The sequence below is a fragment of the Thalassospira sp. HF15 genome, assembly GCF_011806525.1.
GTDB lineage: Bacteria > Pseudomonadota > Alphaproteobacteria > Rhodospirillales > Thalassospiraceae > Thalassospira.
Genome location: NZ_JAAVKI010000001.1, coordinates 692,060 through 749,730 on the forward strand (window position 1 = coordinate 692,060; position 57,671 = coordinate 749,730).

A 57,671-nucleotide genomic window follows, 5' to 3' on the forward strand; every position below is an offset into this window, starting at 1 on the left:
ATCGAAAATATGTATTGATCGGCGAAAAACACGACAACCCGATCCATCATCACCATCAGGCCCAACTGGTCGATGCGCTCAGCAAAACCGAGACCCGTAATCGCGCAATTGTATGGGAAATGTTCACCCGCGATCAGCAGAACACCCTTGATCATAATTGGCAGGACATCCCGATTTCAGAGCTGGGACCGGCCATGGCATGGGAAGATCGCGGCTGGCCGTCCTGGCATGATTATGCACCGATTGCCCAGGCTGCCCGCGACAACGGCCTGATGATGGTGGCTGGCAACCTGCCCGATCCCATCTTGCGACCAATGGTCACCGAGGGCAATTCCGCCATACCTGACGATCTGGCAAACCAGCTTGATCTTCCCGATATGCCGACTGAAATACTGGATCGATTTAACGTCGAAATCGCCGAGGGGCATTGCAACATGCTGCCCGACAGTATGTTGGGCGGATTTTCCGCCGTGCAGTTTGCCCGTGATGCGTCGCTTGCCCGCGCCATGAGCGATGCAACCAGGATCGAAGATATTGATGGTGCATTTCTGATTGCCGGGGCCATGCATGTGCGCCAAACCATCGCTGCCCCTTGGCATTTGCGACGCTATGAACCGGAACTTGCGGCCAACGACATTGCCGTAGTCAGCCTGATCGAGGCCGACGATCCAGGCCCGGATGCATCACTGGTCGAAGATTACGCAATGCGGTTTGGTGCCCCCGACGATATCGACTTCATGTGGTTTACCAATGATATCGCGCGCGGTGATCCGTGTCAGAACCTTGGCATGGGCGAATAAACGCCCGGCGGCAGCATCGCCTTATTTGATCTTGCGCGGCAGCCAGTCTGTGGTCGCAACCGGCTTGCCCTTGTGCGAGCGCATGACGCGCGGACGGACGACTTCCTTGGCCTCTGGCGTCGACGCAGTCTTGCGGACCGACGCATAGAATTCCACCAACTCGTCATAAGGGATGATCGTTCCCACCCCTTCCTTGTAGGCCTTGGTAAAGGGGGGATGATTGCGCACGGTCATGCTGAGATGTTCGACCGTGTGGTGGCCAAATTGCGCCCAGATGCTTTCAAGGAAATGGATGGTTTTCGGATCAACCGATTTCAAACGCACATCCGGACGGGGTTCTTCCATCACGGCATACAGGTTTGGCTCGACTGGCCCGAATTCCTCGGCAACAAAAATGGCGGGCATCAGCATGTTGCCGTGATAGTTCGCCCCGTAATAGGCCTGTGCCAGATACAACAGACGGTGCAGCTTTTGTGGCTGCAGGTATTCGTTGTCGTTAAGTGCAAGGTCGATAAACCTGAATGCGGCGTCAAATACCGTATTGAGAACCGGCTTGTTCTTCATGCTGGGCCCGATGGTCTGGGGAAACGATCACGTCATTGGCGCGATCATAAAGTCTATGACAGGCACCAACAAGCACCCGCGATCAGGTTTTTCAATTTTTGGGAATATGCCGATTGTCGTCAGCCCAGATCAAACCTGGCTAAACCGTCGCATCCAGATGCGTACCACGCACGCCGACACCATGTGTCACGGCATTGACAACCTGATAAAATGACGTGCCACTATTTGCCGACAGATCAAACGGGATCGACGGATCCAGCAGGCTTGAAAAATCGACATCGCTTTGCATTTCGACCGCACCTTCGCGGTCGCTGGCACGACGCGCGGCGGACAGATTGCGCTGCTCGGTGCGTTGGTCTTTCTGTTCGCCTGAATTTCCCTGACCGGACTGGCGCTTGTCTTTGCCATCAACATAGGCATTAAACAGAATGCCGTCGTCATCCGGATCATAGGTGTAATGCTGAGAGGACGCTTCGACCTGACTGTTGCGATCAGCCGTTGCCACACCGCGCGCACCAGCAGGCGCAAGCCGACCGTACTGGCCAACTTGTGAAACTGTCTGTGCGTTTTGGACCGATGCGATCATTTTCCTCTGCCTTGGTGAAAGCCCATAGTGGGCTAAAACCTAATTCAACGTCTGCATTATACATGAACATATAGGCATATGGCAGCAAATTCGCAATTCCTGCCGCCGCATCAGGCCCTTGACCGTTCAATCGCCTTCGAATTCGACAAGATGGAACTCTTCGACGCCACGATCGCGGATCTTCTGTGCACCGCCAAGATCGGGCAAATCTATGATAAAGGCACAACCTGCAACCTCTGCACCGATCTTTTCAACCAGATCAATTGCCGCAAGTGCAGTACCGCCCGTCGCAATCAGGTCATCCATGATCAAAACGCGGCTGCCTGGTTTGACGGCATCCTTGTGGATTTCGATCACATCGGACCCGTATTCCAGCTCGTATTCGACACCGACCGTCTCAGCCGGAAGCTTGCCCTGTTTGCGGATGGTGACAAACCCGACCCCAAGCGCAACAGCAACCGCAGGGCCGATAACAAAGCCACGGGCCTCGATACCGGCGATCATGTCGATCTTCTTGTCCTGGAATTCGGCTGCGAAACTGTCGATCACTTCACTCAGACCATAAGGGTCTTCGAAAAGCGTCGTGATATCCCGAAACATGATGCCCTTTTTCGGGTAATCGGGAATGGTACGGATCAGCGACTTGATCGACATGGGATACTCCGGCCAGATATCAGGAAATGCGAAAGCGCAGATCAAAAGCCATGAATATCATAGCCAGATCACATACGGCGACACTTGATGCCTGAAACCAAGCGGATTGGCAAGGCACATCCCTATTGGAACGTCCGCGCCATAATCTAATGCGCTGTGATCAAGCAGCGTGTGGTGTGGTAATGTGCTGGGGTGTATGGGTGGCTGGCGCATTCACCGCGACAAAATCATTGGCTAGCTTTTTACTGATTTCTGCGCGGGTACCACGTGGCAGGCCGGTCTGCGCTGCCTGACGGTTGCCCCATACCGCCCGATAGAGGCGATAGTCATGATCATTGATCTGACCAAATACCTTTTCGACTTCCATCAGAGTCTGGACGTAACTCTTTTTCATGTCAGCCATCCTGTTGCTCGTTGGGGTTTCAACGGGTTTCATCGTTGAAATGCTGCGCATCGTTTTGGCGATGCGTCGTTTACAGAAGCCATATAGTCCGAACTTCATGGCCTCTCAACTGCAGCACGGTGACAAGATCGGGAAGAATTTGTGACAGCCTGCCCTATTGTCCCCGAACCGCAACACCCGCACGTCACGGCACCAGAAGAATTCTGCCAAATTGGCGTCGAAGAAACATATAAAAAACGGCCCGCCTTCCGCTTGGAAGACAGGCCGTCATACATCTCGATCACTGCGCAACCAGCGCGTTTAACACGCTAGTTCAGTTTCTTGGCGGCTTCGGCCTGCCGGGCTTCTTCGTCGATCTGTTTTTGCAGTGCGTCGCCATACTCACCGTAAATCCGCCCTTCAAGGGATAGCTCCAGAAAACGGATATAGTCGTTTTGATCCGTGATCTTGGCGCGTGCCACTTCGATCACATCAAACGGGCTTGCGGCATCCAGATCATATTTCCGGATCAGACCCAGCATTTCTGCCGTGATCTGATCAAGTTTCTTTCGGGTGTCGCTATAGGAAAGCGTCATCAGACAATCCTGTAAATCGCTTGGGTTTTCTGGCCTGCTTATGCCTGTTTGATGCTTGGCTGGCAAGTCCCGGCAACATGAAAACAACCGCGCGCACCTTGCGAACTATACAAATTCAATTCGCGCGCCTTGAGGCATATCAAAGCACTTTTTGCGCGAACATGCATGGTTCAAACGCCCATGAATTGGATCGAAAAACCCTGTTTCATAGGGTTTCTTGAAGTCGTCGTCACCGGGGAATAACCATGCGTATCCTGTCCGCTTTCAACGCCATGAGCATTCGTAAACGCTTTATGTGGGCGTCCGCATTTGGCGTCTCGACCACCGTGATCATTGCCCTTTTGATGATGACCGTTGTCGAAGAGAAGGCCATGGATGAAAAGCTTCATCAGCTTAGCGAGAACGAACTGACATCGCTCCATGCGCTTATCGTCAATGTCATGGCTGCGCGCCCCGACGATGTTGATGACATCGGCATTCAGGTGTTCAACAACTGGTTTGACAGTCGCAATGGTGACTATCCTGGCGAACTTTGGTCGGCTTGGGGCCCTACGACCATGGCCTATATGGAAGAATTCGGTGACAAGCCGCCTAAAACCCCACGTGACGAGATTGACCTTGAGGCGATTGAAACCGGTGAGATGATCGGGCGTTATACCGATAATGGCACCTATCGCCTTTCAATGCCGATTGTTCTGGGTGAAACAAAGGGCGCAGACCGCGAAGTCTGTTTCAGTTGCCATGGTGCGATGGAAGCCGAAACAGGTGACGTGATTGCGGTCCTGTCCTCAAGCCTTTCGGTCGCCCCGGAACAGGAAAAGACCAATCGCATTCTGATCGGCATCGTTCTGGGTGGTCTGGCGATTGCGATTGCCACCATCATCGGCATGCGTATTTTGCTGTCACGGATCGTGACCGGTCCTCTGTCTGATCTTGGCAATGACATGAACGCCCTTGCAGAAGGCAACACCAATTTTGAAATCAACGCCCTGTCGCGCCGCGATGAAATCGGCGAAATGGCGAAATCGGTCGATGTGTTCCGCACCAATGCGATTGCCAAAAAACAGATGGAAGCCGAGCAGAGAGAAGAGTCTGCACGCCGCGAAGAGCGCATGCAAAGCCTGGAACGCCATATCGGCAGCTTCGAAGGGGTGATTGCCCAGATTGTTGGCGCGGTATCGACCTCGGCTGAACGCATGCAGACGACCGCACGCGGTCTTGTTGAATCCGCCGACCGGGCAAGCAAAAGCGCAACCACGGTTGCCGCAGCGTCCGAAGAAGCAACCGTCAACGTTCGCACCGTGGCAGATGCAGCCGATCACCTTTCGGAATCCATTTCCCAGATTGGCGAACAAGCCCAGCAATCCACGCAGATCGCCGCCGAAGCATCACGTGAAGCAGCCCAGTCATCTGACACTGTTCAGGGGCTCTCAGACGTCGCGAACCGTATTGGCGAAATCGTTGAACTGATCAGCGACATTGCCGGCCAGACCAATCTTCTCGCACTGAACGCAACGATCGAGGCCGCCCGTGCCGGTGAAGCAGGCAAAGGCTTTGCCGTTGTCGCGGCAGAGGTCAAAAACCTTGCCAACCAGACTGCCCGTGCAACAAACGAGATTGCCGACCAGATCACCGCCATTCAGGAAGAAACCGGTAAAACCGTGACTTCCATCGGCGATATCTCGGACGTCATCAGCCGCATTACTGAAATGGTCAATACCATCTCGACGGCCGTGGGCGAACAGTCCGATGCCACTGGCGAAATTGCCCAGAACGTCGAACAGGCCGCCATCGGCACACAGGAAGTCAGCAGCAATATCGAACGGGTCAGCAACACCGTCGCTGATACCGATCAGGCCGCGCACCTTGTGCTTGATGTCGCCGAGGAGCTCGGCACACTTTCAAATGATCTGCGTGCACAGGTCGATCAGTTCCTGCACGATATTCGCAGCAGTTAAGCGCAAACCAGCCCAATCATCACGATCCATCGACCGGCGGCAAGACAGTTGTTTTGCCGCCGGTCTTGTATTTGATGGACATCGACCAAAGATGAAACAGCGCCGAAAGCTGCGAGCAAATAGCAAAACCCTTGATGGCGATGCGACCAACCCACCTGAGATTGATAAAATTAACTTCAAAGAAACGTGTTACGTGCCTATTCTTACGTAAACAATAATACGCGTTATTCTAATATCTGGTGACTAGGCTGCAATAAGCGCTGTCGCGACGACCCGGGGGATTGTGGGGACAATGTCGTTTACGACGATTTTAGGCATTATGGTCGGCCTTGGCCTGTTTATCGGGTCGATCTTTATTTCGACCGATAACTATCTGGTATTCTTAAGCCTTTCGAGTGCGCTGATGGTGGTTGGCGGCACATTGGCTGCGACCTTTATTGCCTACGAAGCGCGTTATGTGCTCCTTGCACTCAAACTGATTTTCAAGATCTTTCGCGCACCGCAAATGGGCCGCGGGCAGTTGACCGGTGAAGTCGGGCGCGTCGTCAAATGGGGCTATCTTCTGCAGAAGAAGGGCATCAATGCCCTTGAACAGGAAGGCGAGCGGGTCGGCAAGGATGAACCGTTTCTCGGCTGGGCGATAGAAGTCATCATTACCGGCTATGACGGCGAAGAAACCGCCGAAATGCTTCATAATGCCATTGATAACGCCTTTAACCGCAACCTTGTGCCGGTTGCGATCCTCAAAAGTATGGCGGCTGCGGCCCCGGCCTTTGGCATGATCGGAACCCTGGTCGGTCTTGTCATCATGCTTGATAAAATGGCCGATGATCCGACCTCTCTGGGTGCTGGCCTTGCCATCGCATTGATCACCACCCTGTACGGGATTGTTGCTGCGCGCTTTTTCTTCCTGCCTGCTGCCAGCAAAATTCAGCAGCGCGAGGAAATCATGCGATTTCGTAATTACCTGATTGCTGAAGGGCTCATCATGCTGGCTGACCGTAAGGGCCCGCGCGCGATACAGGACAAGATGAATTCGTTCCTTGATCCGGCCATCCATTTCAATATCGATAAGTCGTCGAAGTAGGGAAAACCGTCATGGCCCGTCGCAAGAGGCGCTTGCAACGCACTGAAGAAGAACCGCTGAACGAAGACTGGCTGGCCACTTATGCTGACGCCATCACCCTTCTGATGGCGTTCTTTGTCATGTTGGTCAGTTTTTCCAAAGTCGAAATTCCGGTGTTTGAAAAGGTGCAGGCCGGTATTGCCGAACAGATCGGCAAGCGCGAAGTAGTGCGCCCGACACAGGTGCTTGAAACCGATCTGCGCGACGTCGTTTTCAACATGGCAATGGATAGTGCGGTAAGTGTTTCGACCGATGACGAAGGGATTTTGATGGAAATGGGCAGTGGTTCCTTCTTCCAGCCCGGGTCGGCAAACCTCACCAACGATGCTGTTCTGTTCCTCAAGGACGTCGGGGATCTGCTTAAGGAGCCCCGCTATCTTGGCTTTCAGGTCGAAGTCGCCGGCCACACCGATGACAGCCCGATCAATTCGCCGCGCTTCCCAACCAACTGGGACCTGGCCGCAGGGCGTGCGATTGCGGTTGTGCGGTTCTTTGGCGCGCTTGGCGTTGATCCCGACAGCAAACGCATGCGCGCCATTTCGTATGGCGAAACCAAGCCGAAACTGCCCAACCGCAATGATTTCGGAGAGCCGATCCCGGAAAACCGCGAAGCCAACCGCAGGATCGAAATCCGCGTCTTCCCGAAATACTCACGCGTGTTCTGACCGTGAAGCTTCATCACATATGATCTGACACGAAAAAAGGGGCCAACGGCCCCTTTTTTGTTCCGCAGGTAACGGTCACATCACTCGATATGCAGCACCATTTCATCACGCGCGGCAAACGCACCTGACCAGGTGGCGCGCGCTTTCTGCTCAATGGCGGTCATTGCAGTGTCATCATGATCCGGGTCATGATGGAAAAGTGCCAGTTGCTTGACATTCGCAGCCTGGCAAAGCCGGATGCCTTCTTGCCAGGTCGAATGCCCCCACCCGACCTTTTGCGGGAATTCCTCGTCGGTGTAGGTGCTGTCATAAATCACCAGATCGGCGTTTTCGATGAAATCAAGAATGATCTGGTCCGGGTTATCTGGATCATGCTCGGTATCGCTGACATAACAAACCGCGTTTCCGCCAAATTCAACGCGAAATGCTGTCGCGCCATTGGGATGACGCAGCGGAGCTGTTTTGATCACAATACCGTCTGCCGGATGCAGTTCATCACCAACATTGAAATCCTCGAATGTCAGCTTTGACTGCATTGCCGACAAGGGCACAGGAAACGTTGGGTCGGCCATCTGGGCAGAAAACACGCGCTCCACACCGCCCTGATGAGTCAGATGACCCGCCATCACCCGGAAGGATGCATTGGGGTTATAGGCCGGAACAAAGAACGGAAACCCGTTGATGTGATCCCAGTGCGTATGGGTCAAAAAGATGTTGGCATGGGTCACCTGGCGCCGGATCAGATCCTTGCCAAGATTGCGGATACCGGTTCCGGCATCAAAAATCAGGACTTCGTCGCCGACGCGCATTTCAATGCAGCTGGTATTGCCGCCATAAACCACATGATCCGGTGACGGGCAGGCAATACTGCCCCGAACGCCCCAGAATTTTACTTCAATCGCCATTCACCAAATCCCGTCCAAGGATTGACTGTCCATCACCGTCACCAGCTGACAAACGTTCGAACGATAACATCATAGAACACCAAACATTGATTGCACTTAGCACACTCAGTTCACGCCAACAGTGCTCCCAATCACAGCCCCGGTCATTTCATCGCCACGTCCGCAATTCACTGCAACCTCACACAAACCGATCGAATTGCGGTAATGGAAGCCGGTTCCTTGCGGTACATCCGAAAACGTTCGTGCACCTGAAAAAACGTGCTCATTGATTGTGATTCTCTCATCAACGGCACGCGAAGAAAGCCCTGTCATAAGATTGCCGTACGGATCTACATAGATCACTTCAGCCAATTCATCCGGCCAGTCTTGCGCCGCGCCAAATCGATCATCGGTCGCAATGTCATGCGATGCAAACGCCTGATCGTTTGCCACCCTTGCCGCCACCGGGCCAAACACATCCCGACCATGAAAACTTGCTGACGCATCCTGCGGCATCCAGTCAATGACCTTGATGGTTACCTGTTTTGCCCGACGGATCACCATTTCAAACAGACCATTGTCGGGCCCAACGAACGACACGCCATCTGCCTCGACAACAAGCCCCTTGCGCGCGCTGCCAACCCCCGGATCGACAACCGCCAGAACCACGTCGCCTTTCTGGAACTCGCAGCTCAATGCCGCAAGCAGATAACTGGCCGCCTTCGGGTTTCGATCCGGCGCATCACACATCAGATCGCAGATCGGCACGTTCGGAGCGTGCCGCATCACCACCGAACGCATCGTCCCGCTATAGGGGCCGTTAACACCAAAATCACTAAACACAAAGATCATGGCAGCTACCGGAAAGTCGGTTGAAAAACTGTCTTATGAAGACAACAACGCCGGTGGCAACGTTTTGATCCCACCGGCGTTATCGTTACGCTTTAAATATATGGTCACAAAGCGTGAAGTTCTACTTCACCTCGCAGAACTGACCACGCCGTTTCAGGTCGGCACACAACGAACTAGCGGCACTGTTACTAAGTCCAGTGGCCATCAGACGATAATAAGTGCCCTTGCCCGGAATATTGGCGCGCGTCACACCGTGCTGAAGCGACGCCAGTTGACCATAGCGCCCCTTGAGAATCTGCCAGCCACGCTCTGCCTGCGCTTCGTTGCGATAAGAAGCCAAATGCACCGACTTTGATCCGGTTGCAGCCATTGGCGCGGCATCTGCCATTTCCTCGGCCGCCTGAACCGGGCGACTTTCGCCTGTTGCCACGCGGCGGACCGGTTCCCCGGAATTGAGGGTCATGGCCGTGCCCTGCGCCGGTTCAACGATTGCGGCTTCAATCGCATCACGCTCGCGCTTGAATTCATCGGGTGTCACCAGCTTCATCTGTTGCAGGTCTTCGATGCGTGCGATCTGGCGCGCGGCATCCATAAGGCCCTGCGGCGCTGGCGGCGGGGTTGCGCGCTGACGCGGTTGCGCCGGAAGCAAGGCATCCAGAATGGATGTGCGTTCCGCAACATGTTCCTGTACCGTGATCGCCCCAATCTGAAGAGCCCGGTTCAACTGATTAAGCCGCTGCTCAACCTGTGCACCCTCTGGCGGGGGATTGTTCAGGAACGCTGATGGTGACGGCTGGCTCATGGGCAGCAGCGCGCCAAGGTTGGCGGAGCGACGGGCAGAATACTCTTCGGGTGTTACAAGCCCGGTCGCCTGAAGGTTACGCAGGATGGCAAACCGTTTGGCCACGGCCTCATCACCGGCTGAAAGTGCAGCACCGGCCGGGACATCCATCGGCTTTACCGGCCCGCTGGTCATCGCAGACGGCATACCACCAGAAGTCATCGGGGCATTACCCATGCGCCCGCTGGCAACCGCAGCAGCACCATTGCCAAGGCCCGAGGGCCCACTGATGATCTGATCATTGATGCTGAGCGATCCCGGAAGACCACGCTCAAGGCGCGAAAGATTGAATTCGGCCGCATCGCGCAACGGTCGGGGTTGGGTGCCGGTTGCCGAAGACATCAGAACCGTGCCGGGCGGGTTCATCGCAATCAGGGTCTCATAGCCATCATGGGCCCGATCCGGACGATTGGTGTTTTGATAAAGGACGGAGCGCCACAGCATTGCATGACCATCCTGGGGGTTCTTGCGAAGCGCCTCGTCAAAATACTTTTCGGCAGATGCGTAGTCACCACTGGCCAATTGCTGCAGGCCAAGGGCGGTGTAATTTTCATCGGCAAAAGACGTTGCCTCGTCCCAGAAATCCTGATCCAGCAGCGGCGCACAGGCCGACACCCACGAAACCATACCGATCACAGCAAGACCCTTGCCGATTTTCAGCCAGTTCCCGGTCCGCATTGCGGATACCTGCATGGCGCCAATCCCCTATTTCATAAAACCCGTTTTGGAAATCATGCTGTCGTGCCAGTTCATATACCAGCAACACCCTGCATGGACTTCCCCCATACAGGCTTGATTTTGCACCCTGCTTGCCAACAATTCGTTAAAGCAAATTCATAACAGTTTTTGACGCGACACTTGTCCTGCCATACGTATAGTTTCTATAAATAGAATAGTTGGAAATTCAGGACTCAACCCATTAACCAGACCTTCAGAACATTATGATTTGATCCGACTTCGGTCTTCGGTGTATCCAACCGGCAAACAAACAGTCAAAAAAACGTTCTCTCTTTCAGGGGTTTCGCGTGATTGAACCGCAGCAATATGGCCAACAGGCCCTTCAGGAATACCTGTTGCTGGATTATGTGCAACGGCTGGAGACCCGCAAGTACGGGCACCGGGCTGTGCATATCCACCTGTCACGCATGAAGCCGTTCCACCGCCGCGATTATCATATCCGCGTTGCAACCAATACCTTTGAAAGCTATGTGAAACTCTATGTCGGTCGTATCTTTGTTCTGACCAACAGTGATCTGATCTTTGTCTGGAAGGACAAATCGATTGCCGATGTCGAACCGGCTGTTGATACCCTGCGCTATCTGTTCCGTGACGATCCGCTGTCGCAGGATGACAGCGAGGAAACCGGTTTTTGCACCTGGTACAACCTAAATACCGAGTTCCAGGAATTCCTTCTGCTGTGTCAGCACCTCGATGAACGCGCCAAAAAGCTTCAGAAAAGCCTGAACATGCGAAGCGCCATCCAGCGGGAAAAAGACAACAACACGCTTGGGCCGATCACGGCAGAAAACCTGGGCGAACTTGAAGAAACCATTCACACAGCCGACTTGTCCGAACATATTCGACAGCAACCGGTCTGCGTCTTTGCCCATGGCAGCTCAAAAGAACTGCACCCGGTTTTTGACGAGTTCTTTGTCTCGATCACCGATCTGCGCAATGCGTTGATGCCCAACATCGATCTGGCGTCAAACCGCTGGCTGTTTCAGCATATGACTGAAACACTCGACAAGCGCATGCTCAATTATCTGTGCAAGCGGACCTTTAAGACGCATGCCAGTTCGTTTTCTCTCAACCTCAACCTTGGCACCCTGACCTCCAAGGATTTTGACAAGTTTGATGAAACCGTGCGCCGCAACTGGCAAGGCAACGTGATCATCGAGCTTAATCAGGTTGATCTGTTTTCGAACCTTGAAACCTATCTCAGTATTCGTGACGATTTCCATGAACGCGGCTATCGTATTCTGGTCGATAATCTGACGGTGGAAGCCCTGTCCTTCGTGGATCGCAAACGCCTGAAAGCTGACTTTATCAAGGTGGCCTGGCGTGAAGAGATGACCGACAACGTCATCCGCAAGAAATATTCCGAAATGGACAATCTTGTGAAAAACTCAGGCCGCGAACGCGTAATCCTGTGCCGCTGCGATTCACCAACCGCTATTAAATTCGGCCAGTCGCTTGGCATCACCCTGTTCCAGGGGCGCTATATCGACAACATGATTGCCCGCCAACGTCGCGCCAAACGCGACGCAAAAAAGCCGGTCAAGCCCGCACCGAAGAAACCAACTCCTGACAAACCGACCAGATAGACTGTTTGAGGCAACCACCCTGACAAGTTTGTAAGGAGGCGGAATATACAGAACGTCCGCTTCATTTACCCCCTTGGCAAAATCGGAACAAAAGCAGTACACATAAGCATGTTGTTCGCGCTGTGTCCGGATTGCCATCATAAATGGCGACTGCATCTTGACCGACCGCTCCCCAAAAGCGGTGCAGGGTCCTATTTGCCCTGCCCGGTCTGCGGCTGCAAGCGCGCCATCGCCCACGCAGAACTTCCCGACCTTGCAATCGGCCATCTTGATTGCGATGCCTTTTATGCCTCGATCGAAAAACGTGATCGACCGGAACTGATTGATCAGCCGGTCATCATTGGTGGCGGTCATCGCGGTGTTGTCGCGACATGCTGTTATATCGCGCGCAAATTTGGTGTGCGGTCTGCCATGCCGGCCTTCAAGGCGCGGGAACTTTGCCCGGATGCGGTGTTTTTGAAATCCGACATGAAAAAGTATCAGCGCGAGGGCTATCGCATTCGCGACATGATGCGCGCCCTTACACCCGATATTGAACCGCTGTCGATTGACGAGGCCTTTATGGACCTTTCAAACGCCACCGAAACACATGACAAATCCGCGGCAGAATGCTTGGTCGACCTTCAGACGACGATCAAACGCGAAGTTGGCATTACGGTGTCAGTCGGGCTTTCCTATAACAAGTTTCTCGCCAAAATCTCGTCGGACCTCAATAAACCGTTTGGCTTTTCCATGATTGGACATGCCGAGGCACTTGCTTTCCTCGCGGACAAGCCGGTGCGCATGATGTGGGGCGTTGGCCCCGCGATGGAACGCAAGCTCCATGACGATGGCGTCACTACCATCGGACAGTTGCAGGAAATGGATATTCATGCCCTGCAGGGCCGATATGGCAGCATTGGCAAGCGGTTCTTTTACTTCTCGCGCGGTGAAGACAACCGACGGGTTGAGCAAAGCACAGAACGCAAAAGCCTGTCTTCGGAAACGACATTCAACGAAGACATCGCCAGCCTGTCCGAACTGTCCGAGATCGCCACCCGCCTGATATCGCGGGTTGCCAGTGATCTGGGACGCAAGGAAATCGCCGGGCATACGGTGGTCCTGAAACTGAAGTCATCAGATTTCAAAATCCGTACACGCAATATGCGCCTGACCTACCCGACATTGCGCGAAGACGTCATTCTTGATGCCGCACTGACGTTGCTGAAAAAGGAAGTCGACGGTACGCGCTATCGATTACTTGGCGTCGGGGTGGCTGATCTTTATGCCGCTGACATGGCAGACCCGGTTGATCTGTTTGCAGGAGATGGCGCCACCAGTGTCGAAGATACGGCAAGCACGCCTACAGTGACGGAGAAAAATCCGCGCTCGGTTATTGATTTACCCCGCCCAACTGCCGAGCAGCTTCGCGAGAGCCTGACACGACGTTATCGGCAACACAAAGGCAAACCAAAACAAAAACGCTTTCCGTTCTGACCAGTCACCGACACGTGAATGCGATACACCGTTGCATTACTATTCGAATGGGGTAAATATTAAACCTAAAGTATAGTAATGACGGTTTACACCACCGCGCAGAAAGACCCTCGAACGGGAGCCGTGATGTTTGGCTTAGAACTCGATATCCGCACTCTGGCATTTATCGCGACCTTGTCGGCGATTATTCAGGCGCTGACCTTTTCCTCTCTCTGGATGGTATCGCGACGTGACAATGCGACCATGCTTTGGGCGATGGGCGGTATCGCAAATGCGCTTGGTTTCATCCTTTTGGGTTTTCGGGGCGTTATCCCCGATGCGGCGTCCATCGTTGCAGGAAATGCTCTGATTGCCGCTGCTCATGTGTTTTATCTGCTGGGACTTGAAGTCTATGCCCGCCGAGAACCAAGCTATCGCGCGACCGGGGTCGCACTTGCCGCTTACATCCTGCTGTTTGTCTACTATAGCCAGTTTGTTCCGAATTTCTCTGCGCGTGTGATCCTGATATCCGCCACGCTCTGCGCCCTGTCACTGACCAGTGTCTATGTTCTGCTTCAGACAAGGACACGCAGGCTCGCTGCACCCGAAATATTGATGGCGATCACCTTTGGCGGACATGGCGTCTTTCATCTGGTCCGCGGGGCGGTAACATTTCTTGAAGGCCAAGAAGTAACCAGCCTGATGTCAGCATCAAGCATTCACATGCTGGCTTTCCTGGACATGATCGCGTTTTTGCTGCTAACCGCTGTCGGCTTCACCGCGATGATCATTATATCACTCAATCTGTCATTGCTTGCCGAGGCTCGCTCCAAGAACAGGCTATTCACCGTTCTTGCCCATGACCTCAGAACACCCTTCCAGGGGCTTGCAGGCCTGTCGCTGATGGCGCAGCAAGATCTGGTGGCGGGCAATCCGGCTCAAGCACTTGGCAATATTCGCAAGTTGCATTCCTCGACCTCGGAAACCTTGCGCTTTCTGGATGACCTCCTGATCTGGGGACGAACCCTGTTTGACGAAGGGAAACCGGACCGCAGCAAAATCGAGCTTGATGAACTGGTGGGAAATACCGTTAAAGTCAGCCGCCCGCTTCTTGAGACGAAATCGGTGAAGGTAAACAAAGAGGTCAGCGAGCCAACCGCCTTTGGCATTGCACCGCATGCGGAGATGATCCTGCGTAACCTTCTGGTCAATGCCATCAAGTTTTCACCCCTGCATGGATCAATTACAATTTCGACACAAAAAACAGCTGACAAAGTCCGCCTGCAGGTCATCGACCGTGGCGTCGGTATATCTGACGAGATGATGGCTGCCTTTGCCACCGGCAAGAAGAGCTATGGCTCCCAAGACGGCACCAGCGGTGAAATAGGATCCGGCGTTGGATTGTCACTATGCCGAGATCTCTGCCGTGAAGATGGCGAGGATATCTGGCTGGAACACAATCCCGAAGGCGGCCTGATCGCAACCTTCACCCTGTCGGTTATTCCAGACGAAAAAACGTCCTGAAACAAAAACGCCCGCCGAACCATTGGGCGAGCATTCAAATGCAAAACATTGATATCTTTGGAAAAATTGGCGTCCCCTAGGGGATTCGAACCCCTGTTGCCGCCGTGAAAGGGCGGTGTCCTAGGCCTCTAGACGAAGGGGACACAGGCACATAATAAATGTGCAAATGCCGTGACTTTCGGTTGGTGGCGTCCCCTAGGGGATTCGAACCCCTGTTGCCGCCGTGAAAGGGCGGTGTCCTAGGCCTCTAGACGAAGGGGACGCAGCGCGTTAACGAGGCCGGTTTTTAGCGATTGGGTGGGGTCAGGTCAAGCGGCTTTTTCGCCCCCGTGACGTTTTTTTTAATCCCCCACCCTAAATAATGCCATTCCCGACCAAATACTGAAAAACCGTGGCGGACTGTTTAACCAGACGGTTTATCGGCCCTGCTTCCTGCCACCGACGAGGACATGTGCCAAAACCAATCCGCAAACAAGGTGACGCGCATGTCTTTATTGGTGCGCACGACGGGTTCCAAACCAGAAACATGTGCCCGCCAGCGCCAAGCCACAGCCCAAAAAGATAAACATCGCCTTGTACCCGGCCGCCGGATCGGCGTCATAGTGGCCGACAATCAGCCCGGCAATTCCTTGCAGGACAAAAAGCCCGCCAAAGGTCGCCAGATTGATCGTGGTCAGCGCCCGGCCGATCTGATGTTCGGCCACGGCCTTGCGCGATGCCGCGTAGTTAAGCGTCGCACTGCTGCCAAGGAACCCGTGCAACAGCATCAGCACCATGGCCACACCTGTGCCGAGCGGCCCGACAAAGGCCTGTAGAAGGCACGCAGCCGCACCGACCAGAACCGCAAACACGATCAGACCACGGGTGTTGTCCGGCATCATGCGTGACAACTGCCCATAGGTTGGCGGACCGATGATCATGCCAATCGTCATCACCAGCAGGATATTGCCGACCTCGACCGCGCCCAGATCAAACACATCATGCAAATAAGGCCCGCCCCAAAGCCCACGCACCGTCAGGATCGTCGGATAACTGAAAAACGCCACCCCCGAAAGCAACCAGACCTGCCGGTTCGACCAGACAGACACCATGCCGCGCAGGACATCGGTTACACTTTCGCCACGCTGGGCATGGGCGGCGTGGCCCGGTGGATTGTCACGCACCAGAATGAAGTCAAGCACCACCGCAATCATGGCAATGCCTGCCAGGCCGTAATAAACCGACCGCCAACCATAGGCCTCGACCAGCGTCGCAAGCGGTGTTGCCGATGCCAGAACCCCCATCAGGCTGAACGAGACGATCAGGCCGGATGCGGCGGCAAATTTTTCGGGCGCGGTCCAGCGCGCGGCCAGCACCAGTGCCGACATGAATGCCGCCGAACACCCAACACCAATCACCGCTTGGCCCGCCATCAGGCCCAGCACGCTTTGCGCATTGGCAAAGATAAAGACGCCGGCCACGGTAACCATGGTCAGAAACCCGTTGGTCAGCCGCGGACCATAGCGGTCCAGCAAAACACCGACCGGGATTTGCATCAGGGCAAAGGCAAAATGAAAACTGCCCGAAATCAGGCCGAGCTGTTCGGGCGTAACCGCCAGCTGTTCACGCAACGGCTCGGCAAGCAAGGCTTGGGCAGAGCGGAAAAACTGACTAAGCGAAAAGGCCAGCATGATCGGCATCAGAACAATCAGGAACGATCCGAGGCCATGCTTGGGCGTCGCAACGGGGGGTGTGGGGCGCGAATTTTGTGTCATGGTGCCTTCAGGATTAGTCTGATCAATCCATAACGGCAAGCATTTGCAGCTTCATAAGCGCCAATGACACTGCATGGCAGCCCTGCTTGGCGCCCGGACCTACACCGGCAAGGCGACGTCATCAATGATCAGCTGCACACCATCACGCCCCTGCCAGCTATCGCGGCGCAAATGGCCCAGAACATGCAACGGTCGCCCGCCATGCTTGATCAGGGTCTGGCCCATATCGTTATCAAGGCATCTAAAGGCAATCGCCTTAAGCCGCCCCTGCCCGTTGGCCCCGGTCAGGATGCAGCGCACATGATCCTGCCCGACCACATCGGCCTTCACCGCACGGCAATCAATAAAGGCAAATCGCGGCTCGGCATTGCCTGCGCCGAATGGCCCAAGTTTCTCAAGCGAGTCAATCAGGTCCAGCGTCGCGCCCTTGGCATGAAGCGCGCCATCGACTGTAATTGTCGGGCGAATGTCGTTTTCAGCAATGATTTTGGCAAAGCGCTCTTCAAGGAAGGCCTCGAACGCATCGCGTTTTTCCGGATCAAGGGTAAAGCCCGCCGCCATATGGTGTCCGCCCCCATTGATCAGAAGCCCCGCCTGACGGGCGGCAATGATTGCATCGCCAAGGTCAATGCCACGCACGGATCGCGCCGATCCCTTATAAACCCCGTCAACCATCCCCATCACCAGCGATGGCACGTGATAGCGATCCTTAAGGCGGCTTGCGACAATACCGATCACACCGGGATGCCAGTCTTCGCCGCCAACCAGCACCATGGAGCCAACCTTTGATTTGCCCTCGACCGCGCTGATCGCCTGATCAAGGACAATATCCTCAATCGCCTTGCGCTCGCGGTTATAATCATCAAGCTTGCGTGCGATATCCTGCGCCTCAAGCGGGTTCTCACCCGAAAGCAGGGTCGTACCAAGGAAACTCTCGCCAACGCGCCCACCGGCATTCACACGCGGTCCAAGGACGTATCCCAGATGGTACGCGCTTGGCACTTCATTGACGCCGGCAATATCGGCAAGCGATGTCATGCCGATATTGGTTCGGTGCTTCATCACCTTAAGACCCTGTGTCACAAAGGCCCGGTTCAGTCCGCGCAGCGGCACCACGTCGCACACGGTGCCAAGCGCAACCAGATCAAGCCAGTTGCGCAAATCCGGTGCACGTACCCCGGCTTTTTCAAGCCAGCCACGATTGCGCAACTCGCGCAGCAACGCCACACAAACCAGAAACGCAACGCCCGCCGCACACAAATGCCCAAGCCCGCTTTCATCATCCAGCCGGTTGGGGTTGACCACCGCCACCGCAGGCGGCAATTCCGGCTCTGCTGCGTGGTGATCGACGACAATCACTTCAATCCCGGCATCATGGGCTTCCTGCAGCGGCGCGTAGGCCGTCACCCCGCAATCGACCGTCAGGATCAGTTGCGCACCTTTGCGCTGCAGTTCCAAAAGCGCTGGTGCATTCGGGCCATAGCCCTCTTTCATGCGATCGGGAATATGGACAGGCACCTCAATACCAAGGGCGCGGAAGAACCGTTTTAAAAGCGCGGTGCTGGTTGCACCATCAACGTCATAGTCACCAAAAACAGCCATCCCCTCGCCCGCCTCGATGGCATCGGCAATGCGCGCGGCGGCCTTGTCCATATCCTGCAAGCTGGAAGGATCGGGCATCAGATCGCGCAAGGTCGGGGACAGGAAACTTTCGGCATCATCAAGGTCAATACCGCGTGCGGCCATCACCCGGCCGACAATCTCCGGCACACCAAAACGCTGGGCAATCGTGGTTGCCAGCCGTTCGTCATTTGCGCGTTCACGCCACCATTTACCGGTGACGGATCGCTCAATACCCATAAAAGTCGTTTCTTGCGCGTGATCTGTCATGCCCAATGAAATAGCGCAATCTCGGGCGGTCTTAAACCGGATAATTCGGTCGTGCCGGAAGTTTCGCCAAAACGCTTAACGCGGATTGTCCGCACACCATTTCAAAACGTTCTCGGCATCACTCGCCGGATCACTGACCGGATAGAACACCTTGGTGATCTTGCCATCATCAATGACCATGGTCAGACGCTTGAACAGGCGCATGCCCCCGGCTTCGAAATCCGGCATCGCCATGGCTTCCTTGAAACGATGGTCTGCATCTGACAGCAACTGAAATGGAAGATGAAGGCGTTCTGCTGCTTCTGCCTGATAGTCGGTTGTCTGACTTGAAAGCCCGAAAAGATTGGAAACCCCGACTGAACGCAGTTCCGCGGCATGATCACGAAACGAACAGGATTGCGGTGTACAGCCCTTGGCACCGGGAATTTCATCCCACCCTTCCGGGGATGGCACACCGGGTTCAGCCGTCCGGGGATAGGCGTAAACAACTGTCCGCCCGGCCAGAACTGATAAATCAACCGTGCCGTCATTGGTCGCTGATAACGGCAATGCCGGTAAAATTTGTCCTGTCAGCCGCGCAATCACATGTGCTTCGCTTTCTGAACTCATCATGATCCTCCCAGGATATGGATAACGGGCTTTTGTCACGAACAAAGTTCGCCCCTTTGGCTATAAAGATAAGTCTGAATTCAGCGCTTCAAAACAAGCATCGATTTCGTATTGTGAAAAACAGTCTGGTGCGCACAGGCATTTGACTGCGCGAAAAAGTGGTGCACACTAAGGCGATAATAAAAAGCGGATACGAGCAATGCCCCACAAAAAAGGTCTCCGGATCGGATTAACCATCCTTTCCGTTCTTGCTGCCGTGATGTCGATGCCGATGGTGATGTTTTCACCAATGATGTTTGACGCACCGGGATCAGATGAAAATCCCCTCACCCAATTCCTGTTTTTCAGCGTGCTGGCATTTCCAGTGCTGTGCCTTATGGGCGGCATTCTGCCCTGGATTTTCAAACGCCACCCGAAATCAATCTGGCTTTATGGGCTCAGCGGCCTTGCCGTCGGGCTTCTTGTTGTCGCAATCGTGTTGCTTTCGGTTAAGTGCGGCGGTGACTTCGCCTGTTGATCAGACGATGCCTTCGTCCGCCGCAATCAGCGCAAGACCATGTGCGACCGACAGGAACGGTTGGCCAATTTCGATGCGGTCCTTGCCAAAGCGGTCTTCGAACAGCTTGCGCACAACCGGGACATAGGATGTGCCACCGGTCATGAAGACGCGTGACACATCACGCGCATCGACACCGGCCTGATCAAGGCAATTCTTTGCGGCCAACTCAATCTCGGCCATGTCCGGGGCAATGGATGCCTCAAAATCGGCACGGGTCAGCTTTTCTTCGATCTCCACGCCGCCATGCGCGAATTGAAGCAGCGTGCTGTCCTTTTCAGAAAGCTCTGCCTTGGCCTTGGACACCGTCTGATAAAGGTGGAAGCCCATTTCATCTTCAATGATCGTGACCAGATCTTCGATATCATCCGGCTTGGTCGCGGAACGGATCAGGCTTTTGATTTCGTTGATGGTTTTGGGCTGGTTCATCATGGCAAGTTCATGCCAGCGCGAGAATGCGGTGTAATATTGCCGCGGCACCGGCAAGGTCGCACCCATTGATTTGTATTCCGAGCCAAAACCAAGGCGCGGCCAGACAGCCTTCTGGATGATGCGATAGTCAAACCGGTCACCTGCAACACCAAGACCGGTATGTGAGAGCGGCTGTACACCGCGAATGCCCAATCCCGGCGTAAAGCGGATCAGTGAAAAGTCACTGGTACCGCCGCCAAAGTCGGCGACCAGAACGGTTTCGGGTTTATCAAGCTCGCGGCCGTAATAATAGGAAGCTGCCAACGGCTCGAACACCATGGCTTCGACGTCGAAGCCTGCCTGTTCATAGGCCGCACGCAGGCGCATCTCGGCAAAGTCATTGTCGGGGTTGTTGCCGGCAAAGGCGACCGGCCGCCCGGAAATCACCCGCTGCCCAAGCCAGCCAAGGCTGTGCTGCGCGAAATGATGAATTTGCGTCAGAAACGTACCGACCAAATCTTCGATGGAATAAGTCGTTCCAAAGATTTCGGTGCCTTCAAAATCCTTGGCTGCCAGATACGATTTCATCGACTGGATCAGTCGGCAGTCATGGCTTTCCTTAAGGTATTCTTCAATCGCAAACGGGCCGGAACAGCTTTTGGTATGGATCGGCGCACCCGGTGCCGTCAGGTCCTGATCTTCCCAGAAATACAGGATGGTCCGATAGGTATCGAAACTGCGGGCACCCACCTCAAACTTGGCCGATTGCACGTTGCCTGCACTGTCCGCCACCGCAAGGACAGAGTTCGTCGTTCCGAAATCAAGGGCGATAATTTCCGACATCAGGCAGGCTCCAACATGTAATCAATGAAATTGGGCCGCAGGGTTTAGCTCAAGCTAGGTAGACATACAAGCAGCAAACTCATACCGCCTTCGAAAATCCCAAAAACTTGCGCATTGCCAACATCACACCAAGCCCAAACAGATACAGCAGAACCCAATAAGCAAATACATTAAAGTAATAGAGCGACAGCGAAGACGACATCATTACCTTGGTCACGAACATACCGAGGCCCCACATCGACGCTAAGTCCGCGACAACAAACAAAAACGGGCTAATATCAAACAGCCAAAACGTCAGAAAAGAGATGCAAATAAAGGCAATAGAAACCACAGAAACAACTAAAATTGTACCCTCAAGTGCATGTGCACCAGCTAGCCCCCAAGTAAAATGTGCTAATATTATTAAGCTGGGCAGGAACCTGATCGCATGTAATGCTGACACCCCTAAGTACCTTGCAATCTCTGCAATCATTTCCACCCCCAAAAAGGAAAAGCCCCCGACTGAGCGGGGACTTTAAACCTAGCATACAATTACACAAACAAAACCTTTGGTTGTGTAATTTACTTATACCAGATCTTCCGGCTGAAATCGTGCACGGCGCGGACGTAACGCACAGTACCCGACTGGGAGCGCATCACGATGCTTTCGGTTTCAGCCCCATTGGCAAAGCGCCGAACACCACGCAGCATCGCGCCATCGGTCACACCGGTTGCAGCAAACATGACATTGCCCTTGGCAAGTTCGGTCAGCTTGTACTTACGGGTCAGGTCTTCGATGCCCCATTTTTTCGCGCGTGCGATTTCGTCATCGTTGCGGAAAACAAGACGCCCCTGGAACTGCCCACCGATGCAACGAAGGGCCGCAGCGGCCAGAACACCTTCCGGTGCACCGCCGGTGCCCATATAAAGATCAATGCCAGATGTCTTCTGAGAAGTCGCAATCACACCGGCAACGTCGCCATCGCCGATCAGCATGATGCGTGCACCGGCTTCGCGGGTCTTGGCGATGATGTCCTGATGGCGCGGACGATCAAGAATACAAACAACCAGATCAGCCACATCACAGCCCTTGGCCTTGGCAAGGCTTTTAAGGTTTTCAGCCGGGCTGGCATCAAGATCAACAACATCATCAGGAAGACCGCCACCAACGGCAATCTTGTCCATATAGGTGTCCGGTGCGTTCAGGAAGCCACCCTTTTCGGCCATGGCAACCACCGCCAAAGAATTCGGGCCACCGGTCGCGCAAATGGTCGTACCTTCAAGCGGATCAAGCGCGATGTCAATTTCCGGACCTTCGCCAGAACCAACTTCTTCGCCAATAAACAGCATCGGGGCTTCGTCGCGTTCGCCTTCGCCGATCACGACCGTGCCTTTGATGTCCATGCTGTTAAGCGCATTGCGCATCGCGTCCACAGCTGCCTGATCGGCTGCCTTTTCGTCACCGCGGCCCATCAGGCCAGAGCACGCAAGTGCCGCTGCCTCGGTTACGCGAACCGTTTCAAGCGCAAGATTTCGATCCATATCTTCTTCCTCGTATTGCTGACGCGGGGTCTGGGGGCCCCATCTCATTGTTGTCTTTTTATTTTACGTTCGGTTTTATGTCCGAACTATATAACAGCGCCCCGCATCATGACAGATACGGGGCGAGTATGTGTTGTTCATTTTGTTAAGAAGCGAAGCTTTCGATCCGCATCAGAACCGGCGGCTGTGAATTGCTTTCAAATGCCGCAATATCGTTTACCGCACCTGACATCGCCGCTTCGCTGGTTTCATGGGCCACAATCACCACCGGCACAACGCCGCCTTCGGTTTCGGCACGACCATGCTGAATCATCGAGGCCATCGAAACGCCGTGCTTTGCAAGCGTTGCGGTGACTTCGGCCATGACGCCCGGGCGATCCCAAACCATCAGGCGCAAGTAATATGCACCGGTGTGTTTTTCCAAGGACGCACGAACGTTCTTCTTAAGGCGGTCTGCCGGAAGTCCAAAGACAGGGGCAACACGACCTGCTGCAATATCAACGATATCAGCAACGACAGCAGATGCCGTTGGACGTTCACCTGCCCCGCGGCCCTGCAGAACCACCGGACCGACATAATCACCTTCAAGGGCAACCGCGTTAAACACACCTTCGACCTTGGAAATCTGGGTCGCACGGTCCACCATTACCGGGGAAACGCGCTGCTCGATACCTTCGGCGGTCTGTTTGGCAATGCCAAGCAGCTTGATGCGATAGCCAAGTTCTTCGGCCAGCTGGATATCAAGTGCGGATACGCTGCGAATGCCTTCAACCGCAACCGCGTCAAAGTCGACCTCGACCCCGAATGCAAGGCTGGCCAGGATCGCAAGCTTGTGCGCGGCATCGATGCCATCAACATCAAAGGTCGGATCGGCTTCGGCATAGCCAAGCTTCTGGGCTTCTGCCAGAACGTCAGCAAAGTCACGGCCCTGTTCACGCATGGTGGTCAGGATGAAGTTGCACGTCCCGTTCAGAATGCCGGTCACACGCGAGATTTCGTTACCTGCCAAACCTTCGCGCAATGCCTTGATCACAGGGATACCGCCGGCAACCGCTGCCTCATATGCAATGGTGACATTGTTGTCATCGGCAATCCGGGCCAGTTCCGCACCCTTAAGAGCAATCAGCGCCTTGTTGGCAGTGACGACATGCTTGCCGTTTTCAAGGGCGGCCTTGCAGGTGTCATAGGCGATGCCGTCCGATCCACCGATCAACTCGACAAGGATATCGATATCCTTGTCAGCAGCAAGATCACGGGCATCTTCATACCAGGTCAGGCCTTCGGTCGAAAAACCACGGTCCCGAGTTCGATCACGCGCCGATATCGCTGTGACGACAATCTGGCGACCCGAACGGTCCGTCAGAAGGTCGCGATGTTCACTCAGCAGTTTAACGGTTCCGGCACCGACCGTACCCAGGCCTGCCACACCGATTTTGACGACGTCTTTCACGATAACTCCTTAGCACGTGGTTACATCTTAAGGTTCGCAAGCGCTCAAAGCACCTGCCGCCTCCTGATAACAGAACGCCCGGGACATGTCCCGGGCGAAACACAGAATGCTTTATGAGATATCAGACAGATTTCTTCAACAGTTCACGTGCAGATTCTGCATCCGGGCACTTGGCAAAGAACTGTTTGATGTTGCGATTGGCCTGACGAATACGGTGTTTGTTTTCCACCAGCGCAATACGCACATGACGATCGCCATACTCGCCAAAGCCAAGACCCGGTGCCACGGCAACACCCGCTTCCTGCAAAAGCAGCTTGGAAAAATCAAGCGATCCAAGCTCTGCAAACGCATCGGGGATCGGTGCCCAGGCAAACATGGTGGCCGCGGGGCTTGGAATTTCCCAACCGGCAGCTTGCGCCCCTTCGATAAAGATATCGCGGCGTTCACGGTACAGGTTCCTGAATTCTTCAACGCAATCCTGCGGGCCATTCAGGGCCGCGGTGGCCGCGACTTGCACGGGCGTAAAGGCACCATAATCAAGGTATGACTTGATGCGGGTCAGCGCATTGATCAGCTTCTTGTTGCCTGTTGCAAACCCGATACGCCAACCCGCCATCGAATAGGTTTTCGAAAGCGAGTAAAACTCCACGGCAATATCCTTCGCCCCCTCGCACTGCAGGATCGAGGGCGGCGGATTGCCATCAAAATAGATCTCGGAATAGGCAATATCGGACAGCACATAGATTTCATGCTTGCGGCAGAAATCGACAACTTCCTGATAAAACGCCAGATCAACCACAAGCGCTGTCGGGTTGGCCGGGAAATTCAGCACCACGGCACTGGGTTTCGGGACCGAATGTTTTACTGCGCGATGGAGTTGCTCCATAAAGCTTTCGGTATTGAATGTGCCCTGATCATCATGACCAATCGGAATATGGCGAAGGGCGGCACCCGCAATGATGAAGCCAAATGCATGGATCGGATAGGACGGGTTGGGCACCAAAAAGATATCGCCCGGGCTTGTGATCGCAGCGGCAAGGTTTGCCAGACCTTCCTTGGAGCCAAGCGTAACCACAGTTTCAGTTTCGGGATCAATATCCACACCGAACCGGCGGTCATAGTAGGCCGCCAGGGCCTTGCGCAGGCCGGGAATACCGCGCGACATTGAATAGCCGTGTGTACGCGGGTTCTGTACGGTTTCGACCAGCTTGTCGACGATATGCTGCGGTGTGGCCGGGTCCGGATTGCCCATGCCGAAGTCGATAATGTCCTCCCCCGCTCGACGTGCCGCCGCCTTCATCGCATTTACTTCTGCGAATACATAAGGCGGAAGACGTTTTATGCGGTGGAAGTCCTGAGACATTATCCTGTTTCCTCGTCAAATTGTCGAAATTCGAATTTTATGCGAAAAGCATATCCTCGATTTTCCAAAAATTGCGTTTGAACCCGATATTTGGGACATGAATAGCGTACAATTCGAAGGATGTACCGTTTCTTGAAATCGGACACAACGAATTAATGCACGGAAAATACGCATAAATGCAATTTAAGGCAGGGTCAGGACGAAGTGGGGACATGGTGGCGGCACAATTGGGACCATTTCTGTAAGTGCCATGCCCAAGAACGAAAAAACGCGAAAGGATTTCTCCCTTCGCGTTTTGCTGTTTTGATCCGAACTGTTATGATCAGAGAGATCAGTAATCCAGATAAATCTCGACACGACGGTTGCCGGCTTCGCCCGCAGGAACGCCTTCGTAGTAGCGCGGATCAGTCGATCCATCTGCACCGACAAAGATTGCATTCGGGTTGACACCAAGTGCCAGCAGGCGCGACACCACAGCCGACGCGCGGCCTTCCGATACGCGACGGTTGACCGCCATATGCTGTTCAAGCGACATGTTGCCGGTCCGCATCGAGGCATGGCCAATCACACGGATAAAGCCGCTGGTCTGCTGCCAGGTTGCAGCAACCTGTTCAAGCACGTTGTAATCGGCACCGCCGAGTTTGGTTGAACCGTGACCGAACTGGATCTGTGCGATCTGGATTTCGTTTACGGCTGGTCCGGCCTGATCAATCGAACGGACACCAAGGCGCGATGCCAATGCGTCATTGGTCACACTCATATCAACCGAAACGGAGTCGCCATACATCGGCTCTGAACCGCCAAACTGGCTTTCATCGACAATGACGGCACCATTGTCGGAATACATCGAATAATCAAATTCCTGCGTCGGGGCAGAGGCCGGTTCATTGGCAAACACGCCCTGACCTTCGGCCAGACGGCGCTGATACTGATCCATCACCGGATCATTGCCCGATGCACCTGCCATCCCCGAACCACTTACAGTCGGTGCCGCAGGCGGTGCTTCCGGTGTCGGGACCGGGCCACTTACCGCAGATTTGGCATTCCATTCATCAGCAATTGCCGAGCCGCTTGGCGCAGAGGTCACAGCACTCGTGGTCGCAGCCGCCGCAGGGGCTGCACCGGCATCGGCCATAGAACTGCTTGTAACCGGGGTGGTCGGTGCCGGATTGATAACCGGCTCGGAGACCGGCACTTCCGGCGCACCTTGCAGGGCATTGACAGGCGGGCTGCTCTGACGGCGGCCACCCTGTTCATATTGGGCATTCTGGCGGTCTGCAGCCAGACCCGCTACCAGCGCATCACGTTCGGCATCACCGGTGACGACCGGTTTGGTCGGCGTATCTGAAAGGCTTGGGTAATCGCCGTCTTCCCCCGGGATGGCCTCGTCGGATTTGACAGCTGTTTCTTCGTCTTCGCCATCAAACATTTCACCGACGGATTTACCCCATTCAACGGGGTTGATGGCATCGGGAACAGATGAACAGGCGCCAAGTGTCAGCACCACAGCCAGCGCAGAGCCCATCTGCAGCATTGTCCGCAGCTTCCCCTTTGCAGTCTCCTGCCAAGCCCCCTGCCCGGTGGTCGATTTCAGAACGCCCATTTCTTTTCGCTGCTCCAAATTCAGTTGGGCGACGTCTGCATAAAAATATTCCGCAAAAACGTCACCTTATAATTCTTGTACTACCCCTAAACGACGCGCTAGGCTAAGGCCATGATAAGCTTGGGATCAAGCAAAGTTTCAACCCGGAACGTCAATCAGTTACCCGGAACATAGAACGTCAAAAGTCTTGCGATATTACAAAGACGCAAAAATGTTCTGAAGTTACGGTGTATCTGCGACGGTATCATAAGGGAATGCCCCATGAGCGATCAACAGGCCATCGAAACTGAAAACAAACATCCGGATCCCGAAAAGCTCTCTGCAGCAATGGCAGAGATTGCTGAGAAAAGTCAACGACTTGTGTCTGACTTTCTGGCGAAACAGGCAGAAGATCCGGAGATTTCCGACCCGGACCCACTTAATATCGGCTCCGCCTTTGCCGAATTGACCACGCATATGATGCAAAACCCGGTCAAGCTGGTCGAAGCCCAGATGGAACTCTGGCAGCAATATTATACGCTGTGGCACAACACGACACTGCGCATGATGGGCGAAGAAGCTGATCCAGTGGTTTCCCCGCAAAAGGGTGATCGTCGATTCCGCGACGAGGCATGGGAAAACAACGAACTGTTTGATTTCATCAAGCAGTCATATTTGCTGTCCTCCCAATGGATGCAAAACGTTGTGCATGACGTTGACGGACTTGATGACAAGACATCCCAGAAGGTCGAGTTCTATACGCGCCAGTTCGTTGACGCGATCTCGCCGACCAACTTCCTGATGACCAACCCTGAAGTACTGCGCACCACGATTGAAAGTGGTGGTGAAAACCTGCTTAAGGGATTGCAAAACCTTCTGGAAGACCTTGAACGCGGCAAGGGCAAACTGCAGATCCGAATGACCGATCTTGATGCCTTCAAGGTTGGTGAAAACGTCGCCACCACCGAAGGATCGGTGGTTGGCAAAACAGCCTTGATGGAACTACTGCAATACAAGCCCAGCACCGACAAGGTGGCAAAACGCCCGCTTGTTATCGTTCCGCCATGGATCAACAAATACTATATTCTTGATCTGCGTCCGGAAAACTCCTTCATCAAATGGGCCGTTGATCAGGGCCACACGGTGTTTGTTCTGTCCTGGGTCAACCCTGACAGCAAACTTGCCGAGAAATCGTTTGAAGACTACGCCAAGGAAGGTGTGCTTGCAGCACTCGACATGATCGAACAAGCCACCGGCGAGAAAGAAGTAAACGCAATCGGCTATTGCCTTGGCGGTACACTTCTGGCCTCTACACTGGCCTATATGGCCAAGGTCGGCGATGAACGCATCAAGTCGGCGACATTCTTTACGACCCTGACGGATTTTGAAAAGTCGGGTGAACTTTCGGTCTTTGTCGATGACGAACAGATCAAAAGCCTCGAACACAAGATGTCCAAAGAGGGCTATCTTGATGGGCGCGATATGTCGATGTCGTTCAACATGTTGCGTGCCAATGACCTGATCTGGTCGTTTGTCGTCTCGAACTATATGCTCGGCAAGGATCCGTTCCCGTTTGATCTGCTGTATTGGAATTCCGATTCCACCCGCATGCCAAAGGCCATGCACAGCTTCTATCTGCGCAAGATGTACAACAAGAACCTCTTGCGCGAACCGGGCGGAATTTCGATGTTCGGCGAGCCGATTGACCTGCGCGACATCAAGATTCCAGTCTATTTCCTGTCAACGCGTGAAGACCATATTGCACCTTGGCAGGCAACCTATGCCGGCACACAATTGATGTCAGGCCAGGTTAAATTCGTGCTTTCGGCATCCGGTCATATTGCCGGTGTGGTTAATCCGCCTGCGGCTAACAAATACTGCTATTGGACCTACAACCGCAATCCGGCCAACCCGGAAGACTGGATGAACAAGGCCACACAGCATGACGGATCATGGTGGACCGACTGGCAAAACTGGATTGGTCGCCGTGCCGGCGGCAAGGTCGATGCCCGCAAACCGGGCGATGGCAAACTCAAGGTGCTTGGCCCCGCGCCGGGCGAGTATGTGAAGGTGAGCTTGTCTTAGGCGCCAATCCGTGGCCACAAACAAACAAGACGCGCAGTTGATCAAACTGCGCGTCTTTTCTTTGTCCGAAGCTCTTCGCTGCTATGGCACCCAATAGGTGATGCAGGCAGAAACAGGGATATCAATATGATATTCGTCGGCATCACCATCGAACCCAAACACCCGGTTAAAGCTGCAATCGGGATCAGGCGATTTGACCATGTCCTGATCATCAAGGGGCGGCTTGGTCGTTGAGTCTTCCATCAGATCGGCCCATGGCGGGAATTTGGATGCGCGCGCCTGATACTGCAGGGCTGGCAGTCTCTTCCCGCCTGTACCATTGACCGGCGCAATATCGGCTTGGAATTCATAGACATCGTGGCATTGTTCGCGACGATCAATCACATCCTGCTCGCTAAAACAGGCCCGGATCATTTTTGATGACTTGACCGGCAGTGTTGCAACGACATCAAAGCTTGGCACCCCTGCGGCTGCCCCTTCCTTTGAAGCTGTATCAACCCGGATCAATGACAACATCGAAACCGATGCACCACCGCCAGAATATCCCACCGATGTGGTTGTCGTGATCCCGATCAGGAAGGCCTTGTCGTTTTCGGTATCGTTAATCCATGCAGGCCAGATCCCGGTCTTTTGCCATCCGAAAACCTGTTCGCTCTCGGCGTTTTCAAGATCGATTTTCTGGTGGGAAACTTCAACGCCGTGATGTTGGACGACCAGAACCGGCGCATTATGATCTTCGTCATTCTCTGGCACGGATGCCAGGCCGAAACACCAATCTCCCGCATCATTGCAATAGAACTGACCCTGATCATCTGGTTTCAGTTCAGCACGCACAAATTCCGCCGACGCCCCAAAATTCCAAAACGATATGGTTGCTGCCAATGCAGCAACACGAAAATTCTTACTTCTGATCACATGCTTTCCCTGTTTTGAAACGCGGCCAACATAATCACTTTAATTCAAGACGCTACAATGGTGTATTGATGGCAGATTAGGGCAGATCGCCAAAATTTCAGACATCGGACAAGAATCCAGAATGCAACAGACAATCGGTTTTCTCGGCGCGGGCCGCATGGCATCCGCAATGATCGAACGCCTGCTCTCAAAAGGCTATCGCGTGCAGGTCTGGAACAGAAGCAGCACTAAAGTTGATCCGCTGGTTGATCTTGGTGCCGTCGCCTGCGCGACACCGGCCAAGGCCGCTGAAAACGCCGATGCCGTCATTTCCTTCATGACCGATGACGATGCGGCACACAGGGTCTGGCTGGGCGTGGATGGCAAAGATGGCGCGCTATCCGTGATGGCACGTGGCTGTCTTGCCATTGAATGTTCCACCCTGTCGCATGGCTTTGTCAAAGACCTTGCCAAAACCGTCGCAGATGCAGGGTGCCTGTATCTTGATGCCCCGGTGACGTCCGTTCCAGCACAGGTCAAAGCTGGCGAAACCATCTTTCTGATCGGGGCTGAGGACGCAGCACTTCAAAAAGCCCGCCCGATCCTTGAGGCCGTCGGCCAACAGATCATTCATTTCGGCCCGGCCGGCGCGGGCACGGTTTACAAGCTGATGAATAACCTTCTGGGTGCGGTCCATATTGCTGCCGCCGCAGAACTGGTCGCCATCGCCCAAAAAGCGGGACTGGATGGGGAACTGGTCGCCAAGACGTTTGCCACAGGCCCACTGGCATCAGGCCCCGCAAGAATGACCATACCAGGCATGGTAAGTGGCAATCACAATGAAGGCATTCACTTCACTACCGGCCTGCGCAGCAAGGATGCAGGCTATGCCATGCAACTGGCCAAAGAATACGGCCTGCCCCTTCCAGTGGGACAGGCCGCACATGATGTGTTTGAAACAGCAACCAAGCAAGGCCTTGGCGACCTTGCACAAAGTGCCGTGATTGAAACGCTAAAGGCCTAGTTTTCCTTCGATGCCTGCTGCGTAGCCAACAGCGGTTCATAGCGGGCATCGGTCAGTGTTTTGAGGAAGGCGACAATGGCATCAATGCGCTTGTCATCAAGCGCGTCACCCTGCTCAAGCTTGTCACGCGAAATGGTCTCGACCACTTCCGGCTCACCCCAGGGCTTGCCGGTTTCCGGGTTGGTCTGATTGACCTCGGCCTTACTGTTATATTTGTTATAGAACCTGACCACGGTCTCAAGATCGGCAAAGACGCCGTTATGCATATAGGGGCCGGTAACCGCGACATTGCGCAGTGACGGTGTTTTGTATTTGCCGCGATAGGACGGGTCCTCAATTTCCGCATTATCGAGCAACCCATTATCGGTAAAGGCCACGTCCTTGCCATTGGCATTACGGGTCGCAACGTTGCGCGGCACGCCGATATTGTGGAACTCGTAATTGGTAAAGGTTTCGCCTTCTGCCGTCGGGCTGGTTTTCAGCATGTGGCAGGTATTGCAATTGGTAAATTGCTGCGAAAAGAACAGGACGCGGCCCAATTCTTCCTGCGGTGTCATTTTATATTCACCGCGCAGGAACCGGTCATATTTGCTGTCAAACGGCGCGAACTGTTCGTCCTGCTCAAACGCTGCAATCGCCTGTGTCATGGCGCCATAGGCCTGATCCGCATCAGACCAGACATCATCGCCAAACAACGCCTTAAAGCCCGCGACATAGTCTTCGTCTTCACGAAGCCGCGCGATAATACTGGCCTTGTCGGGCATGCCCATCTCAATCGGATTAAGTGGCGGACCACCGGCCTGCTCGGCCAGATCCTTGGCGCGCCCGTCCCAGAACTGCCCACCAACGGCAACACCATCTTCACGGATATGGAAAGGCGGTGAAAACTTGGCATAGGCCGCCATCGGCGCATTGCGATCACCAAGGCTCTTTCCATCATCACCAAGCGAGAAAGCCCCGCTTGCCACATCAACGCGCGGGTCCTTGAATGCCATCGACGGATCGTGGCAGGTGGCGCATGCCATGGTGCGATTGGCCGACAGGTTGGTATCGAAGAAAAGTGCTTCGCCCAGTTCCGCCATATCCGCGAACGGTGATTGGGAGACGGACGCAATTTCCGATACCGATACGCCCTGCTGTTCGTCGGCATGCGCCAGGCGCTGCAAGAGTGCAGAGGCATCTTCGGCCATGGCAGGCAGGCTTGCAGTCCCGGCTGCAATGGATGCAAAAAGACTAAAAACAAATACGGGACGGGGCATGTGGGGCATCGAAATTACTTTGATCTGATCATGTTCCGGGCGCGGTTCGGTCACTGTTTGCAAACGCGAACGCTATGCATTTACACCCGAGACTTGATCCTTACCTTGATCAAAGTCAATGATTATCGGCCAAATCCTCAATTCCAACCCCCTGAACACCATACAGCGCACGGTATTGCGCAGTTTGTGTTTCGGCAATGATGGCATCGTTGATTTTACGCACCAGTTCAGGTGCAATATTCTTTTTGGAAAACATCAGTCGCACCGGCTCCTTGCCCAGCAAAAACGGATGTTCTTCGACCGTGTGGCCATATCCCTGATTTTTGGCCTGTGCGATATAGGCCGCCGGGATGCCAAGCAACAGATCAACCCGATTTGCCAACAGCAATTGCAAGCCGTGCGGGGCAACAGAAACATCAATGACATGGCGCGCACCTTCAGGGCTTTCGGCGAATGTCTCAAACGCTTCGCCGCGATAGGCCCCACGCACCTGACCAATCACAAGATCCTGGGAAATCACATCTTCCAGACTGCCAAGGGGAATGCGTCCGGCATCTCCATTGCGCACAACAAAGCCAATGACGTCATTGCGGTAGGGAACCGAAAACAAACCGTATTCTGCGCGTTCTTTGGTAAAGGATGCGGATGGCAGAACATCAATATCGCCATGTTCAATGGCATAAAGTGATCGCTTCCACGGCAAAAATTCAAACCGGTATTCGCAACCAACCAGCTTCATGATCTTGGCGATAAAAACATTGTCGATGCCAACTGCGACACCGTTTTTATCTTTCATGCTAAACGGGCTGTAGGTTTCCGACGCACGAATGACTAGTGGCCGTGAACAATTGCCGATCAGCTCTGCCTGACTTGCTTGCATCTCCCCCGCAAACAGAACAAGCATCAAGACCAAGCATGGCAGAAATCGCCAAGCAGTCATATTATCACCCCCGCACCAAGTCTGAATCAGCACACCTATTTCTTTGGCTTATCTCGCGTTTTTTCGCTGGTGTGTCTGATGATTTTTATACGTCAATCAGGTCGCCTTTAAACCTCATACCATATGATGATGCGAAAAACTGTCCGCTGTCAAAGGGTTATGCACGGTCGACAGCCTCATATGTCAACGGCATCTGTATTTGTCTGTAACATCAAAGTGCATTCAGCTGTCTTTTCCCAGATCCTTGGGAATTGATGTGACATATTCCTGTGCCAGATCGGCATAGCGGTCTGCCGACACCTTGAAGAATTCAATTTCTTCCTGCGTCAGATCACGTACCTTGCGCGCCGGTACGCCAGCCCAAAGTTCCCCCGCTGGAATACGTTTGCCCGGTGAAAGAAGCGCATTGGCCCCAAGCATACCGCCCTGCTCAATCACGCAACCATCCATCACGGTTGCCCCCATGCCGACAAAGCTTCGATCTTCAAGCGTGCAGGCATGAATGATCGCCGAATGGCCGATGGTGACGTCATCACCAATATAGGTCCCGAACTTCCCCTTGGCGACATGCACCATGGTCAGGTCCTGTATGTTGGTGCGCGATCCGATGCGGATCTCGTGAACGTCACCGCGGATGACGCAACCAAACCAGATGCCGGTCTCGTCCCCGATTTCAACATCGCCGATGATCGTCGCATTCGGGGCGATAAACGCAGTTTCATTAATAGTGGGCATAACCCCGCGATAGGACAAGCGCATGCTTTTGAACCTTTCACACACTGGCGTTCAAACAATTGCCATCAGTTTAAGGTTGATGCAGCCGACATAAAAGTCCGGTTTCACCAAATTCGACCAAAGCCCCACTTTTCTCGTCCCCCGAAACGACAAAGGCGGAGCCCCTGGCTCCGCCCTCAATCCTTTCGTACCTGTCCGCTTACGGGAACAGCGGTTCGATCTCAAGGCCCATGGTTTCGGGCAGGCCCAGCATGACATTCATGTTCTGAACCGCCTGACCGGATGCACCTTTAACAAGGTTGTCTTCGACCGCAAGGATGATCACACGGCCCGGCACACGGTCCTTGACGACCCCCATCAGGACATAATTCGAACCACGCACATGGCGCGTCTGCGGCGTGACACCAAATGGCAGAATGCGCACGAACGGCTCATCGGCAAATCGTTTCTCAAGAGCTGCCTGAATGTCCTCGGCCGTGGTGCCATCGGTCATTTTGACATAGATGCTTTCAAGGATACCGCGGCTCATCGGCATCAGGTGCGGCGAGAAATTCACCACAACATCACTGCCGCTGGCCCAGGCAAGGCCCTGTTCGATTTCGGGCGCATGGCGATGCCCCCCGGTACCATAGGCATGAATGCCTTCGGTCACTTCAGCAAACAGCGTCATTTCCTTGGGCGACCGCCCTGCCCCGGTTACACCGGATTTGGCATCAATGATAATGTCGTCAGAATGCACCAACTTGCCTTCGAGAAGTGGCGTCAGGGCCAACTGCACAGGGGTCGGATAGCAACCCGGATTGGCCACCACGCGCGCCTTCTTGATCTTTTCACGATGCAACTCGGTCAGGCCATAGGCCACTTCCTTCTGCAGGCCTTGTGCGGCGTGTTCCGCACCATACCATTCCTTGTAGGTTGCCGGATCGAACAGACGGAAGTCGGCTGACAGATCAACCACCTTCACGTGATCGGGCAAACCGGCAATGACTTCCTGTGTCGTGCCATGCGGCAGCGCGCAGAAAATCAGATCCACCGTTGACCAGTCGGCATCTTCGATCTTGATCATCGTCGGCAGATCAATATGGGCAAGATGCGGGAAAACTTCCCCGAACGGACGTCCGGCGCGTCGGTCTGCGGTCAACAGGGTGATTTCCGCGGCGGCATGATGCGCAAGAATGCGAACCAGTTCCGCCCCGGTATAGCCACTGGCACCGAGAATTCCGACTTTGACCTTAACGTCACTCATATCAAATCCTACTCCATATTTGGCACCTGCACGAAAGCAGGGCGTGATAACGCGCGGATGTTGGCAAACAACCCCCGCAGATGCAAGCGTTTAGGCCGCAAATATCCCTTATAATCTGCAACTTCTCCATGCGATTTCCACATACATGCAGATCTTTGTGCCTACTTCTTGCGCGCACGACGCACTGTATCGGGACAGGCGCGCGCGTCCTCGGGCAAAACGGTATAGAATTTCTCGATCTTCTCATATCCCGTCGGGCTTGCGACCGGATAGCTCGCGATGTAGCGCGTATCGGATAGCCCGAAGTCGCTTGCCTTTAATCCGGATCGCTCCCGCCACATGCGCCGATGGGCATCCGAAACAACCACATCCGGATCATCAACCAGAAAAATGGCATCACGTGCCAACCGGTCATTGTATTTGTGATGCGTCGGCAGCCAGGCGGCCAGTTGCTTACGGATATTGCCCGGACTTGGCAGGTTGCGCGTACGGGTTATGAACTTTGTCATGCGCTCGACAAGCGGACCAATATCACCCGGCGGCACGGAGCCATGGGTTGCGCGGTCAATGAAAAAGGCCAGATCAATCTCGGTCGGGTCGCGCTTTATCACCGGCTTAATCGCACCGTATAGCTTGAAAAACCGCGCGATCTTGCCGCCATCGGCATTGGCTGCGTCATAGACCCGGTGATAAGCCGCCTGCACTTCCGGCCGCGCACCATAGGCCGCGAAACGTTTTTCGAATGCTGTCCGCTTACGATCATCCACCCAGATCGCGCAAAGTATATCAAACGCCGCATCACTATTGCCAAGTGCCAGCCTGTGCATATCTTCGGTAAACGGCCCAAACACGCTTTGCAGCAAGCCGGGAGTAGCGCGCTCTGCCGCGAACAGGATCTGCTGGATTTCCGCGCCGGCTCCGGCGGTCGCCCCGCGCGGCCCCCACGTCAGATAGGCGCGCGGGTCGTTGGTGTGGCAGTACGGGTCACCTTCAAGGAAGGTTTTGCCACTGCGGGGATTTTTCGACTGACAGAAATTGAACTGGATCACGTCATAGTCCGTGCCTTCCAGCGCAAAGGTCAGATGATTGGCACGTGTGATGGCATCGGGCGGCGGCAGTTGGACCGGCATCAGCAACCGCCAAAGCCCGACAGTGATCGCACCGTAATTATCTGCGCCCACCGCGGCACGCACAGCTGCATTCAGACAAGGCTGCAGGTCAATGATCGCCTGTCGCGTCTTTGCGCCAACAATGCCATCCGGCGCGCCATAGCTGCTTGCGGATTTAGCCGCGCAATTGGCCGCTTTGGCAAAAAGCCGTTCCTGAAACACCGCCACCGCGCCGTACCGGCCGAGCGTCAGGGCCCGGTTTTCAAACCGGTACAGGACTGATGAGAGATCAGCGGAAGTATCGTGCGCACGAACTGTTCCAATGAGCACGCTGGACGCAATACCAACGCCAAACAAAATCAAAAGTCTGAATGTAAAAGCGCCAATCGAATGGATGATCAAAGGAGGCCTCGATGCAAAATCAAGGAATTGAGAGAAGTACTCCCGGCCTTACTCGTGTGAATTCAAAGTGCCAAACACCGCTGAGTATCGCGCCAGATCAAGCGTCGAAATTGAAACCGGCCTTGATGGCGTCACTGGCAATCTTGCTGCTGTCAAAACTGATTTTACTTATAACGTCAGAGACCTGATCCACAAGCTGCTGCGGCGGCTTTGCCTTGTTCGCATTCTTTTTAGGCGGCATTTTGCACTCGGCTTCAATACCAAGGTCCTTAAGGAATGCTCTAGCACCCTCATCCTTCACAGCATCATCAAGCGTGACCTCGATCATCTCAATCTTGTCGGCATATTTTTGTCGATAGTATTCTTGGCGCGCCTGCATTTCATAACAATACCAAAGCGGCATGCCCAAACCTCCCAGTTGGGCGAACGGCTGGAAATTGATCAGTTTCTTTTGATAGGACGGATGCAAATACCACTGCCACGCCAACGTGATATTGCCAAAATCATTGCGCACGAGATAACTGACACACTGCTTGACAATATCGCGTTTCAGAATGATCAGCGTGATGAAATCGACCCGGTCGCTATCGACCAGGTTTTCAACCAAGCCGCATTTGCACAGCGTATGGTTGGTCTCGGCATAAGTACTATCTGGAATACTATCGAATTTGCGGGCCCAGAAATCTTTGACGAATTCATTGTTCCCATAATTGTTGAAGTTCCGCATGGTACGAATATCGGGCATGCGCACACCGAAATCGTCGATATCAAGCGGTTCATGTATCGCATCAATTTTCAGATTTTCAGACAGGAAGTCAGCCAACCACGCCGAACCCGTACGTCCGGCGGTAATGACAAAATAATTCTTCATAATTCTTACTCTCTGGCACCTTGGCCGACATACCACGTGGACACATTATAATGTATTTTGTACTGCCTGCAGTTTGCCAGTTGACCCTTTAAGCAACCTTAACTACCCCACAGCAATGAATGCTTTGGGGGCCCAGGCGTCATGCTTTAGGCCAGACTACTTCTTTATCGAAACCAGACAGTGACTGGCCATTTGATGGTTGCTTGGCAGATGCGCGGTGGAACTTGACCGGAAATGCAGCGTCTCAGCATGCCCGATCGAGATGGTGTGCCCATTCTGGTTTACGATCGTGCGCCGTCCCATGCCGGAAATCGCACATGTACTTACCCCATCGCGTGACACAAGTACGGCGCGGTATCCCGGGACAAAGTTCTTGCCCGGTTTCGGAGGGATATGGGAATCATAGCGCGGATATCCGTCAAGTTCCTGCACATGGACAAATTTGTACCCAAGCTCCCCGGTCTGGCCAAAACTATTGCCCGATGCATGGCCAAATCCCGATACCGGCTCGCCATACTGCCCGGCAGCAATGTCCGTCGGGGCGATTTGCTCAATTCTGGAGGGCCGATTTCCAGAAAAGGTCGATGCCCTATTCGTCGCCGGACGAAGATGTGGCACGACAGCTGGTGCATGCAAAGGATTGACCGGAACAATATTGGGATCGTGCCCCTCCAAGACCTCACCATGACCATGGCTTCTATCCGCTGATGCGGCGGAGGATGTATTCGTTGGTGCCACACTGGTCCCTGTCACCGCATTTGTCGCATTATTCGCCGGCGCGCCCGAAGCCCCGTTTGATGGCGCGATGATGACCACACCGCCCGACGAACCATTTCCACCTGCCCCGGATGGCTGCACGCTGTTTGTCGACGCGGATGCGGGTGCGCGACTGATGGTCCCCGACGGCTTAGCAGAAGGTATCGAAGACAACGGGGCACTTCCCGCAGCACTGCCTGCACCGCCGCCCGAGGGGACAACACTGGGCATGGCAACCGCACCGGAACCGCTATTGCCGTGCGTGATCGTATTGATCTCAACAGGGGGTTTGTCTGGTGTCGACGGCACATGCGTTCCCGAGCCCCCCGAACAGTTTGGATTGTGCGCAGTCGGACTGGAGTTTTTACATCCCGGTGGGTTTTTGGTTTTCGCATCGGAATGCTGTGGCGCAAGCAGAAGCACCGCAGCGGCAAACACCATGGTCTGGATAACTTTTGACATTGTTTCCTCCGCTACCAGGTAAATTGCGCTTGCAGATAAAACACGACATTGCGCGAACGTCCGGGGTCCTCACCATCGTCCGGCAATACATAATCCAAGCCATTCAGAGTAAAAATCCTACGGATAAAACCGCAAACGGTTCACGCACAATGCAATCCTGGGTTATTTTTCCATGTCTCATACAGACAAAAAACCCGCCGAAACCACATGGGTATCGGCGGGCGCCATCGGAAACAATGTTCATTCCAGAACCTGAAATGGTTCATGTCGCATGACGGTCTAGACCAGCTCAGGCGTAATGCTTACTGCATGTTGAAGCAGCGCCAAGCGATAATGCCCGATCTTTTGAAATCCAAGCGCCTCATAGGCCTTGGCCGCTGCCTCGCTATCCGTTGAAAGAATGGCGCGTTTAACGCCCCTCGCCCGGACTGCGAGCAGCGTTTTGGCAACCAGAATGCGCGCATAGCCTTTTGATCTTTCTTCTGGCGGGGTCCAGACCGGGCCGACCTGTACCATATCGGGCAAGGTCGCGTTGAAACCGGACAAGGAGACAGGCTTGCCATCAACAATCAGGCCCCACATACACCGCGCATCAAGGGCCTGAACAAGGCGCGAGGCGATCTTGCTGTCGAGACCTGGTGTATCTTCCGCCCCGAGTGCTTCGATTTCGTAGGCGCGCAACCAGCGCAGCAAAGTATTGCGTTCGATCTTTTCGGCATCGACCATCTGAAAATCATCGGCCCGCGCATTCTGGGGCACAATCAGGTGACTGAGATCAAGCTCGTAAAGCACATCAGATGCGTTGATGGCAAACCCCGCATCTTCAAGGCCAAGTTGGCCAACCACATCTTGCGCCGGGTCAGCACTGCCAAAAACACCGGCCACCGGTTTTAGCGGATCGGCAGCAAATACTTCTGTCAGCGCCATCGGGATAGAGGACTGGTCACCAGCCTCGACAAACACGTTCCCATTGCCAAATTGCGCAATGATCGCACTGATGCTGCCATCCTTGGCGACTTCCCCGAACCAGTTGCCAGAAAGCGGATGACGACGTCGTTCGATACCGGCAGTTCGCAGATTCCCGCGCAATACCATGCTGGTCGCTGCATGGTTGGCAAGGAATGCGGTTGCGGCATCAAAATCGGCGTCGTGCAGCTTTCTGTACTGCATATCGGGGCCCCTTTCTTTTGGGTTCATGTGGGTACCAATCCTTTGAATTGGCACAAAAAAAAGACCGCTCCATTAGCGGCCCTTCACAAATAGCAAGGAAATCCAACAGAGGTGCAAACGGTTATGTTTTGAAAATTCGTCGCATAGTTCCAACCATCGGATCGCACCTTAAATTCTGAAATCAAATTCTGAAATCGTCTCTTCGAAGCTTTGTTCTTATCACAACCTGCAGAATTTCCGAGCTTTCTTTTTGAAAAATTTGCCGCAACAAGAGCTCCCCTCTTTCGGGCATCCAAACACAGTCACTAAGAAGCTGATTTTCAATTCCGTTTGCGATAACCTCTCCAACTGGTATTACCATTACCGTTACCAAGAGTATTTTATTCGGAGCTGAACTCATGCCAGTGATCACCTGCGTCGATGACCTGAAACGCATCTATAAACGGCGCGCGCCGCGCATGTTCTACGATTACGCAGAATCCGGAAGCTGGACCGAGCAGACATTCCGAGAAAACACGACGGACTTTCAGGACATTTACCTGCGTCAGCGGGTAGCAATGGACATGGCCGGACGCTCGACCAAAAGCCAGATGATCGGCCAGGATGTTGCCATGCCTGTCGCCCTTGCCCCGGTCGGACTGACCGGCATGCAATGCGCCGATGGTGAAATCAAGGCTGCCCGGGCGGCTGAAAAGTTCGGTGTGCCCTACACATTGTCGACCATGTCGATCTGCTCGATCGAAGATGTTGCCGAGAACACCTCCAAACCCTTCTGGCTGCAGGTTTACACGCTTAAAGACGACGACTTCATGAAACGCCTGTTTGACCGCGCCAAAGCCGCCAATTGCTCGGCCGCGGTCATTACGGTTGACCTTCAGATGTTGGGCCAACGCCACAAGGATTTGAAAAACGGCCTCTCCGCCCCGCCCAAACTGACTTTCAAATCGGTTACCAACATGATGACGAAGGTGCAGTGGGGATTGGGCATGCTCGGCACCAAGCGCCGCTTCTTTGGCAACATTGTCGGCCACGCCAAGGGCGTTGCCGATGCGTCATCGCTCAGCACCTGGACGGCCGAAGCGTTCGACGTCTCGCTTGATTGGGATCGCATTCGCGAATTCCGCAAAATGTGGGACGGACCGCTGATCATCAAGGGGATCATTGACCCGCGCGATGCTCTGGAAGCACTGAATGTCGGTGCCGATGCCATCATCGTCTCCAACCATGGCGGTCGCCAGCTTGATGGGGCCCTGTCGTCAATCCGGGCACTGCCCGCGATCATGGATGCCGTTGGTGACAAGATTGAAGTCCATCTTGATAGCGGCATTCGCTCTGGCCAGGACGTGCTAAAGGCCTTGGCCCTTGGTGCCAAGGGCACCTATATTGGGCGCGCTTATGTTTATGGTCTGGGTGCGATGGGCGAAGCCGGTGTGACCAAGGCGCTTGAGCTTATTCAAAAGGAACTTGAAGTTTCCATGGCACTTTGCGGGCGTACAGATGTGACCAAGGTCGATCGCGATATCCTGATGATCCCGCGCGATTTCTCGGACCGCTGGCAATAACGCGACCAAGACACTTACGTCTTTCAAGATGAAACAAAAAGCGGCGTCTTCACCACTCGAAGACGCCGCTTTTTGTTGGTTCTGATGGAAAGCAAACGCTCACCCCGAACGCAAACCCGCCAAAAAGAAAAAGCGCCACCCGAAGGTGACGCTTTTCCAAACAGTATCGCGAGCCTGTTGCTCGAAAACGACTTAACGTTTCGAGAACTGGAAGCTACGACGAGCTTTGGCGCGACCGTATTTTTTACGTTCAACTGCACGAGAGTCACGGGTGAGGAACCCACCAGCTTTGAGTGACGGACGCAGTGCCGGCTCGAACATGGTCAGTGCACGGGAGATACCGTGACGAACGGCACCGGCCTGACCGGAAAGACCGCCACCGGTTACGGTGCAGACAACATCGAACTGATCTTTACGATCGGTTGCGCCGAACGGCTGGTTGATCACCATGCGCAGAACCGGACGTGCGAAGTACTCTTCGAACTCACGGCCATTGACGGTGACTTTACCCGAGCCCGGTTTGATCCAGACACGTGCAATTGCGTTCTTACGACGGCCGGTTGCATAGGAACGGCCCTGTGCGTCGATCTTCGGCTCCGGGAGCGTGCCTTCTGCAGCAGCTGCAGCGGTTTCGCCGCCCTGTGCCAGATCCAGATCCTTGAGATCTTCAAGAGTTTTGGTGTCGGCCATTATTTAGCACTCCGCTTGTTCTTTTCGTTCATAGCCGCTACGTCGAGGACTTCCGGCTTCTGAGCTTCATGCGGATGCTCGGTACCAGCATAGACGTGCAGTTTGGAAAGAACCTGGCTGCGCAGCGGGCCACGGGTCATCATACGCTCAACAGCTTTGATGATAACGCGTTCCGGGTGCTCGCCGTTCAGGAGCTTGTCCATGGTACGTTCTTTAATGCCGCCCGGATAACCGGTGTGCCAGTAGAACTTCTTGTTCTGAAGCTTACGGCCAGTCAGTTTGACTTTTTCGGCATTGACGATGACGATGTGATCGCCACAGTCCATGTGCGGGGTAAACATCGCTTTGTGTTTACCACGAAGACGGTTGGCAACAACGGCTGCAAGGCGGCCAAGGACGACGTCTTCTGCGTCGACCACGAACCATTTGCGCTCGATGTCGCTCGGTGTCGCAGTGAAGGTTTTCATTATTTCTATACTCGAAAACTGGGTTCCACGGAGGGATTGTTCCCTCGTTGAAAGTCGGCGCATTATGCCAGCATTCAACAGGAAAACAACAGGAATATTTCATTCATTTTCAATGACTTATATGTCGAGGTATTATTTTACCACAACATTTCAGGCTATTTTTCTGCCGGCGGCATCGCATAGGTGCCGATCACATGCGCCACCAGCGCATCATCAACACAGGACCGAATATGGCATTCCGCAATCAAAAGCCTCCTGCCCGCCTTGAGAATTTTGGCTTCGGCCATCAAATCCCCGGGCTTCGCACCGGACAGAAAATGCACCGTTGCCTCTGTCGTCACCGCAAGATCAGCCTTGGGCACCACAAGCCAGGCAACCGCATAAAGCGCAATATCCGCCAACGCAAAGATCGCAGGCCCTGTCACCACATTGCCCGGACGCAGATAGCGTTCATTGAATGGCAAGCGCAGAACTGCGGTATCTTCTGACAGACTTTCGGTGACCACCCCCATATCGCCGACAAACGGCACCTTTTCACGCATGATGGCGTCAAAGTCGGCCGGTGTTACCCCGGTCCGGGATTCGGAACTGTTCATGGCTTGGATGGCCTCCCTTTACGGCTACTTTGATGCAGCCATTATTGTTACCGGAAGATAGCCTGACATAACGTTTACGTTAACGTCAATAATTTGCAGGGAGAAACGGCCCTGTGTGCCACCTTGTGCAGCAGCTATCGGGTTAAGATCCCCACCACATCGGTATAGATTGCCACCACCACACACAGGATCACAATGCCTGCAATTGCGGTTGCACCGATCGCAGGCAAATTTTCTTTCATCCACTCACTGATCGATATGCGCGGCGTGCCATCGGTTTTGCGCTTGAAGCGGGCACGAACCGGCCCACGCGAAAGATCACGTACCGGTTTGTCGACTTCATCATTGGATGCCCAGTGATGGCGGTTCTCGGGCAGATATACAGGTTGACGGTCTTCCTGACCGGTTTCGTCATACATCATGGCGATTTCACAGCGTCATTCGCTGGCTCCTGCAACAAGGGTGAACTTACTTTCCACCGACATCTCGGCACGTGCTTTGCCATGCCATGATCGCGGCGCCCCCGCCTCGGATAATTTCGCGCTGTCTCCCCGGACATTGGATGTTTTGTTTCGCGGCTATGGAAAAGCGTTGCCTGGGCCGCGATGACGTTGATTACCTCTCTGATATATGGGGATTAAGGCAATCGTTCGGCAAGAGGTCGCAATCTGCGTTACCTGCCGATAATTGATGAGAACTCATTGATCGTCAGAACCAGAACATAACCCACAGCCACAGCCGCAATCATATAGGCGGCCAGTCGTGCAATCATCTTGTTCAGGCTCAGCGGCTCCCCGGGTTGCTTGCGCCCTTTGGCTGAACGTCCTTTTGACGTGCCCGATGATTTGCCCTGTTTTTGCAAAATTGCCTGGCGCTTGGCATCAAGGTCATCTTCGACTGCCCAGTTTGACTCACTGTCGGGCAGGTTGATGCGCGACTTGCGCACCTCGGCCTCTTTCAGGTCATCCACCCGTCCGGCAATATTGTTCTCGCCGCCGGTCCCGTCCAGGTCATCACTTTCGCGCGTGCGATCAAGCAGCGTTTTGCCGCCATTCAGGCTTTCGACATATTCATCATAGGCCGTTTTTTCTTGGGCGATTGCGGCCTTCTGGGCTGCAGCATGGGCTGCAGGTTCCCGGGCCTGTGTCGACGGACCATTTTGCGCGGAACTCACTGGCTGCTGCGCATCCTGTGGCAGAAACATGGATACGAGCCCACTGGTGTTGTTCTGAACATAGACATGGCGGCGCGGTTTGACCTTTGCCGCCGCGCTTGCATGTTCCTTTTTGACATCGGAAAGGTTTGCGCTGCTCATAAGCGGGGTCGGTTTTGGGCCAACCATGGCAGGTGGATGCAGATCATCCTCGATAACGGGATCGGGATTTTGATCACCATCTTCTTCATCAGGATCGATTTTGCGTTTGGGCATAAGGAAGGGAGGAATATCAAACCCGTTCTTCAACAGGCGCGCACGTGCTTCGGCGCGATACTTTTCAAGATCGCGTTCCATAACATCCTTGCGATCAAAACGCTTGATGGGCGTTTCACGCACGGGTTTAGTTAGCTTTACGGCTTCCCGGACTTTACGGGTCGGCACAAAGCGACCCGGTGCTTGTCCGCGCCGAGGCGGTAAGTTTTTACTCATCCACAACCACTTGCCGAATGAATTTTATAAATCAGGCGCAAACACCAGAAAATTCGGCACATCTCCAAGGTTTTATTATTGGCCAAGGCCTCTAACCCTTTGCGTGTAATTCTACTACGGTATACCGTCTTTTAAAAACCAAAAAACGTCAAATACATACAGCCACCCGGGAGGCCCGCCATGACCGATACCAAAGCTGACCTTGAACTCGTCACACGCGCAGACAGCGACGGCGTTGTCACGCTCACCATGAACAACCCGAAACGCCGCAATGCCCTGTCGGGCGCAATGATGACGGCCCTGAAAAATGCGTTTGACAAGATCGCCACCGAGACGTCTGTCAGATGCGTCATTCTCGCGGCAGAGGGCCCGGTATTTTGCGCCGGCCATGACCTTAAGGAAATGAGTGGCATCACCGAATGTGATCAGCATGCCAGCCTGTTTAATCAATGCAGCAATTTGATGATGACGATTGTAAGCCTGCCACAGCCGGTGATCGCACGTGTGCGCGGCATGGCGACAGCTGCGGGCTGCCAGTTGGTCGCCAGTTGTGATCTGGCCGTTGCCGCCAGCACTGCAAAATTCGCAACACCGGGCGTCAATATCGGCCTTTTCTGTTCGACACCGATGGTCGCACTTAGCCGTAATATCGCACGCAAACATGCCATGCGCATGCTTCTGACCGGCGACCCGATCAATGCCGACACCGCTTTTTCCATGGGACTGGTATCTGACGTGGTCGAGGATGGCGATCTTGAAACCCACACCGATGCACTGGCAGCCGGAATTGCTGCGCGTTCGGGCATGACCGTGCGCTTGGGCAAGCAGGCCTTCTACAAGCAGGTCGAAATGCCGCTGACGCAGGCTTATTCCTATGCATCTGATGTGATGACCGCAAACATGCAAAAGCACGACGCCCGCGAAGGGATCGGCGCCTTTGTCGAAAAACGCCATCCCGAATGGCGCCACGAATAACCTGCCATATATCTGTGCTGTGATTGATGACGCTATTTGCAAATGCCCGGTAATGACGCATCATCAGGTAGATATCGAAATTTGGAGTCCGACCCATGTCGTTTGAAATCTGGCTTGCCTTTGCTTTTGCCTGTGCTGTTGTTCTGGCCATTCCCGGCCCGACCATCATGCTTGTTGTCAGCTACGCACTGGGCAAGGGCAAACAAACCGCATGGGCAACCGTGCCGGGCGTTGCGCTCGGCGATCTTACCGCGATGACGATCTCGCTGGCAGGTGCTGGCGCATTGCTTGCGGCATCGGCAGAGGCCTTTACCGTGCTGAAGCTCGGCGGGGCGGCCTATCTGATCTATCTTGGCATCAAGATGTGGCGCGAAAAGCCCGAAGCCCTGCATGACAACCCGGATGCCAAACGCAACCGGCCGTCACGCATGTTCCTGCAGGCCTATGTCGTCACAGCCCTGAACCCCAAGGGCATTGTGTTCTTCATCGCCTTTGTGCCGCAGTTCGTTACGGCAGGTGATCCGCTTTTGCCGCAGTTCATCATCATGACCGCAACCTTCGTTACGCTGGCAGCGATCAATGTGGCGATCTGGGCGGTTATGGCAAGCGCGCTGCGCGAACGGTTCCGGCATCCATCGGCCCTGCGTCGCCTGACGCGGGTCGGCGGCGGTGTTATGATTGGCGCAGGCTTGCTGACCGCCCTCACCCGTCGCGCTGCAGCCTGATCCACCCCTAAACCACACCTGACTTCCTATGGGTACCAAGATTTGCAGAAAGCCAATATTCTGCAGGTCTTGGTATTTATTTATCATATAGTAATAATGTTATAATATTCATACGTCAGTATTTTCTGTCATTTACATAAACTCAAAGTTGATTTTAGATAACCCCTTATATTTTGTAGAAGAATGAATACTTGTAGTTCTTCTACGAGACGGGAAGAGGGGAAATCTGGACATGCTGAAATCTCTGAAAATCGGTCCGCGGCTGAGTATCGCGATGATTTTTATAACCTTTGCGACTGCACTGGTTATCGGGCTTATCAACCTTTCGATTGAACAAGATATTGTTGCAGGTGCTGAACAACGCGAACTGCGCGCCAATTTTGAACAATTGCGAAGCAGCCTGGACATGGAGGCCGACCGCGCCCTTTCAATGGCGGACTTTGCCGCAAGCATTCCCGCCGCCCAGAAAGCCATGGCCGACAATGACCGTGACACACTTGCCGAGATTTTCGGCCCCGGTTTTGCTGACCTCAAAGAAAACCACGGCGTGCGTCAGTTCCAGTTCCACAAGGCACCGGCCGTCTCATTCCTGCGGGTTCATAAGCTTGAGAAATTCGGTGATGATCTGTCTTCCTTCCGCAAGACTGTCGTCGAAACCAACACGACGCAACAATCCATCAGCGGCCTTGAAGTCGGCGTTGCCGGTCTTGGCATGCGTGGCGTCACCCCGGTTTTCAATGACGGGACACATGTGGGGTCGGTCGAATTCGGTCTGTCGTTCGGGCCGGCCTTCTTTGAACACTTCAAGATGCGCTCCAACACTGATGCCGCCCTGCTCATTGACCGTGATGGCACCTTTGAAGTCTTTGCCTCCACCTTCCCGGAGGGCTTCCTTGATATCACCGCACCGGAACTGGCCGCTGCCCGCGATGGCGAACAGATCCTTCCGCCACAGGATGCCAATGGTACAGAACTGGCTCTGATGGCCCGCCCGATTACGGATTTTAGCGGCCAGAACCTTGGCATTATTGTCATGGGCATTGATCGCGGTTTCTTTGCGACCGCGCTTAACGATGCCACCACCCTGTCACTCGGTGTTAGCATTGTGACGCTGCTCGTTGCACTTTTGATCGCCTTTAGCGTCAACCGGTCGATCTCGCACCCGATCCGGGCCATGACCCAGGCGATGAACAAGATCGCAGGCGGCGCGCTTGATACCGAAGTCCCCGCCAAGGACAAAAAGGACGAAATCGGTGAAATGGCCAGCGCTGTCACCGTTTTCCAGACCAATGCACTGCGCATGAAAAGCCTGGAGGCAGAACAAAAAGAACTTCGCGAGAAAAACGAAGAAGAGAAAAAGGCTCTTGGCCGCAAGCTTGCCGATGAATTTGAAGGCACGGTCGGCAGCATCATCGATGGCCTTGAAAGTGCCGCGCGGGAAATGGATGATGCGTCCCGCACAATGTCAGGCACAGCAGACGAGACCACGCAGCAGGCAAAGATCGGCATGGATGCCGCGCAAAATGCCTCAAACAACGTCGCAACCGTTGCCGCCTCGTCCGAGGAACTTTCTGCCTCAATCACCGAAATCAGCCGTCAGGCGAACCATTCAAGCGAAGTGGCTGCCAATGTCGCAAACAAGGCATCCAGTACGCGCGAAACAGTCGATGGCCTTGTCGAGGCATCTGCACGTATTGGCGATGTGATCGCCCTGATCAACGACATCGCGGCCCAGACCAACCTTCTGGCGCTGAACGCCACAATCGAAGCCGCCCGCGCGGGCGAAGCCGGCAAAGGCTTTGCCGTTGTTGCCAACGAGGTAAAGAACCTCGCCTCGCAAACCAGCCGCGCGACGCAGGAAATCTCCGAGCAGATCGAAAGCATCCAGAGTGCAACCAAGCTTTCCTCGACCGCGATCAACGAGATCACCGATATCGTCGGTGAACTCAATGAAAGTGCATCGGCCATTGCTGCCGCGGTGGAAGAACAAGGTGCCGCGACCCAGGAGATTTCCGGCAGTGTTGAAAACGCATCTGTCGGCACCAGTGGCGTGACCGAAAGCATCAGTCTGGTCAGCGCGGCTGCCGTCCGTTCGACAGAAAGCGCTGATACGGTTCTGAAATCGGCCAATGAACTGATGGAATATTCGGTCAATCTGCGCCGCGAGACCAACAACTTCCTGAGCAAAATCCGCTCTGAATAATCACGCTATCCCGGTCCACTGTCCTCCAGACGACGGTGGACCGGCACTTCTCCAAACGTCAAACCTGTTCTGATACGTTACTTAACGAGAAGACGCCCCGGCGGCGACCTTTTGGGTGCCAAAGACCCGCGCAATCATGCTTCTTGCAGGTTTATCGCGCCCGAACTGGGCAATCACCGCAAACCCGATACCAGCCAGCAATACAGTCCATGCGGGACGCAATGGCCACATGCATTCCAGATTGGCGGCAACCACCCGATCTGCCGGAATACCGGTCGCCAGGCCATACCACGCATATTCAATTCCGGCCGTCGCAAGCCCGCTCAGAACAGCAATCGACAGCAAGGTCTTGCTCGAACGCAGCGACCATCCCCGCCAATGGGCAAAACGATAAAGCATCAGCCCCACAAACATCCCGGCCATCAGGGTGGCTTCGGTGACATCGATCTTTGACTGCAAAAAGAAATGCACAATGCCCAAGACAGCAATGGGATAGACCAACTTGTGCAGGCGCCCCCATTTGGCTCCCAGCCGGCGCATCGCCGATTTGGTTGAGGTCGCTGTCAAAACAGCAAGCCCAACCAAGGCAACAAACCCGATTGTCAGGTAAATACGCAAAACGATCTCGCTTGCGATCCGGAACGGGTCAAGGTTCTGGCTGATGGCATAAAGGCCAAAATGGATCATCACATAGCAAAAGGCCGCGACACCGATTTGGCGGCGCACCTGAACCAGTTTCGAAAACCGGGTCATCCGGCGAAGCGGTGTCACCAGAAGTGTGATCAGCAATATCCGGATGGCCCACTCACCGCTTTCAAGGATGGCTTCCTTGACCGGGATGGTCGCCCCACCCTCGGCAATCACCGGCCACAGCAGCAGACAGCCCGGCACAACAAGGGCGACAAAAACAACCAGTTTGAAAACTGAAAACCGCCCGGAAGGGTCAAGCCATGGATACATTCAATATGAACCTGTCAGGTTTTACCGATCCCCCAGTCAAAGCGCACCTGGCGGTCTGCGTCATCTAAATTGCTATCAACTTTCCGCGAGGATGTCGCGCCGAATGACGCATATCAAAGTTGCGCGATGCGGCCGACCATATAACAATCATACGCAGTGAGCACTTAAAGTGGATGAACCCGAATGGCCGAATTTGAAAACCCCACCGACCCGGAAATCAAAACCCTGCTTGATAGGACCAAAACCATTGCCCTTGTCGGTGCCAGCCCCAAGCCGGAACGTCCATCCAACCGGGTGATGAAATTCCTGCTTGATCATGGCTATACGGTAATCCCCGTCAATCCCGGCCAGTCTGGTGGCACCATTCACGGCCAGACTGTTGTTGCCAGACTGTCTGACATCGCCGGACCAGTCGATATGGTCGACATTTTCCGCAATAGTGATGATGCCGCAGGTGTTGTCGATGAGGCGATTGCCATTGGCGCAAAATCTGTCTGGATGCAGCTTGGCGTGATCAATCCAGAAGCCTGCGCAAAGGCGGTGACAAACGGCATGACCGCCGTAATGGATCGTTGCCCGGCCATCGAATTGCCGCGCCTGTCATAAGCTTCAGATACGCGGCACGCCCAACAAAAAAGGCACCGGATATCCGGTGCCTTTGTTCATTTCTCAAGACGTGGTCTGTTTAACCGCGGCCACACTGCGCCATCAGATCCGGCACAAGCCCCTGATTGCCCATAAAGACAGGCTGCACGGCACTGGTGACGGTGTAGGCCGTGGTATGCTCGTCAACAAGCGCGTCAAAATGGCCCGCCGTTTCCAGGACAAGCGACATAACCCCGTCAGGCTTGATGCGAAGTGCTGCAAAGCCGTTGGCATACTCGGTCCGTGCGCATTCGCGCCCCAGAATGGTATCGAAACGCTCGACCAGCGCATAGCGCGGGTTTTCGACCAAGTCGTCACGCGTTTCCACCTTGGTTGGCTTCACACCGATTTTCGGAACATATTTTGCAAAATTGGTCTGGGACTGAACAATGTACCCATCCGGGAAATACACCGCGACATCTTCGGCCAGCAGGATACGGTCCCCGATCACTTGACCGGACCGCAGAAGTTCCTTGATACGCTTGCCAGGGATTTCGCCCGAAAACGCATTAAAGCGCAGGGTTTTGCCATCACCACGAAGGTCGGCAAAATAACGTTCGAACGGAACGACTGGTGTTTTGTCTGCCGCACGTGCGCTCGGCAAGAAGGCGGTGGTCATAACCGCCAGTGTCGCAACTGCAAGAGCAACGCCCCCCGAGCGCTGCGAAAAGACCGTCTTGATGGCCTTTAGCATATGTCCCCGCCTCTCACTTACATCAGGATTACAATCCAGAGATTATGCAGATTGATCCCAAATTCAACACCTGTTTCTGCGAAAAATCGCGGAATTGTCAAAAGCACATATAAAAACAACGAGGTGGCATTATGCCACCTCGTTGCCAAAGATTTGGTAAACGTCGAAAATTAGTCGACAGAAATCGTCACACGACGGTTACGCGGTTCACGAACACCATCCGGAGTCGGGATCAGAAGATCGCCTTCACCAACAGCATCCTGCGATACCATGTCGCCTTTGATGCCACGACCGGTCAGCTCGCTAAGTGCTGCTGATGCACGACGCTCGGACAGACGCAGGTTATAGGCTGCCGGACCCGAGGTATCGGCGTGACCAACGATGGAAACATCACCCATCGACGATGCCCACTGCTCGGCAGCAGCATCAAGAACACGTTCGGAAACCGGGGTGATCGCAACGCTGTCAAAATCGAAGAAGATGGTGAACAGACGCGGCTCAGCAGCGGCAACAGGTGCTGCCATCGGCTCTGGCTCAACTGCGCGGAGTTCTGTCATTGCAGCTTCGAAATCTTTCCAGCACTGGGTGATCAGCTCGGTCTGCCAACCTTCTTCACTTTCTTCGACCCAGCAGTCATAACGCGCCTGAGCAACTGCGGCGGTTGTCGGCATTGCTTCACGCTTGCCATCGTCAAGAAGACCAAGAAGTTCGTCACGAACTGCACGCTTCTGGGCGATTTCTTCGTCCGAGAAACGCCAGTTGGCCGGATCTTCCGGAAGAACGATGGTGTCACCGCTTACGCGACCGGCTTTCTTGGCAAAGAAGTCGGCATCAAAATAGTCATACCATTCATCAGCTTCACGCTGTGCATAAGCCAGATATTCAGCTTTCAGCGCCTTGCCGAAATCAGTGGTCGGCTCCTGCGAAGAAAGCGCGGACGAAACAGAACTGCTATAGGTGAACGGGTTGCCACCATAAGGAACTGCGGTACCGCTGTTCTCTACAGTGCTACAAGCACTCAGAAGCGCAACGCCACCAAGAGCAAAAAGAATTTTCGGACGGATCTGCATGTCTTACCCCTGTCTTTAGGTTGTTATTCCGATAATAACTAAACACCAATGATGGTGATATTATGGTCTTTAACGAACGAAAAGGTGTCTTGTTCCATACACATGCAAAGAATTGGTGATTGCATTGCACTTTTCAAGCACACTCAAACCTGTAATGTTAATTCTCTCATACGGAAGTATGATTGGCAATCAACAGTATTATGACACGGAGCGGACGAGGTTCACATGATCGAAACCGATGTAGCGACCATCACAGAAATGCTTAAGGGGTTTGCGTTGGGCTTTGGCCTCGACCTGCTCGGCGCAGTCCTCATTCTACTCGTGGGCTGGTGGATAGCAGGACGCGCGGCCGCACTGGTGCGCCATTCGCTGAAAAACGCAAAATTTGTTGATGCGACGCTCAAGCCGCTGGCGGCAAGCATTGTGCGCTATGCGATTCTTGTATTTGTTATCATCGCTGTTCTGGCGAACTTCGGCGTTGAAACAACAAGCATTATCGCCGTACTCGGTGCGGCTGGCTTGGCAATCGGTCTTGCTTTGCAGGGCACGCTTTCCAATATTGCCGCCGGGGTGATGATCCTGATCCTGCGCCCGCTCAAGATCGATGAATTCGTTGAAGCTGGCTCTGTGTCGGGTACCGTGGTTGAAATCACGTTGTTTACCACCCTGCTCAAAACGCCGGACGGTGTCTTTATTTCTGCCCCGAACTCGCAAATCTGGAACAGCGCGATCAAAAACTATTCGCGCAACCCGACCCGTCGTCTCGATATCAAGGTCGGCATTTCCTATGACGACGATGTCGACGCAGCACTTGAGTTCCTCAAAAACCTTGTCGCATCCGATGAACGCGTTCTCAAGGATCCGGAACCAATGAGCTTTGTCGCCAATCTCGGTGAAAGCTCGGTCGACCTGACCGCACGCGGCTGGGTGCCCACCAGCGAATTCTGGCCCGCCTTCTTTGATCTGACCCGCAAGTCGAAAACGGAACTTGAGGCTGCTGGCTTCTCTATCCCGTTCCCGCAGCGCGATCTGCACATCATCGAAGGTGCTGAAACAGCCAGCGCAGCAAAACCTGCTGCAAAGGCCGCCGCCAAACCGGCAACCAAAACCGCCGCCAAGAAACCGGCAACCCGTTCCCGGTCAACTGCATCGAAATCGACGACCAAATCGACAGCTGCGAAAAAGACACCAGCGTCAAAAAGCTGATTTCTTTTCCAAACACCAGCATCACGAAAGAGGCCCAAACGGGCCTCTTTTTTTTGTTTGGATCGCTTACGTAGTACCCCGCTGTTACCCGCCCGGCTGCCATCGGGCGTATAATTCACGTCCTTGCCCAACGACGGCAAATCAAAACAAGCGGGAGGATAAAATATGTCTGCGAAAAAAATTCTCATGATTACCGGTGACTACGCCGAAGATTACGAAACCATGGTTCCGTTTCAGACTCTTCTGGCCGTTGGCCATCATGTCGATGCCGTCTGCCCGGATAAGAAAGCCGGTGACACGGTCGCGACCGCCATCCATGATTTCGAAGGGGATCAGACCTATAGCGAAAAGCGCGGTCACAACTTTGCGCTTAATGCCGATTTCGCATCCGCACGGGCAGAAGACTATGACGCCCTTCTGATCCCGGGTGGACGTGCACCGGAATATCTGCGCCTGAACGAAGATGTCATTCGTCTGGTCCGTGACTTCCATGCAGCTAACAAACCGATTGCAGCCGTTTGCCATGGCGCACAACTTCTGGCAGCCGCCGACATCATCAAGGACCGCAAGGTTTCGGCCTACCCGGCTTGCGCGCCGGAGGTCAAACTGGGTGGTGGTGTCTATGCCGACATCGCGATTGATGACGCCTGCACGGATGGCAATCTGGTGACAGCACCGGCATGGCCGGCTCACCCGAAATGGATGGCCGCATTCCTTAAGGTTCTGGGCACTGAAATCAATCTGTAATGGATCGTCGCCCAAACGTTTATTGCGTTTGGGCGACATTTGATTGACCATGGCCCCAACCAAAAAAAGAAGACCGCTGTACGTTTCGTAACAGCGGCATCAACAGGAAAGGCCGTCCCAATGTGTCAAATCTATTCTGGAACCGATCCCGATCTATACCAATCTGTCAGCCGCTCGTTGCGGATCAATGGTGTGGTAACCAGCCTGCGCCTTGAACTGCGTTTCTGGCAGATTGTTGATGAAATCGCCGCGGGTGAAGGTTTCACCACGCCGCAGTTTCTTGGCAAAATTCATGATGAAGTTGTCGCAAAGCGCGGCGAGATCGCGAATTTCGCATCCCTTGTGCGCGTGATTTGCACAGTCTATCTGGAAAAACAGGCAGGCTTGCATGTCCATGTCCCAGAAAATGCTGCAGCATCCCCGATTCACAGCTAACGACCTGTCAGGTCTGTTTTTACTGGTTGTTTAATTCAGCCAGGAAGACAGTTCACGCGTGCTGAACCCGCCGCTGGTCATGATGTTCGGGCTGCTATTGCGCTTCAGGGTCGGCTCAGCCGGTTTGATGATGCTGTTGCGACGATGCATTCCGGCTGCTGCCCCGAAATCAATCTGCGAGCGCCCGACAATATCTGCTGCCTTGATAGTCGGCCCCGACCCGTTGGTGACGCTTGATGCATTGATCGGTGTTTGCGCGGACTGCGGGCCTTGGTGTTTTTGCTTGGCTTCATAAATCCAGCGCAGTTCCTGCTTCAGGGTCTGGTATTCCGGTGTATCGGGCGCGGAATTGACCTCATTGACGATCTGAAGCTTCACCATCTGCGGGAAACGATCAAGGCGCTCCAGCAGCATGAATTTCACGCTGGGCCGCACCGCATCAGAACGCATCAGCTTCATCACCAGACGGCGATAGATATCGATGCGCAGGTTGCCATTGGATGCCAGTTCGATGAATTCCTCGACGAATTCACGGGCTTCCATTTTACCATCAAGCAAAGCCCGAAGGTTATTCCCCATCGCACGGCGATAGGCTTCACGGATTTCCACCACGTGATTGGATGCACGCGTGCGCACAAGGTGGAAGGCTTCCGGGCTGAAGGCATTCTTGGTCAGGAGTTTGGCGCAATCGGCAACCAGTTCGTGTTTGGTTGCCTCGGATACGACTTCAAAAACCCCGGTGATCAATTCCTTGCACTTGGCATGCGGTCCCATTCGGATCGCTGCGGCCAAGGCCATCGGGCTTTCTGGATCCTTCGTGGCAATCACGGCCAGTGCGAATGGATCGTCATACTGCATCAGGGCAAGGTCGTTGCTCAGCAAGTGTTCCGGCATCAACAGGCGTTGTTGTTTCGCCGCCCCGGTTACGGTAAGCGGTTCGCCAGACAGATAGCTTTCCTTGATGTTAAGGGCATGTTTTAGCCCCTCATATGAGATGCCGTGATTGCTGCTCATGGCACTCAGTCCTCTTTGCGACCCTTGGATCGCCTGTCAGAGACCAGGCCTTCAAGTCCGCCACTGTTACGCCCCGCTCTGGGACGAAGACCGCGGCTGCGCCCCGAATTCCGCGTAGCTGTTTTCGGCGGCTCTGCGGGGGCCGGTTCACTTTCTTTTTCGACCTTCGTGCGCGAAACCACCGGCTTCATATCGCTGAAGAAATCGATATACCAGTCCATGTCAGCCGCTGCCATCGCATAGCGACCACCGGCTGCCGGGCTTTCAATTGCCGATTCTGGAATACCATTGCTGATCTGCAAGACGACGGCCGCAGGCGCGGTCATTCCCGCACGCCATGCAAGGGCGGTAATCGCCCGCGCGCTGCCAGAATCAAGGATCTTGGAAACGGCGTTGGGCCGGATTTGCGCATATTGTGCAAGTGCCTGCACGACAAGCGCGTCATCGTTGCGCGACAGGGCATCAAGCACATACTGGTCCATCGTCATCTTGTCGTCAGACGCCTCGACGATATCGTTTTCGACCATTTCGTTATCGGAAATCTCGACATCCATCTCGCTATCGCGCGGTGGCATCGGCATCCGGTTTTCAAAGCGGGCCTTTTCGATCCGCTGACGCACCGATTGGCGCAAGGCGCGCGCGACTTCGGTGCGCATCCGGCCTTGTTCAACCAGGGTATCAAACAGCGATGCCATGATGAAATGGGCAATGCGACGCTGTGCCTGACGCGAAATGCGGTTCTGGCCGCCCATAATGTCGTTTTCGGGTGCCTTTGGCTTCGGCGTAGCGTTCTCGGCGAACTGCGGTGTCATCGGCACGACGTTGCGCGGTGCATCATCAGACGACAGCAACCGGTTCAGCAAACCGCCCTTTTCCTTTCCGGCCTGCTGTTTGATCAGACGGGCCTTGGCGGCGGCTTGAAGCTCTGCCTTTTCACGTTCTGCAGCGGTCTGAACGAATTCAGCACGTCCACGCATGATGTCAAGGAAGTCGGCATCACTCAGAAGTTCGATATAATCGGCAATCGATACCCGGCCAATTGCCTGAATATCCTGCCGCAGACGGGTAGCCGCCTGACGGGTCATATACGGGGTATGCCCCAGTTCCTGTTCGATCAGCGAAATCACCTGCGGGCGATAGCAATCCCCCATATTGGCAATCGCGGCGACGAATTCGTCAACCATGTCGAGACGTTCAGAGGGACTTAACTCTGTCAGGTGTCGGCGCAGACGGCGTGCGACATCCATGCGGACGTCACTATCGAAATCAGGCACATCTTCAACATCATCAAGCGCATCCATTTCGGATGAAAGGCGCGCGGCATGCTCAAGACCTGCGGCATCGGCAGAATTGTTGGAAATATGTTTGCGGGGAATTGCACGGCTCTGATGAGCGTGACCAGCTTCAGATCCAAACGTCTCAGGTGCGATCGTACGTACAGTGTCGGCCAAATCACGCAGCTTTGCCGAGGCTTTGTCATCAAGCCCCTCATTGCCCGCATTCTTTTGCCGATTGAACATCCAACTCAGCATTATCGCAGTTATTCCCCTGGTCCCGTGCCTGGCGGCATATCGGCATCGACGTTGCGATGCCTTGTTTTTGTGTTTTGTCAGAATAGCTTAACCGAAACTGACAGCGATACACAACCAGACAAGACGTCTAAATTTGATAGCCCAACCTCGATGGCTCATATCCTTGGACAGAGCCCTGATTACAGAATGACTATCGGCGCAAAGACTCAAAAAAACATTAACGATCAAAGGGGTTATACAGCGCCCTGCCCGTTACCATCGAAAAACGCCCCAAAGAGCCGTTTCCTTGCCCAACAGCCATAAGAAAACGGGCGCCCGAAAGGACGCCCGTGATCTGTAATTCTCTATACGCAACTGATTGG

General features: G+C 54.2%; 54 protein-coding genes and 2 tRNA genes (1 of these 56 cut by a window edge). 18 read left to right on the plus strand and 38 right to left on the minus strand.

Going from position 1 to position 57,671, the window contains the following annotated elements; translation table 11 throughout:
* Positions 1–800: the 3' portion of a ChaN family lipoprotein gene (locus tag HED22_RS03180; RefSeq protein WP_254869703.1), read on the plus strand. It extends 238 nt beyond the left edge of the window; 800 of the gene's 1,038 nt are visible here — the last part of the coding sequence; its start codon lies off the left edge, out of view; the stop codon is at positions 798–800.
* A gap of 21 nt (positions 801–821) precedes the next feature.
* On the opposite strand, the gene HED22_RS03185 is transcribed toward HED22_RS03180, so the two are convergent.
* The 5 genes from HED22_RS03185 to HED22_RS03205 all read right to left on the minus strand — a co-directional run bounded on the left by HED22_RS03185 (position 822) and on the right by HED22_RS03205 (position 3,582).
* Positions 822–1,364 (minus strand): Panacea domain-containing protein, encoded by a 543-nt coding sequence (locus HED22_RS03185; RefSeq protein WP_167718777.1) that lies wholly within the window; start codon positions 1,362–1,364, stop codon positions 822–824.
* Between the two features lie 139 nt (positions 1,365–1,503).
* Complete coding sequence (locus tag HED22_RS03190; RefSeq protein WP_167718781.1) at positions 1,504–1,950, minus strand: hypothetical protein; 447 nt, start codon at positions 1,948–1,950, stop codon at positions 1,504–1,506.
* A gap of 126 nt (positions 1,951–2,076) precedes the next feature.
* A complete protein-coding gene (locus HED22_RS03195; RefSeq protein ID WP_062955328.1) occupies positions 2,077–2,604 on the minus strand; it encodes an adenine phosphoribosyltransferase in 528 nt (175 codons plus the stop codon).
* A 160-nt stretch (positions 2,605–2,764) separates the two neighbouring features.
* On the minus strand, positions 2,765–2,998 hold the full coding sequence (locus HED22_RS03200) for a hypothetical protein (protein WP_167718784.1): 234 nt from the start codon (positions 2,996–2,998) through the stop codon (positions 2,765–2,767).
* 317 nt (positions 2,999–3,315) lie between these two features.
* Positions 3,316–3,582 carry a hypothetical protein gene (locus HED22_RS03205; protein ID WP_167718787.1) on the minus strand — a complete coding sequence of 89 codons (267 nt, stop codon included), beginning with the start codon at positions 3,580–3,582 and terminating at the stop codon, positions 3,316–3,318.
* A gap of 245 nt (positions 3,583–3,827) precedes the next feature.
* Here HED22_RS03205 and HED22_RS03210 point away from each other — a divergent pair, with 245 nt between their 5' ends.
* The 3 genes from HED22_RS03210 (at position 3,828) to HED22_RS03220 (ending at position 7,331) form a co-directional block, all read left to right on the plus strand.
* Positions 3,828–5,540 carry a methyl-accepting chemotaxis protein gene (locus HED22_RS03210; protein WP_167718790.1) on the plus strand — a complete coding sequence of 571 codons (1,713 nt, stop codon included), beginning with the start codon at positions 3,828–3,830 and terminating at the stop codon, positions 5,538–5,540.
* Between the two features lie 292 nt (positions 5,541–5,832).
* The gene (locus HED22_RS03215) at positions 5,833–6,627 is read left to right on the plus strand and encodes a motility protein A (protein ID WP_167718793.1); all 795 of its coding nucleotides are present in this window, start codon (positions 5,833–5,835) and stop codon (positions 6,625–6,627) included.
* An 11-nt stretch (positions 6,628–6,638) separates the two neighbouring features.
* Positions 6,639–7,331: a flagellar motor protein MotB gene (locus tag HED22_RS03220; protein WP_167718795.1), complete on the plus strand. Its 693-nt coding sequence runs from the start codon at positions 6,639–6,641 to the stop codon at positions 7,329–7,331.
* 80 nt (positions 7,332–7,411) lie between these two features.
* On the opposite strand, the gene HED22_RS03225 is transcribed toward HED22_RS03220, so the two are convergent.
* The 3 genes from HED22_RS03225 to HED22_RS03235 form a co-directional block, all read right to left on the minus strand.
* Positions 7,412–8,236, minus strand: a complete 825-nt coding sequence (locus HED22_RS03225) for an MBL fold metallo-hydrolase (protein ID WP_167718797.1) — start codon at positions 8,234–8,236, stop codon at positions 7,412–7,414.
* Between the two features lie 105 nt (positions 8,237–8,341).
* Complete coding sequence (locus HED22_RS03230; protein ID WP_167718800.1) at positions 8,342–9,067, minus strand: S-adenosyl-l-methionine hydroxide adenosyltransferase family protein; 726 nt, start codon at positions 9,065–9,067, stop codon at positions 8,342–8,344.
* Positions 9,068–9,188: 121 nt separating this feature from the next.
* Complete coding sequence (locus HED22_RS03235) at positions 9,189–10,601, minus strand: SPOR domain-containing protein (RefSeq protein WP_167718802.1); 1,413 nt, start codon at positions 10,599–10,601, stop codon at positions 9,189–9,191.
* 332 nt (positions 10,602–10,933) lie between these two features.
* Here HED22_RS03235 and HED22_RS03240 point away from each other — a divergent pair, with 332 nt between their 5' ends.
* The 3 genes from HED22_RS03240 to HED22_RS03250 all read left to right on the plus strand — a co-directional run bounded on the left by HED22_RS03240 (position 10,934) and on the right by HED22_RS03250 (position 15,211).
* On the plus strand, positions 10,934–12,232 hold the full coding sequence (locus HED22_RS03240) for an EAL domain-containing protein (protein WP_167718804.1): 1,299 nt from the start codon (positions 10,934–10,936) through the stop codon (positions 12,230–12,232).
* Positions 12,233–12,340: 108 nt separating this feature from the next.
* A complete protein-coding gene (locus tag HED22_RS03245) occupies positions 12,341–13,708 on the plus strand; it encodes a DNA polymerase IV (protein ID WP_167718805.1) in 1,368 nt (455 codons plus the stop codon).
* A 126-nt stretch (positions 13,709–13,834) separates the two neighbouring features.
* A complete protein-coding gene (locus tag HED22_RS03250; protein ID WP_167718808.1) occupies positions 13,835–15,211 on the plus strand; it encodes a HAMP domain-containing sensor histidine kinase in 1,377 nt (458 codons plus the stop codon).
* 67 nt (positions 15,212–15,278) lie between these two features.
* On the opposite strand, the gene HED22_RS03255 is transcribed toward HED22_RS03250, so the two are convergent.
* The 5 genes from HED22_RS03255 to HED22_RS03275 all read right to left on the minus strand — a co-directional run bounded on the left by HED22_RS03255 (position 15,279) and on the right by HED22_RS03275 (position 19,464).
* Positions 15,279–15,354 (minus strand) — tRNA-Glu (locus HED22_RS03255).
* 43 nt (positions 15,355–15,397) lie between these two features.
* Positions 15,398–15,473 (minus strand) — tRNA-Glu (locus HED22_RS03260).
* Between the two features lie 229 nt (positions 15,474–15,702).
* The gene (locus tag HED22_RS03265; protein WP_167718811.1) at positions 15,703–16,965 is read right to left on the minus strand and encodes an MFS transporter; all 1,263 of its coding nucleotides are present in this window, start codon (positions 16,963–16,965) and stop codon (positions 15,703–15,705) included.
* Positions 16,966–17,064: 99 nt separating this feature from the next.
* Positions 17,065–18,825 (minus strand): single-stranded-DNA-specific exonuclease RecJ, encoded by a 1,761-nt coding sequence (gene recJ / locus HED22_RS03270; RefSeq protein ID WP_167718814.1) that lies wholly within the window; start codon positions 18,823–18,825, stop codon positions 17,065–17,067.
* A 105-nt stretch (positions 18,826–18,930) separates the two neighbouring features.
* Positions 18,931–19,464 (minus strand): peroxiredoxin, encoded by a 534-nt coding sequence (locus HED22_RS03275; RefSeq protein ID WP_167718817.1) that lies wholly within the window; start codon positions 19,462–19,464, stop codon positions 18,931–18,933.
* A gap of 199 nt (positions 19,465–19,663) precedes the next feature.
* On the opposite strand from HED22_RS03275, the gene HED22_RS03280 reads away from it, so the two are divergent.
* Positions 19,664–19,981 (plus strand): hypothetical protein, encoded by a 318-nt coding sequence (locus tag HED22_RS03280; protein ID WP_254869705.1) that lies wholly within the window; start codon positions 19,664–19,666, stop codon positions 19,979–19,981.
* Here HED22_RS03280 and HED22_RS03285 read toward each other — a convergent pair whose 3' ends face one another.
* From HED22_RS03285 to HED22_RS03310, 6 genes are all read right to left on the minus strand, one after another.
* Entirely contained in the window at positions 19,982–21,274 is a 1,293-nt protein-coding gene (locus HED22_RS03285) for an Hsp70 family protein (protein ID WP_167718820.1), read from the minus strand. It abuts the gene before it with no gap.
* A 79-nt stretch (positions 21,275–21,353) separates the two neighbouring features.
* Entirely contained in the window at positions 21,354–21,746 is a 393-nt protein-coding gene (locus tag HED22_RS03290; protein ID WP_167718823.1) for a hypothetical protein, read from the minus strand.
* 89 nt (positions 21,747–21,835) lie between these two features.
* Positions 21,836–22,795 carry a class II fructose-bisphosphatase gene (gene glpX / locus HED22_RS03295; protein ID WP_167719058.1) on the minus strand — a complete coding sequence of 320 codons (960 nt, stop codon included), beginning with the start codon at positions 22,793–22,795 and terminating at the stop codon, positions 21,836–21,838.
* A gap of 145 nt (positions 22,796–22,940) precedes the next feature.
* Positions 22,941–24,245 carry a homoserine dehydrogenase gene (locus HED22_RS03300; protein WP_167718826.1) on the minus strand — a complete coding sequence of 435 codons (1,305 nt, stop codon included), beginning with the start codon at positions 24,243–24,245 and terminating at the stop codon, positions 22,941–22,943.
* A 121-nt stretch (positions 24,246–24,366) separates the two neighbouring features.
* Complete coding sequence (locus HED22_RS03305) at positions 24,367–25,608, minus strand: LL-diaminopimelate aminotransferase (RefSeq protein ID WP_167718829.1); 1,242 nt, start codon at positions 25,606–25,608, stop codon at positions 24,367–24,369.
* Positions 25,609–25,939: 331 nt separating this feature from the next.
* A complete protein-coding gene (locus tag HED22_RS03310) occupies positions 25,940–27,211 on the minus strand; it encodes an OmpA family protein (protein ID WP_167718832.1) in 1,272 nt (423 codons plus the stop codon).
* 261 nt (positions 27,212–27,472) lie between these two features.
* On the opposite strand from HED22_RS03310, the gene HED22_RS03315 reads away from it, so the two are divergent.
* Entirely contained in the window at positions 27,473–29,275 is a 1,803-nt protein-coding gene (locus HED22_RS03315) for an alpha/beta hydrolase (RefSeq protein ID WP_167718834.1), read from the plus strand.
* Between the two features lie 81 nt (positions 29,276–29,356).
* Here HED22_RS03315 and HED22_RS03320 read toward each other — a convergent pair whose 3' ends face one another.
* A complete protein-coding gene (locus HED22_RS03320) occupies positions 29,357–30,109 on the minus strand; it encodes a hypothetical protein (RefSeq protein ID WP_167718837.1) in 753 nt (250 codons plus the stop codon).
* Between the two features lie 202 nt (positions 30,110–30,311).
* On the opposite strand from HED22_RS03320, the gene HED22_RS03325 reads away from it, so the two are divergent.
* The gene (locus HED22_RS03325; RefSeq protein ID WP_167718840.1) at positions 30,312–31,193 is read left to right on the plus strand and encodes an NAD(P)-dependent oxidoreductase; all 882 of its coding nucleotides are present in this window, start codon (positions 30,312–30,314) and stop codon (positions 31,191–31,193) included.
* On the opposite strand, the gene HED22_RS03330 is transcribed toward HED22_RS03325, so the two are convergent.
* The 8 genes from HED22_RS03330 to HED22_RS03365 all read right to left on the minus strand — a co-directional run bounded on the left by HED22_RS03330 (position 31,190) and on the right by HED22_RS03365 (position 40,143).
* Positions 31,190–32,452, minus strand: coding sequence for a cytochrome-c peroxidase (locus HED22_RS03330; RefSeq protein ID WP_254869707.1), 1,263 nt, complete (start codon positions 32,450–32,452; stop codon positions 31,190–31,192). The two genes, HED22_RS03325 and HED22_RS03330, sit on opposite strands and share 4 nt — an antisense overlap.
* A gap of 115 nt (positions 32,453–32,567) precedes the next feature.
* Positions 32,568–33,392, minus strand: a complete 825-nt coding sequence (locus tag HED22_RS03335) for a substrate-binding periplasmic protein (protein WP_368484461.1) — start codon at positions 33,390–33,392, stop codon at positions 32,568–32,570.
* Positions 33,393–33,614: 222 nt separating this feature from the next.
* On the minus strand, positions 33,615–34,151 hold the full coding sequence (locus tag HED22_RS03340) for a gamma carbonic anhydrase family protein (protein ID WP_167718846.1): 537 nt from the start codon (positions 34,149–34,151) through the stop codon (positions 33,615–33,617).
* Positions 34,152–34,326: 175 nt separating this feature from the next.
* Positions 34,327–35,373, minus strand: a complete 1,047-nt coding sequence (argC, locus tag HED22_RS03345) for an N-acetyl-gamma-glutamyl-phosphate reductase (protein WP_167718849.1) — start codon at positions 35,371–35,373, stop codon at positions 34,327–34,329.
* 161 nt (positions 35,374–35,534) lie between these two features.
* Entirely contained in the window at positions 35,535–36,812 is a 1,278-nt protein-coding gene (locus HED22_RS03350; protein WP_368484462.1) for a hypothetical protein, read from the minus strand.
* Between the two features lie 169 nt (positions 36,813–36,981).
* Positions 36,982–37,755, minus strand: a complete 774-nt coding sequence (locus HED22_RS03355) for a hypothetical protein (protein ID WP_167718852.1) — start codon at positions 37,753–37,755, stop codon at positions 36,982–36,984.
* A 156-nt stretch (positions 37,756–37,911) separates the two neighbouring features.
* On the minus strand, positions 37,912–38,973 hold the full coding sequence (locus HED22_RS03360) for a hypothetical protein (protein ID WP_167718855.1): 1,062 nt from the start codon (positions 38,971–38,973) through the stop codon (positions 37,912–37,914).
* A 279-nt stretch (positions 38,974–39,252) separates the two neighbouring features.
* Complete coding sequence (locus HED22_RS03365) at positions 39,253–40,143, minus strand: GNAT family N-acetyltransferase (protein ID WP_167718857.1); 891 nt, start codon at positions 40,141–40,143, stop codon at positions 39,253–39,255.
* A gap of 398 nt (positions 40,144–40,541) precedes the next feature.
* On the opposite strand from HED22_RS03365, the gene HED22_RS03370 reads away from it, so the two are divergent.
* Entirely contained in the window at positions 40,542–41,705 is a 1,164-nt protein-coding gene (locus HED22_RS03370; protein ID WP_167718860.1) for an alpha-hydroxy acid oxidase, read from the plus strand.
* 192 nt (positions 41,706–41,897) lie between these two features.
* Here HED22_RS03370 and rpsI read toward each other — a convergent pair whose 3' ends face one another.
* From rpsI to HED22_RS03395, 5 genes are all read right to left on the minus strand, one after another.
* Entirely contained in the window at positions 41,898–42,395 is a 498-nt protein-coding gene (rpsI, locus tag HED22_RS03375; protein ID WP_167718864.1) for a 30S ribosomal protein S9, read from the minus strand.
* On the minus strand, positions 42,395–42,862 hold the full coding sequence (gene rplM / locus HED22_RS03380) for a 50S ribosomal protein L13 (RefSeq protein ID WP_062955298.1): 468 nt from the start codon (positions 42,860–42,862) through the stop codon (positions 42,395–42,397). Before rplM ends, rpsI begins: the two co-directional genes overlap by 1 nt.
* A gap of 155 nt (positions 42,863–43,017) precedes the next feature.
* Positions 43,018–43,458: a PaaI family thioesterase gene (locus tag HED22_RS03385; RefSeq protein ID WP_167718867.1), complete on the minus strand. Its 441-nt coding sequence runs from the start codon at positions 43,456–43,458 to the stop codon at positions 43,018–43,020.
* Between the two features lie 134 nt (positions 43,459–43,592).
* Positions 43,593–43,880 (minus strand): hypothetical protein, encoded by a 288-nt coding sequence (locus tag HED22_RS03390; protein ID WP_167718870.1) that lies wholly within the window; start codon positions 43,878–43,880, stop codon positions 43,593–43,595.
* A gap of 251 nt (positions 43,881–44,131) precedes the next feature.
* On the minus strand, positions 44,132–45,103 hold the full coding sequence (locus tag HED22_RS03395) for a hypothetical protein (protein ID WP_167718873.1): 972 nt from the start codon (positions 45,101–45,103) through the stop codon (positions 44,132–44,134).
* Between the two features lie 180 nt (positions 45,104–45,283).
* Between HED22_RS03395 and HED22_RS03400 the strand changes: the two genes are divergently transcribed.
* From HED22_RS03400 to HED22_RS03410, 3 genes are all read left to right on the plus strand, one after another.
* Complete coding sequence (locus tag HED22_RS03400; protein WP_167718876.1) at positions 45,284–46,078, plus strand: enoyl-CoA hydratase; 795 nt, start codon at positions 45,284–45,286, stop codon at positions 46,076–46,078.
* A gap of 95 nt (positions 46,079–46,173) precedes the next feature.
* On the plus strand, positions 46,174–46,803 hold the full coding sequence (locus HED22_RS03405) for a LysE family translocator (RefSeq protein WP_167718879.1): 630 nt from the start codon (positions 46,174–46,176) through the stop codon (positions 46,801–46,803).
* Positions 46,804–47,035: 232 nt separating this feature from the next.
* Positions 47,036–49,006, plus strand: a complete 1,971-nt coding sequence (locus HED22_RS03410; protein ID WP_167718883.1) for a methyl-accepting chemotaxis protein — start codon at positions 47,036–47,038, stop codon at positions 49,004–49,006.
* Positions 49,007–49,087: 81 nt separating this feature from the next.
* Here the strand turns inward: HED22_RS03410 and HED22_RS03415 are convergent, their stop codons facing one another.
* Complete coding sequence (locus HED22_RS03415) at positions 49,088–49,966, minus strand: sulfite oxidase heme-binding subunit YedZ (RefSeq protein ID WP_167718886.1); 879 nt, start codon at positions 49,964–49,966, stop codon at positions 49,088–49,090.
* 183 nt (positions 49,967–50,149) lie between these two features.
* On the opposite strand from HED22_RS03415, the gene HED22_RS03420 reads away from it, so the two are divergent.
* Complete coding sequence (locus HED22_RS03420) at positions 50,150–50,572, plus strand: CoA-binding protein (protein ID WP_167718889.1); 423 nt, start codon at positions 50,150–50,152, stop codon at positions 50,570–50,572.
* A gap of 79 nt (positions 50,573–50,651) precedes the next feature.
* On the opposite strand, the gene HED22_RS03425 is transcribed toward HED22_RS03420, so the two are convergent.
* Both HED22_RS03425 and HED22_RS03430 read right to left on the minus strand, forming a co-directional pair.
* The gene (locus HED22_RS03425; protein ID WP_167718892.1) at positions 50,652–51,305 is read right to left on the minus strand and encodes a hypothetical protein; all 654 of its coding nucleotides are present in this window, start codon (positions 51,303–51,305) and stop codon (positions 50,652–50,654) included.
* Positions 51,306–51,475: 170 nt separating this feature from the next.
* The gene (locus tag HED22_RS03430; protein WP_167718895.1) at positions 51,476–52,375 is read right to left on the minus strand and encodes an OmpA family protein; all 900 of its coding nucleotides are present in this window, start codon (positions 52,373–52,375) and stop codon (positions 51,476–51,478) included.
* A gap of 225 nt (positions 52,376–52,600) precedes the next feature.
* On the opposite strand from HED22_RS03430, the gene HED22_RS03435 reads away from it, so the two are divergent.
* The 3 genes from HED22_RS03435 to HED22_RS03445 all read left to right on the plus strand — a co-directional run bounded on the left by HED22_RS03435 (position 52,601) and on the right by HED22_RS03445 (position 54,763).
* On the plus strand, positions 52,601–53,581 hold the full coding sequence (locus HED22_RS03435) for a mechanosensitive ion channel family protein (RefSeq protein WP_167718898.1): 981 nt from the start codon (positions 52,601–52,603) through the stop codon (positions 53,579–53,581).
* Positions 53,582–53,746: 165 nt separating this feature from the next.
* The gene (locus tag HED22_RS03440; RefSeq protein WP_167718902.1) at positions 53,747–54,328 is read left to right on the plus strand and encodes a DJ-1/PfpI family protein; all 582 of its coding nucleotides are present in this window, start codon (positions 53,747–53,749) and stop codon (positions 54,326–54,328) included.
* A 120-nt stretch (positions 54,329–54,448) separates the two neighbouring features.
* A complete protein-coding gene (locus tag HED22_RS03445; protein WP_167718905.1) occupies positions 54,449–54,763 on the plus strand; it encodes a ribbon-helix-helix domain-containing protein in 315 nt (104 codons plus the stop codon).
* Positions 54,764–54,793: 30 nt separating this feature from the next.
* Here the strand turns inward: HED22_RS03445 and HED22_RS03450 are convergent, their stop codons facing one another.
* A complete protein-coding gene (locus tag HED22_RS03450) occupies positions 54,794–55,777 on the minus strand; it encodes a hypothetical protein (protein ID WP_167718907.1) in 984 nt (327 codons plus the stop codon).
* A 5-nt stretch (positions 55,778–55,782) separates the two neighbouring features.
* Entirely contained in the window at positions 55,783–57,309 is a 1,527-nt protein-coding gene (locus tag HED22_RS03455) for a DUF2336 domain-containing protein (protein WP_167718909.1), read from the minus strand.
* Between the last annotated feature and the right edge of the window lie 362 nt (positions 57,310–57,671).

What these genes read in the sequence shown, in the direction of transcription:
- argC (WP_167718849.1), bottom strand. Translation starts at nt 35,373, where the DNA reads ATGAGTGACGTTAAGGTCAAAGTCGGAATTCTCGGTGCCAGTGGCTAT.
- HED22_RS03365 (WP_167718857.1), bottom strand. Translation starts at nt 40,143, where the DNA reads ATGCAGTACAGAAAGCTGCACGACGCCGATTTTGATGCCGCAACCGCA.
- HED22_RS03445 (WP_167718905.1), top strand. Translation starts at nt 54,449, where the DNA reads ATGTGTCAAATCTATTCTGGAACCGATCCCGATCTATACCAATCTGTC.
- HED22_RS03400 (WP_167718876.1), top strand. Translation starts at nt 45,284, where the DNA reads ATGACCGATACCAAAGCTGACCTTGAACTCGTCACACGCGCAGACAGC.
- HED22_RS03360 (WP_167718855.1), bottom strand. Translation starts at nt 38,973, where the DNA reads ATGTCAAAAGTTATCCAGACCATGGTGTTTGCCGCTGCGGTGCTTCTG.
- HED22_RS03200 (WP_167718784.1), bottom strand. Translation starts at nt 2,998, where the DNA reads ATGAAAAAGAGTTACGTCCAGACTCTGATGGAAGTCGAAAAGGTATTT.
- HED22_RS03405 (WP_167718879.1), top strand. Translation starts at nt 46,174, where the DNA reads ATGTCGTTTGAAATCTGGCTTGCCTTTGCTTTTGCCTGTGCTGTTGTT.
- HED22_RS03250 (WP_167718808.1), top strand. Translation starts at nt 13,835, where the DNA reads ATGTTTGGCTTAGAACTCGATATCCGCACTCTGGCATTTATCGCGACC.
- HED22_RS03410 (WP_167718883.1), top strand. Translation starts at nt 47,036, where the DNA reads ATGCTGAAATCTCTGAAAATCGGTCCGCGGCTGAGTATCGCGATGATT.
- HED22_RS03455 (WP_167718909.1), bottom strand. Translation starts at nt 57,309, where the DNA reads ATGCTGAGTTGGATGTTCAATCGGCAAAAGAATGCGGGCAATGAGGGG.
- HED22_RS03335 (WP_368484461.1), bottom strand. Translation starts at nt 33,392, where the DNA reads ATGACTGCTTGGCGATTTCTGCCATGCTTGGTCTTGATGCTTGTTCTG.
- glpX (WP_167719058.1), bottom strand. Translation starts at nt 22,795, where the DNA reads ATGGATCGAAATCTTGCGCTTGAAACGGTTCGCGTAACCGAGGCAGCG.
- HED22_RS03205 (WP_167718787.1), bottom strand. Translation starts at nt 3,582, where the DNA reads ATGACGCTTTCCTATAGCGACACCCGAAAGAAACTTGATCAGATCACG.
- HED22_RS03310 (WP_167718832.1), bottom strand. Translation starts at nt 27,211, where the DNA reads ATGGGCGTTCTGAAATCGACCACCGGGCAGGGGGCTTGGCAGGAGACT.
- HED22_RS03395 (WP_167718873.1), bottom strand. Translation starts at nt 45,103, where the DNA reads ATGAGTAAAAACTTACCGCCTCGGCGCGGACAAGCACCGGGTCGCTTT.
- HED22_RS03215 (WP_167718793.1), top strand. Translation starts at nt 5,833, where the DNA reads ATGTCGTTTACGACGATTTTAGGCATTATGGTCGGCCTTGGCCTGTTT.
- HED22_RS03285 (WP_167718820.1), bottom strand. Translation starts at nt 21,274, where the DNA reads ATGTCGGAAATTATCGCCCTTGATTTCGGAACGACGAACTCTGTCCTT.
- rplM (WP_062955298.1), bottom strand. Translation starts at nt 42,862, where the DNA reads ATGAAAACCTTCACTGCGACACCGAGCGACATCGAGCGCAAATGGTTC.
- rpsI (WP_167718864.1), bottom strand. Translation starts at nt 42,395, where the DNA reads ATGGCCGACACCAAAACTCTTGAAGATCTCAAGGATCTGGATCTGGCA.
- HED22_RS03355 (WP_167718852.1), bottom strand. Translation starts at nt 37,755, where the DNA reads ATGAAGAATTATTTTGTCATTACCGCCGGACGTACGGGTTCGGCGTGG.
- HED22_RS03235 (WP_167718802.1), bottom strand. Translation starts at nt 10,601, where the DNA reads ATGCAGGTATCCGCAATGCGGACCGGGAACTGGCTGAAAATCGGCAAG.
- HED22_RS03290 (WP_167718823.1), bottom strand. Translation starts at nt 21,746, where the DNA reads ATGATTGCAGAGATTGCAAGGTACTTAGGGGTGTCAGCATTACATGCG.
- HED22_RS03315 (WP_167718834.1), top strand. Translation starts at nt 27,473, where the DNA reads ATGAGCGATCAACAGGCCATCGAAACTGAAAACAAACATCCGGATCCC.
- HED22_RS03280 (WP_254869705.1), top strand. Translation starts at nt 19,664, where the DNA reads ATGCCCCACAAAAAAGGTCTCCGGATCGGATTAACCATCCTTTCCGTT.
- HED22_RS03370 (WP_167718860.1), top strand. Translation starts at nt 40,542, where the DNA reads ATGCCAGTGATCACCTGCGTCGATGACCTGAAACGCATCTATAAACGG.
- HED22_RS03230 (WP_167718800.1), bottom strand. Translation starts at nt 9,067, where the DNA reads ATGATCTTTGTGTTTAGTGATTTTGGTGTTAACGGCCCCTATAGCGGG.
- HED22_RS03220 (WP_167718795.1), top strand. Translation starts at nt 6,639, where the DNA reads ATGGCCCGTCGCAAGAGGCGCTTGCAACGCACTGAAGAAGAACCGCTG.
- HED22_RS03185 (WP_167718777.1), bottom strand. Translation starts at nt 1,364, where the DNA reads ATGAAGAACAAGCCGGTTCTCAATACGGTATTTGACGCCGCATTCAGG.
- HED22_RS03430 (WP_167718895.1), bottom strand. Translation starts at nt 52,375, where the DNA reads ATGCAGATCCGTCCGAAAATTCTTTTTGCTCTTGGTGGCGTTGCGCTT.
- HED22_RS03340 (WP_167718846.1), bottom strand. Translation starts at nt 34,151, where the DNA reads ATGCGCTTGTCCTATCGCGGGGTTATGCCCACTATTAATGAAACTGCG.
- HED22_RS03245 (WP_167718805.1), top strand. Translation starts at nt 12,341, where the DNA reads ATGTTGTTCGCGCTGTGTCCGGATTGCCATCATAAATGGCGACTGCAT.
- HED22_RS03325 (WP_167718840.1), top strand. Translation starts at nt 30,312, where the DNA reads ATGCAACAGACAATCGGTTTTCTCGGCGCGGGCCGCATGGCATCCGCA.
- HED22_RS03385 (WP_167718867.1), bottom strand. Translation starts at nt 43,458, where the DNA reads ATGAACAGTTCCGAATCCCGGACCGGGGTAACACCGGCCGACTTTGAC.
- HED22_RS03265 (WP_167718811.1), bottom strand. Translation starts at nt 16,965, where the DNA reads ATGACACAAAATTCGCGCCCCACACCCCCCGTTGCGACGCCCAAGCAT.
- HED22_RS03435 (WP_167718898.1), top strand. Translation starts at nt 52,601, where the DNA reads ATGATCGAAACCGATGTAGCGACCATCACAGAAATGCTTAAGGGGTTT.
- HED22_RS03415 (WP_167718886.1), bottom strand. Translation starts at nt 49,966, where the DNA reads ATGTATCCATGGCTTGACCCTTCCGGGCGGTTTTCAGTTTTCAAACTG.
- HED22_RS03330 (WP_254869707.1), bottom strand. Translation starts at nt 32,452, where the DNA reads ATGCCCCGTCCCGTATTTGTTTTTAGTCTTTTTGCATCCATTGCAGCC.
- HED22_RS03305 (WP_167718829.1), bottom strand. Translation starts at nt 25,608, where the DNA reads ATGTCTCAGGACTTCCACCGCATAAAACGTCTTCCGCCTTATGTATTC.
- HED22_RS03225 (WP_167718797.1), bottom strand. Translation starts at nt 8,236, where the DNA reads ATGGCGATTGAAGTAAAATTCTGGGGCGTTCGGGGCAGTATTGCCTGC.
- HED22_RS03390 (WP_167718870.1), bottom strand. Translation starts at nt 43,880, where the DNA reads ATGATGTATGACGAAACCGGTCAGGAAGACCGTCAACCTGTATATCTG.
- HED22_RS03440 (WP_167718902.1), top strand. Translation starts at nt 53,747, where the DNA reads ATGTCTGCGAAAAAAATTCTCATGATTACCGGTGACTACGCCGAAGAT.
- HED22_RS03195 (WP_062955328.1), bottom strand. Translation starts at nt 2,604, where the DNA reads ATGTCGATCAAGTCGCTGATCCGTACCATTCCCGATTACCCGAAAAAG.
- HED22_RS03450 (WP_167718907.1), bottom strand. Translation starts at nt 55,777, where the DNA reads ATGAGCAGCAATCACGGCATCTCATATGAGGGGCTAAAACATGCCCTT.
- HED22_RS03190 (WP_167718781.1), bottom strand. Translation starts at nt 1,950, where the DNA reads ATGATCGCATCGGTCCAAAACGCACAGACAGTTTCACAAGTTGGCCAG.
- HED22_RS03420 (WP_167718889.1), top strand. Translation starts at nt 50,150, where the DNA reads ATGGCCGAATTTGAAAACCCCACCGACCCGGAAATCAAAACCCTGCTT.
- recJ (WP_167718814.1), bottom strand. Translation starts at nt 18,825, where the DNA reads ATGGGTATTGAGCGATCCGTCACCGGTAAATGGTGGCGTGAACGCGCA.
- HED22_RS03425 (WP_167718892.1), bottom strand. Translation starts at nt 51,305, where the DNA reads ATGCTAAAGGCCATCAAGACGGTCTTTTCGCAGCGCTCGGGGGGCGTT.
- HED22_RS03275 (WP_167718817.1), bottom strand. Translation starts at nt 19,464, where the DNA reads ATGAGTTCAGAAAGCGAAGCACATGTGATTGCGCGGCTGACAGGACAA.
- HED22_RS03210 (WP_167718790.1), top strand. Translation starts at nt 3,828, where the DNA reads ATGCGTATCCTGTCCGCTTTCAACGCCATGAGCATTCGTAAACGCTTT.